Genomic DNA, 54,377 nt, shown 5'->3' on the forward strand with positions numbered 1-54,377 from the left:
TGAATGCAGGCGCGCCCGCTGGCGTCCAGCACGATGGTCTCGACGCCGCCTTCCACCCACAGCCTGGCTCCGGTGCTGCGCTGCAGGGCGTCGAGGGTCATGCCGGCCACCATCGAGCGCAGCACGAAACGGCCGTTCTTGACATCGACGATCGCCCAGTTGGTGTACACCGTGTCCACCACGCCGGCCGCGGTCAGCGGGTAGGCGCAGGCCTCCAGAAGCTTGGGTTCGCCGGACTTGGTAGTGTGTTCCATCATGACCAGCACGTTGCGCGCGCCCACGGCCAGGTCCATGGCGCCGCCAATGGCGGGGATGGCGTCGGGGGCGTCGGTCATCCAGTTGGCCAGGTCGCCGTTGGCCGCCACCTGGAAGCCGCCCAGGATGGAGTAGTCCAGGTGCCCGCCGCGCATCATGGCGAACGAGATCGTGTGTTCGGTGATCGACGCGCCGGGGATCAGCGTGACGGCGACGCGGCTGGCGTTGATGAGGTCGGGATCGACGGCATCGCCGGTGGCCGCCGGCCCCATGCCCAGGATGCCGTTTTCGCTATGTAGCAGAATCTCGCGGTCGTCGGGCAGGTAGTCCGACACCAGGGTGGGCATGCCGATGCCCAGGTTGACCGCGGCGCCTTCGGGAATGTCTCGCGCCACCAATTGGGCGATTTGCTGGCGGTTCAGGGATAAGGGTTCGGTCATGTGGAGCTGCCTGCCAGGACGACGGATTGCACGAAGATGGCCTGCGTCATGACTTGTTCGGGCGGGATGTCGCCCGCCTGCACGATTTCGTCTACCTGCGCGATGGCGTGCCGCGCCGCCATGCACATGACGGGGTTGAAGTTGCGGGCCGCCAGCCGGTAAGTGAGGTTGCCCAGGCGGTCGCCCTGATGGGCCCGCACCAGCGCGAAATCGGCCGACAGGGGCTGTTCCAGCACATAGCCCTTGCCGTCGATCACGCAGGTCTGCTTGCCGTTGGCGACCCAGGTGCCATAGCCCGTAGGGGTATAGAACGGCCCCAGGCCCGCGCCGGCGGCGCGCATGCGTTCAGCCAGCGTGCCCTGCGGCACGCACTCCAGCTCGACCTGGCCAGCGCGGAACGCATTGGCGAAGATGTCCGAACGCGGCGGGCGCGGATGCGAGCAGATGACTTTGCGCACCCGGCCGGCGGCGATCAGGGCGGCGATGCCCCGCTCGCCGGCTCCGGCATTGTTGCTGATCACGGTGAGCCCCGTGGTGCCCATTGCCAGCAGCGTGTCGATAAGCTCGAACGGGATGCCGGCGTCGCCGAAGCCGCCGATCATGATGCTGGCGCCATCGTGAATGGGTTGCAGGGCTTCCTGGTGCGATGACTTGATCTTGTTGATCATCGCGGCCCCTTTGTTGTTGCAGGCCTCATGTTGTCTCCTCCGGCTGAGCCTACAGGGTAGCCTCGGTGCCCAGAATGGCGGTGGACTGGCTCGACAGCGTGCCGCCGTTGCCATGCACCAGCGCCGTGCGGGCGCCGGCCACCTGCCGTTCACCGCACTGGCCGCGCAGCTGCCGCACGGCTTCGATGGTGATGAACATGCCGTACATGCCGGGATGCACGCACGACAGCCCGCCGCCGTTGGTGTTGACCGCCAGCCGGCCTCCGGGCGCCAGCGCGCCGCCGCTGACGAACGGGCCGCCTTCGCCCTTCTGGCAAAAACCCAGGTCTTCCAGGAACAGGATGGGGTTGATGGTGAAGGCGTCGTACAGTTCCACGACGTCGATATCTTTGGGCCCCATGCCCGCCATCTCGAAGGCGATTGCGCCCGATTGCTTGGCCGCCGTAACGGTCAGGTCGTCCATCGACGAGATCTGCCGGTTCCAGCAGGCGGTGGAGCTGCCCAGCACATATACAGGCGGGTGGGGCAGGTCGCGCGCGCGGTCGGCGCGCACCAGCACGTAAGCGCCCGCGCCATCGGTGACCAGGCAGCTGTCGCGCACGGTGAGCGGATCGGACACCATGCGCGAGGCCAGCACGTCCTCGATGGTGAGCGGATCCCGCATGAAGGCTTCCGGGTTCAGCTGCGCCCATTTGCGGGCCGCCACGGCCACTTCGGCCAACTGCTCGCGCGTGGTGCCGTATTGGTGCATGTGGCGCGCGGCCGCCAGCGCGTACGAACTGAGCGGGCTGAGCGGGTTGTAGGGGTTCTCGTAAGGCTGCGGATCGAGTTTGCGCCGCGCGTTGCCGATTTCGGCGCGGTTCAGCGTAGATGTGCGCTGGGTGCTGCCGTAGCACACGAGCACGGCGTTGCATTGTCCGCTGGCCAGCGCCTGCAGGGCGGGCATCAGGTGGGCCACGAAACTGGACCCGCCGATCATGGTGTTGTCGATGAACGTGGGGCGGATGCCCAGGTGCTCGATGACCGGCATGGCCCACATGGTGGATGCCACGCTGGCCGTGGCCAGGCCGTCGATGTCGCGCATGGTGAGGCCGGCGTCGGCCACCGCGCGCTGGGCGGCCTGCACCAGGATTTCCATTTCGGTGTAGCCGTGGGCTTCGCCCAGCCCGGCATGGCCCACGCCGACGATCGCGGCGGCGCCGCGCAGTTTGGGGTCGATCATGCGCGGCCTCCGATTTGCTTGAACACCACCAGCTTGCTGTCGCCGGCGTCGACCACGCTGGCCTGCACGGCCATGCCGATCGTCACCGCCTCGGGCGCGATGCCTTCCACGCGCGACATCATGCGCACACCTTCTTCAAGATCGATCAGCGCCACGTTGTAGTCGCCGCCATGTTCCGGCTTGCGCCGCACGACGGTGGTGGAATACACCGTGCCCTTGCCAGACGGCGTGATCCAGTCGAGCTGGCCCGAGCCGCAATGGGGGCAGATCACCCGGGGGTAGAACACTGCCTGCGAACACGCCTGGCAACACTGGATCTGGAACCGGCCCTGGGCCAGTTGGTCATGGTAGTGCTTTTCCGGGCCGGCAGGCGGCGCGGCCGTGTGCTGGGTCATGGGTGGCGCTTCCTTCAGTAATAAGTTTGCCGATTTTGCGACGATCGCCCGCTGGCCGCCAATCTTGTTTGGCTTAGGGGGGGTTTTGCTGTGATTAACAGGGGAACGGAGGGCGGTGGCCGTGAGTCGGCCGATTCCCATTTCAAGTGATTCCATCCGGCGTTCGGCGAGCCCGTCGCCTTGCGCCGCGTCAAGCTCCGACCGGCCGCAAGCCGACACCATCCATACCGGTTACTCAACTTCGGAGAATTGGCATGAGCAGTACTTCCTCCCGTTCCTGGCTCGATAACCCCCACGCCTATGGCACGGTCACCCGTTTCCTGCACTGGAGCATGGCGGCCCTGTTCGGGTGGCAGTTCATCAGTTCGGCCCTGCACGCCTGGAACCGGGATGCGGACATTTCGCGCTGGTTCTGGTCATCGCACGTCTCGTTGGGGGTCGTGCTGCTGGCGCTGGTCGCGCTGCGCGTGCTCTGGGCGCTGGCGGGTTCGCGGCGGCGCCCGCCGGCCGGCGCTCACGCATGGGGGCGCTTGTCCCGCTTGGGACATGCAGGTTTGTATCTCTTGATGATCTGTGTGCCCGTGGTCGCCATGATGCGCGCGCAGGGGCGGGGCAAGGGGCTGTCGGTATTCGACGTGCAGCTGATCGAGGCGTCGGGGCGCGAAATTCCGTCGCTCATTGCCCTGGGCAATGCATTGCACGGCTGGCTGGGCTGGCTGTTGCTGGCGCTGGTGGTGGGGCACATCGCCATGGTGGGCGTGCACCAGTACATTTGGCGCGATCAGGCCGCGGCGCCCATGCTCGGGCGCCGCTGAGTTCCCGTCCCGGTTCCAATCCGGGGCCGGAAGGCCGGTCAGTCGAACACGTCGAACAGCACGTCGGCCACGATGGCCGTGCCGATGGCCACCAGGATCAAGTCGCTGCCCGCCACGCGCCATTCGTAGCCGGGATGCACCGGCAGCCGGGCCAGCATCGGGCCCGGCACCATCTTCTTGGCAATGCCCGGGGGCAGGGGCTTGCCGCGCGCCAGGTTCTTGCGTATGCCCGGAGGCAGCGCGGAATACCCGGTCAGGCCGTAATCGGCGGCATAGCCGCGGGCCGCGGCGATGCTGATGCCGGCGGTGGCCAGCGACACGCTGACATTGATGTCGTCCCCGCCCCGCGAACCTTTGGTGCCACCATTGCCGTTGCCCGGGTTGCCGCCAGAGTTGCCGCTCTTGCCGTTGCCGCTACCGTTGCCGCTACCGTTGCCGTTGCCGTTGCCATGGCCGGCCTGGGCGGGTTTCCCCTTGCCGTCGGGCGGGGCCGCCAGGCTGGGCGCGGCCAGCGCAATGCTGCAGGCGGCGGCCAGGGTGGCGAGGCCAATAAAAGTACGCATGATCAAGAACCCCCATTCAATGCGATGCAAGCGGAGTGTAGTGCGGCCTGGCGGAAACGGGCGGCAAAACGGCAGCCAGTTTTTGCCGGCTTTGCAAGATGTTGCAACCTGGTGGCGGCGTGGGCGGCGGCATGGCCCCGGCCTGGAGCAGGCAGGCGGGTACAGCGCTTGCGTGGCCGACGTGCCCGCATCCGCGGACCACGAACTCATCGCCGGGAGATTTTTCATGTTTGCACACAACAAGCGCTTGCAATACACCGTACGTGTCCGGGAATGCAATCCCGGGTTGGCCAATTTGCTGCTGGAGCAGTTCGGCGGTCCCCAGGGCGAGCTGGCCGCGGCTTGTCGCTACTTTACCCAGGCCATTGCCGAAGACGACCCTGGCCGCAAAGACATGCTGTACGACATTGCCACCGAAGAACTCAGCCATCTTGAAGTCATTGGCACGCTGGTGGCGATGCTGAACAAGGGAGCCAAGGGCGAACTGGCCGAGGCGACCGAGTCTGAAGCCGACCTGTACCGCAGCCTGCATGGCGCGGGCAACGATTCGCACGTGACGCAAGTGTTGTATGGCGGAGGCCCCGCCTTGACCAATTCGGGCGGGCAGCTGTGGAACGCCGGTTACATCGACACGATCGGTGATCCGTCGGCCGACCTGCGTTCGAATATCGCCGCCGAGGCGCGCGCCAAGATTGTCTATGAACGCCTGATCAACGTCACGGAAGACCCGGGCGTAAAAGAGGCCCTGGGCTTTCTGATGACCCGCGAAGTCTCGCACCAGCGATCGTTCGAAAAGGCGCTGTATTCCATGCAGCCGAATTTTCCGCCGGGCAAACTGCCGGGAGATCCGCGCTTTGCCCGTACGTACTTCGATATGTCGCAAGGCGAAGGCGATATGCGGGGCTCGTGGAACAGCGATAAGAATTTCGACGTCGTGTCGGACCGGGACCAGCAGTGCGCGGTGGATGGCGGCGACGGCATGCCGGCCGTGGGCCTGTCGAAAAAGCAGTTGGCGGCGGTCCAGGCGATGGCTACCCGCACGCTTTCCATGCCCGATGCCGACCCCATCACGGGCGCCGAGCTGGGCAGCGGCGAGGCCGATCCCGAAGCGTCACGCTGAGTTTCGCGGTTCAGAACAACCTGAGCCATTGCCAGGCGTCCTGGGCGCGGCACCAGCCGCGTACCAGCGGCGCCGGCATCCAGTCGGGCACGGTGTTGCAGACCTCGTCGATGACCAGGCCGTCCGCGCGCATGTCGGCGACCTGTGCGGGCGTCGCGTGAAACACGACGTCCCAGCGGGCATGGACCTTGACGGAGTACTTTTTTTGCATGGCGCCATCCGGGATGCTGAGATCATTCGATCGACAGCCATCGCCGAGCAAGCCCCGTGCCGCGCCCTGGTTGCTCAGCCTTCCCATCCGTAGACGCTGCGCCCGCCGTAAGCGGCCGACGCCTGGCGCTCTTGCTGCACGAAGTCGGGCAGGGAAGGGCCGCGCGCCGCGCGTTCCAGGCGCCGCGCCTGCTGGTCGAGCCGGCGCAGCGCCTGCAGCCGTTCGTCGTTGCCCAGCGCGGCTTTGGCCACGGCGCGTTTCAGGACGTCGATCGTCTGGTCATACACCGCGCAAGGCACCGGAAAAGGATGCCGGTCTTTGCCGCCGTGGGCCAGGGAATAGCGGGCCGGGTCGGTGAACCGGCACGGTGCGCCGTGCACAACCTCGGCAACCAGCGCCAGCGCGCGCACGGTGCGAGCGCCCACGCCCGGCACCATCAGCAGATCGGCGAAGTCGGACGGACCGCGTTCGGCGGCCGCGGCCAGTGCGCCATGCAGGCGCTGCATATTTACGTCTTTGGGCCGCACATCGTGGTGAGCGGGCATCACCAGATGAGGCAGCGCCAACTGGGCAGGCTCGGCGGCCGGCGTGGGCGCCGGGGAGTCATGGCCGGCCAGCGCGGCTGCTTCATGCACAATAAAATCCGGCCCCTGGTCTTGCAGCAAGGCCAATTGCCCCTGGCGCGAGGCGGCCGCGCGCCGGTCGGTCAGGTTGATGATGCGGCCCTGGTTGGCGCCGTCGATGGCGGTATGCGGGGCCTCGACAAAGCTCTGCAGGTCTTGCGAAAGCCAGTGGTAGCGGCGCGCCAGGCCGCTGTCGTCGTTCATGCCTTGTTGCACCACGGTCCAGTGGCCGTCGTCGGTAACGATGAAGCTGTGCAGGTACAGGTTGAAGCCGTCCTGCACGGCGGCGCTGTCCACCTTGGCCACCAGCCGGCTGGCCTGTGCCAGGGCGTCGCCGTCTATGCCGGTGCGCTCGCCCACGGTGGCCAGTTCGCCCGGCGTCTTGCGGGAATGCTGGCCGCGCCCGCCGCAGACGTGAATGCCCAGTTCGCCCGACAAGGGCTGCAGGCCGCGCTTGAGCGCGCCGATGACGCTGGTGGTAATGCCGGACGAATGCCAGTCCATGCCCATGACGGCGCCGAAAGACTGGAACCAGAATGGGTGCGCCAGCCGGCGCAGGAATTCGTCGCGGCCATAGTGGTGCACGATGGCCTGTGTGATGATGGCGCCCAGGCGCGACATGCGCTGGCTCAGCCATGCCGGCACCCGGCCGCCGTGCAGCGGCAAGTCGGCGCTGCCTGCGCGTCGCATGGCGTGCTCCGTGAATCGATACCAGGTTCTATATTACCGAACCGGGCGCGGCCCCATGCACCAGGGCGCCCCACGGGGCGCCCTGGCAATGACGATGTTGCAGCGGCGTAGCCTATTCGTCGACCAGGTGCTCCGGATCGAGGTGATGGCGATCTTCCTTGCGATGCACCAGCAGCGTAATGCCCCACATCACCACACCCAGCGCCAGCAGCCAGCCGGCCACCTGGTACTGGATCGGGTCGCGCCCGGTGAAGGGCGTTACCAGGAAAAGGCAGGCGGCCGCCCCGAGGCACGACAGCACGGTATTGGCGCGGAAGTGCTCATGCTTGACCGGGTCGCGGCGCAGCACCAGCACGGCCACATTGACGAAGGCAAACACGCCCAGCAGCAGCAAGGCCGTGGTGCCGCCCAGCGCGCTGATGGCTTTCGAATTGCTGGCCGACACCAGCAGGATCAGCCCCAGGGCCAGCGCGGTGGTGAACAGGATGGCCGACCAGGGGGTGCGGGTGCGCGTGTGCACGCGCGCCAGGAATTTGGGCAGCACGCCCTGGCGCGACATACCGTACAGCAGACGGCTTGCCATCATCATGTTGATCAGCGCCGAGTTCGCCACGGCGAACATCGAGATGATCGGCATGATGGTGTCCATCGGCAGGTTCGGCGCGGCGCGTTGCACCACGAGCACCAGCGGCGTCGAGCTGGCGGCCAGTTCGCCCACGGGGATCAGCGCGACGGCGCAGATCGACACCAGCACGTAGATGACGGCGGTGATGCCCAGCCCCGTTAGCATGACCTTGGGAAAGATCCGGTGCGGCTCGTGGGTTTCTTCGGCCATGTTGACCGAGTCTTCGAAGCCGACCATGGCGAAGAACGCCAGGGCGGTGGCCGAAGTCACGGCCAGGAACACGCTTTTGTTCTCTGGCGTCTCGAATGCCACCACGCGCGAGAAATCGGCCTGGCCGCCGGCAATCGCGTAAAAGCCCAGGATGATCACCAGCAGCAGGCCGCTCAGCTCGACCAGCGTGAGCACGACGTTGGCTTTCACGCTTTCTGACGCGCCGCGGAAGTTGACGATCATGACCAGCAGCATGAACCCCAACGCGCCCATCGTGACCAGCGTCGGGTCGGTATCCATGCCTATGGCCGCGAACAGATTGGCCGAGAAGGCGCGCGACGCCGTGGCCGCCGAGGTCAGCCCCGAACACATCACTGTGAAGCAGACGATGAAGGTCAGGAAGTGCACCCTGAATGCCTTGTGCACATAAAGGGCCGCGCCCGCGGCGCGCGGATACTTCGTGACCAGTTCCAGGTAGGAAAAGGCCGTTAGCAGGGCCACGACGAAGGCGACCAGAAAGGGCGCCCAGGCCGCGCCGCCCACCTCGGCGGCCACCTGGCCAGTGAGCGCGTAGATCCCGGTGCCCAGGATGTCGCCGATGATGAACAACAGCAGCAGCTTCGGCCCCATCACCCGTTTCAATGGGGTGTGATCCAGGTTTTCGTCCTGGTTGGACATGCTCTTCTCCTCCGGTTTTTGTACCAGGACGGAAGTATGGTGCAGGACGGGGCCGTTCGTCGTCGGGACTATGTCACCGTAATTAACCAGAGGTTTCGGAAACGGGGCCGCTTAGCCGGCGGCACTGCGATAGTCCGACGCGCTGAAAGAAATAGTAGTGCTGGCGTCGCCTGCGGGGACGGGCTGCGCGGGCGGCACGGACGGCACACCCAACAGAAACAATTCGGCATGCACCAAGGCATTAACAAAACTCGTCATGATGACTCCCGGATATATCTATATAGGTTGAAGGAATACTGCGCGTCGATTCATAAGCATCGATGAAGCCGATGGTGCGCCCGGCGCCCCGGCGCAGTCCATTTGTTTTGTTCAATGGCGACGATTGGCTCTCTTTCCCCTGGCGGCGCAAGGGGCTTGCGCGCCGGCATGGCGGGCATGTTGCTTGCTGGGTGGTGAAGGCTTTCCCCGCAGGGTGGGAAAGCCTCGACACTTACACGCGCCCGGCGCGTTGCAATGGAGGTCTTATGAAACCACTTAATCTGACGCTCGGCCTGGTGGCCGCGGGTGCAATGCTGGCGGCCGGCAGCGGCATGGCCCAGCCTCAACCCACTACGCCCGCGCCGGCAACCCAGGATGCCGCCGCGGAACAGCAGCTGGACAGCAGCGACAAGGACTTCCTGGAAAATGCCGCGCAGTCGGGCCATGCTGAAGTCGAAGGCAGCAAGATGGCCCAGGAAAAAGCCAAGAATCCGGACGTGAAAGCCTTTGCCGACAAGATGGTGCAGGATCACACCAAGGTCGGGCAGGAACTGGCCGCGCTGGCCAGCAAGAAGGGCTACACGCCGCCCGAAGGACCTTCGCTGATGCAGAAGGCCAAGATCAAGACGCTGGGCCTGACCGACGACGGCTTTGACGAGATGTACATCAACAATATCGGCGTGTCGGCTCACGAAGACGCCGTGAAACTGTTCGAAGACGCCTCGGCCAATGCCAAGGACGCGGACGTGAAGGCGTTTGCCGCCAAGACGCTGCCGGCCTTGCAAGAGCACCTGGCCATGGCCAAGAAGCTGCAGGAGCAGGTGAAGGCTCGCAAGTAGCAGCGCAGGCGCCGGCGGCGCACGGCGCGGCCGGGACGGGGGCCGGTCCTCAGGCGGGGCCGGCCGCCTTGCCTCGCACTTGTACGCCGGTGTCGGCCTCTATATAGCGGATGATTTCGGTCATGTCGGCCTGTTCGCCGAACTTGTCGCGCGCCGCGTTCAGCAGTTGGCGCACGGCATCGCCGACGCGCAGCGGTACGCCCAGCCGCTCGCTTTCTTCCAGGCACAGGCGCACGTCTTTGGCCGACAGGCCGAGGGCAAAGCCGAAATCGAACTTGCGGCTGAGCACGTACTTGGGAATTTTGTCTTCGGATGCGTTGCTGCGGCCTGAGCCGGCATTGATGACCTGCACGATGGTGTCCGGGTCCAGGCCCGCCTTGACGCCCATCACCAGGGTTTCGGACGTGATGGCCAGGGCCGTCACCGATACCAGGTTGTTGATGACCTTCATGGCCTGGGCCATGCCCGGCCGATCGCCGACATACATGGGGCGGCCCAGCAGTTCCAGCACGGGTTGCACGGCCTGGTAGTGTTCGGCCGCACCCGCCACCATCAGCGACAAGGTGCCGCGCTCGGCGCCGGCCACACCGCCGCTGACGGGGCAGTCGATCACGGCGATGCCGCGGGCCCGCAGCCCCTCGGCAAGCTGCTCGGCGGCGTGTGGACCCGAAGTGGACAGGTCGATCACGGTCTTGACGGCGGCGCCGTGCACCAGGCCGTCGGCGCCCAGCCCGACTTCGGTGACGATTTGCGGCGTCGGCAGGGACATCAGCACCAGGCGGGCGGCATTGGCCACTTCGCGTGGGCTGGCGGCCACGCGGGCGCCTTGGGCTGCCAGCGCGGCGGTGGCCTGCGGGTTGGTGTCGTAGATGGCAAGGTCGTATCCGGCTTGCAGCAGGCGGCTGACCATCGGAGCGCCCATGCGGCCGATGCCGACGAATCCCAGGGTGTCTTTGTGTTGAGTGCTCATGGTTGGCTACACAAGAAAGGAAAAGGGTCAGGCGGCCGTCCAGCCGCCGTCGATGGGTAGCAGCGCGCCGGTGATGTCGCGGCCGGCGTCGCTGCACAGAAAACCGATCAGCGCCGCCACGTTCGCCATGTCGACGAAGCGGCCGGTGGGCTGGCGGTGGGCCAGGTAGTCGTGTTGCGCCTGCTGTTCGCTGATGCCCTGGTCGCGCGCGATGCCCGCGATGCGCGAGGCGATGGTGGGGGTGGGCACGGTGCCGGGCGCCACGGCATTGCAGGTGATGCCGTCTTGCGCGGTTTCGACAGCCAGCGCGCGGGTCAGGCCGATGAGCGCCGTCTTGGTGGTGATGTAGCCCACCCGGTTGGCGGTAGCGCCCGAGCCGTATACCGACGACATGTTGATGATGCGGCCCCAGCCGCGCGACCGCATGCCCGGAATGGACAGGCGCGCCAGATGGAAGGCCGCCGATACGTTGACGGCCAGGGCTTCGTCCCATTGGTTGCGGGGCAAGGTGTCGGCCGGCCCGAAGTGGCGCACGACCGCGTTGTTGACCACGATGTCGATACCGCCGAACGCATGCCGGGCCTCGTGGGCCATGGCTTCGATCTGGTCGACCTCGTTCAGGTCGGCTGCCTGCAGCAGGACATCGGTCCCGTGGCGGCGTGCCAGGGCGTCGCGGGCTTGCCGGGCCGGTTCGTCGGCAAGCAGGTTGTGCAGCACGATGCGTGCGCCGGCGGCGGCCAGGCGGTCGGCAATGGCCAGGCCCAGGCTGGCCGTCGAGCCGGTAACCAGAGCGCAGCGGCCCTGCAATTCAGCGGCGCCGTTCATGCCGATTTTGTGGGCGGCACGTCCAGGCGCGCGACCTTGCCCTGCAGCGCGGCGCTGGCCGCCGGATAGCGCTGCATGACCTGCGGATCGTGTCCGGGCACGATGTGCGCTTCGCTGTCGGCCAGCTGGCGCACGGCCTGGTGGCCTTCCAGCATGTCGCCCACGTTGTACACGGCCGGGAACGGCACGCCATGGCCGATGTTGCCATACAGGTGCGTGGCGTCGGACGCCAGCACGACCCAGCCGCGCTGCGTCCACACGCGCACGACCTGCAGGCCCGCGGTGTGGCCGCCCACCAGGTGCACCGACAGGCCGGGCGCCAGTTCGGCCTGCCCGGCATGGAAGCGTACGCGTCCGGCGTAGACCTTGCGCACGAAGGTCACGACGTCTTCGACGTAATACGGGTGGCGCAGCGCGCCGTGGCACATGCAGCGGCCGGTGGCGTAGGCGGGCTCGGCGTCCTGGATGTGGAAGGTGGCGGCGGGAAAGTCGTTCAGGGTGCCGGCGTGGTCGTAGTGCAGGTGGGTGATGATGACGTCGCGCACCTGGGCGGCGTCGATACCCAGCAGGGCCAGCCCTTCGGCCGGACGCTGCAGCAGCTCGCGGCCGCGCTGGCGGGCCGAGTCGGCATCGAAGCCGGTATCGACCACGAAGATTTCATCGCCGCGGCGCGCCACCCACACGTAATAGTCGAGGTCGGAATCGGCATCGTGGAAGTCGACGCTGCCCAGGTAGTTGTCGGCCGGACGGCGGCCGCCATGACGGGCGTAGCGAATGGCGTAGACCTCGAAGGGGGCAATGGAGGCGGGCAAGGCGAGTCTCCTGCGCGGCGTCGCGCCGCATAGTGTGGAACCTCTATTGGTAGGATTGTATTATAGTATTAGCAAAAAAGGCAGTGCCTGCCGGCATGCCAGAGGGCATGCCTGCCATGGAGACGCTCAGGGGCGGGGGGCTTTGTTCGGAAGCTTATTCGGCCGCCATGGCCGCTTGGGTTTCGCGCAGCACCTTGATGGCCACGCGCGCAGCGTTGCGCACATGCAGGCTGCCGGCCTTGCGGGCGGCGCGGCCGTCGCGGGCGGCCAGGGCTTCCAGCAGCTCGCCCAGCTCGGCCAGGCTTTTCTTGGCGCGCCCCGGCGCCTGCATCGACGTCGAGCGCAGCAACATGACGCGCGAGTTCAGCAGCCTGAGCGTGGTGGTGAGGGCTTCGTTGCCCGCGCCATCGAGCAGTTGCTGATAGAAGTAGTTCTTGGCTGACAGTTGTTCCAGCGACCCGCCCTGCGCGAAAGCGCGCTTGAGCGCCTGAAAGGCGCTCTGCAGCGACTTGAGCTGTTCATCGGTGGCGCGTTCGGCGAACAACTGGCAGGCCAGGCCTTCCAATTCTTCGCGTACCTGATAAATGCCCTCGGCCTGCTCGGGCAGCAGCCGGTCGACTACCGGGCCGCGGTGGGGAATGACGTGGATCAGGCCTTCGGATTCGAGCTGCCGCAGGGCCTCGCGCACCAGGGTGCGGCTGACGCCGGTCATTTCACACAGTTCGCGTTCGGGCAGGCGCTCGCCCGGTCGAAAGCGGCCCACCAGGATGGCGTTGCGGATGCTTTCGGTCACGCTGTGACGCAGCACCGAAGCGGCGCGGGGGACTTTGAAATCGGCGGGGAGCTCAGCGGCTTTCATGCGATCAGGGGCGAGTAGGCAGTCGGAATCAGTGTACTGACTTGGGCGCATTTTAGCTGCACTTGCCTGGCGCGACGCGGCCGCGATGCGGCATGGGGCCGTTGCACAACGCGTGGAGCACGCCGCCGGCTCTTGCCGAGTCAGAAAAATGAGTATTCAATCATACAATCTGTTTATAATACCGAAAATTGAAGCCCACGACCCTCTGAAGGCCGCCCGGCACATAACAAGACAGCCGCGCGGCGGGCGGCTGAAGGAGACAACACCTCATGCAGGCAGGCAGTCCGTCCGGTATTTCCCAGGCCCTGGCGCAGTTCATTGCCCATTGCCACTGGGAAGACATTCCCGAGGCCATCCGCCATGAAGCGCGCCGCTCGCTGCTGAACTATTTCGCGGTGGCGCTGGCTGGGGCGTTGGATCCCACCCTGGACATCGCGGTGGCTACGTACGGCCGCTTCGCCGCCAGCCGGCAGGCCAGCCTGGTGGGCAGGCCCGAGCGCTTCGACATGCTCAACGCCGCCGCCCTGAATGCGATGTCTGCCAACGTGTACGACTTCGACGACACGCACCATCCCACCATCATTCACCCCACGGCGCCGGTCGCGCCGGCGCTGTTCGCGCTGGCCCAGGCACAGCGCATGAGCGGCGCCGAGCTGCTGCTGGCTTTCGTGCTGGGCGTGGAAACCGAGTGCAGGCTGGGCAATGCCGTTTCACCCGGCCATTACGCGCGCGGCTGGCACATTACTTCTACCTGCGGCGTGTTCGGCGCCGCCATGGCCGCCGGCAAGCACCTGGCGCTGCCGTCCGGGCAATTGGTCTGGGCGCTCGGTTCGGCGGCCAGCCAGGCCGGCGGGCTGGTCGAAACCTTGGGCACCATGGCCAAGAGTGTCGGCGTGGGCAATGCGGCTCGCAATGGACTGCTGGCGGCGCTGCTGGCGCAGCAGGGCTTCGACGGGCCCGCCGCGCCGCTGGAAGGCGCGCGCGGATTCCTGCGCGTAACCGCCGACCAGCCCGATCTGTCGACCGTGACGCAGGGCCTGGGCGAGCATTGGCAACTGGCCGCCAACACCTACAAGCCATATCCGTGCGGCGTGGTGCTCAATCCGGTTATCGACGCATGCCTGGCGCTGGCCGCCGATCCGCGCTTGCGGCAGGCCGGCCCGGCAGGTATCGAGCGCATCACCCTGACCGGCCATCCGCTGCTGCGGCAGCGCACCGACCGGCCCGCCGTGGCCACCGGCCGCGAATCCCAGGTCAGCGCCCAGCATGCGGTCGCGGTGGCGCTGGCGCGCGGCCGCGCCGGCCTGGCCGAATTCAGTGACTCGGCAGTGCGCGATCCCGCCTTGTGTGAACTGGGCGCCAAGGTGGCCGTGCGCGAAGCGGAGGGCTATTCGGTCGACGCCGTGCAGGTCCGCATCGACCTGCGCGGCGGCATGCAATTGCAGCACAGCGTGGAAGCCGCCCGCGGTTCGGCGGCCCGGCCGCTCAGCGACAGCGATCTCGAACAAAAACTGCGGGAGCTGGGCGGCGCAGCCCGGCCCGGTTGGAACGCCGCGCCGCTGATCGATGCCCTGTGGCGCCTGGAAGACGCGCCCGATGCGGCACAGGTGATGGCGTTGGCGGCCTAGCACGAGCGGCCGTCATGGTTGCGAGCGGCGGGCCGGCCGGCACGCCGCGTATGCAGTGTGAAAAAGGAGGCGACATGAAGTGGCAGCAGTACACAGGCATGGCGGTGCTGGCCATGGCGGCGTTCGCGCTGGCGCAGCCCGCGCGCGCGGATTTTCCCGATAAACCCCTGCGCATCGTGGTGCCCTTCGCGGCTGGCGGCGGGGTCGACGCGCTGACCCGGCCGTTCGCCCAGGAACTTGGCACCTTGCTGGGACAGACCGTCGTGGTAGAGAACAAGGCCAGCGCCACCGGACAGGTCGGCGCGGCCGAAGTGGCGCGCTCGGCGCCCGATGGCTACACGCTGCTGCTCAGTTCGGCCGCGTTCGCCACGACGCCGGCGTTCTATCCGCAGGCACCCTATGACCCGGTCAAGGATTTCGAGCCCATATCCATCCTGGCCGCCGCGCCGCAGGTGGTGGTGACCAGCAAGAAGTTCAAGGCCAGGAACATGGCCGAGCTGGTGGGCATGGTCAAGGCGGGTGAGCCGGTGAACGTGGCGCTCAGCGGCATTACCGGCATGCAGGCGCTGGCCACGGAGATGATCGCCGCGCAGGCCGGCGTGACATTTACCAAAGTGCCCTACAAGGGCGCGGGAGCAGCCTTCAAGGACTTGATCAGCGGCGAGGTCGACGTCATGGTCGACAACCCGGCGTCGTCGCTGCCCCACGTGCGCGCCGGCAGCCTGAATATCATCGCCACCACGGGCGCCCAACGCATGGCGTCGGTGCCCGATGTTCCCACCGTGGCCGAAACCCTGCCGGGCGTCGAGGCGCGCAACTGGTTCATTCTCGCCGCGCCCGCCGGTACGCCCGCGCCGGTGATCGACGCGCTGAGCCGTGCGGCCATCAAGGTGGCTGCCGGCCCGGTGATGCAGCGCTTCTTCGAGCGCGACGGCACTGAAGTGGTGGCCAATTCGCCGGCACAGGCCCGGGAATACCTGAACGACGAAATCGCCAAATGGGGAAAGATCGTCAAAGACCGCAACCTGCAGCCCTGAAGCGGGCACGGAGCAAGACATGGGAAGACTCGATGGCAAGATCGCCGTGGTGACCGGCGCGGCGGGCGGCATTGGCAAGGAAATCGCCGGCGCTTTCGCCCGCGAGGGCGCGCGCGTGGGCATGCTGGACAACAACGAGGCCTTGTTGAAAGAGGCGGTGGCCAGCGTGCCAGGCGCCGGCGCGCTGGTCTGCGACGTGGCCGACCGCGCCGCCGTATGCGCGGCGATCGATGGCTACGCAAGCCAGTCCGGCGGCCTGGATATCCTGGTCAACAACGCAGCCTATTTTCACTATGGGCTGCTGACCGACATGCCCGAGCAGGTGGTCGACAAGATGATCGACGTGGGTTTGAAGGGGGCGCTGTGGTGCCTGCAGGCCGCCACGCCGCATTTGACGGCGCGCGGCGGCGGGGCGGTCATCAATTTGTCTTCGGTGGCGGTGTCGGTGGCGATCAAGCATGCGGCGGTCTACAGCTGCATCAAGGGCGCGCTCGACACCCTGACGCGCCAGCAGGCCGTAGAGCTGGGACCGCAGGGCATCCGCGTCAACGCCCTGGCGCCCGGGCCGGTGGTCACGCCGGGAGCCAGCTCGGTCATCGACGCGCAAGGCTGGGAAACGCGGCGCGCGCGCACGCCGTTGCGCCGCCTGGCCGAAGGCGCGGACATCGCCCAGGCGGCGGTGTTCCTGGCGTCGGACGAATCAGTGTCGGTGGCCGGCGTCACGCTGAAGATCGACGGCGCCATGACGGTCATGGGTTACTAGGGGCGCGGGAAGCACGCATGGAACAGGTCATGACACAAGCCGGCCGGCTGGTGCGCGATGCGCTGGCGCCGCGCAGGTTCAGCCGCGCCGCGCTGGAGCAGGCCAGGCGTTGCCTGCTGGATTATTTATCGTGCGCTTTCGAGGCGCTGCCGTTGCCCTGGAGCGAGCAGGCCGCCGCGCTTGCCCTGCCGGCGCCCGGCGGCGCCCATGTGGTGGGCCGCGCCGGCCCGCGCCAACCCGATGGCGCGGCATTCGCCAATGCCGTGGCCGGCCACGGCCTGGTGCGCGAAGACATGCATGCGGGCAGCATTTCTCATCTGGGCGTGGTGGTGTGGCCCATGGTGCTGGCCATGGCGCAGCAGCGGCCGGTGTCGGGCGCCCAGGTGCTCGAGGCGGCCATCGTGGGCTACGAAACCGGCGCGCGCCTGGGGCGGGCCGTGATGACTCCGGCGTTGGCGCGCCTGTTCCGGCCCACCGGGCTGGTCGGCCCCCTGGCTGCCGCCGTGGCCGGCGCGCGGCTGGCCGGCCTCGACGAAACCCGTGCCCGACATGCTCTTGCGTTGGCGGGCAATTGCAGCGGCGGGTTGAACGAATGGGCGCACACGGGCGGCAGCGAAATGTACTTTCATCCGGGTTTCGCGGTGCGCAATGCCTGGGCCTGCCTGCAGCTCGCGCGCGGCGGCGCGCAGGCCTCGGCGTCGATCATCGAAGGCGAAGCGGGATTCTTCCAGGCATACGCGCGCGCACCGCTGGACACAGACATCGTTCTGTTTGCCGACGGGCGGACGGAAATCGAACAGGTTTTCAACAAACCGGCGCCAGCCTGCAATTTCGCGCAGACTCCATGCCAGGCGGCGTTGCGCGCGGGGCGCCAGGCCGGCGAGCGCCGCATCGAGACCGTGCGCATCGACACTACGCAAGCCGCTGTGCGCTACCCGGGCTGCGACGCCACTGGCCCGTTCGAGCATGCCTTGCAGGCCAAGATGAGCATTCCGTTCGGCGTGGCGGCCACGCTGGCGCACGGCGCCATCGGCGAAGACAACTACCGGCGCCTGGACGATCCCGCCATTGCGCGGCTGATCGCGGCCACCACGCTGTGCGCCGACGCGGGCTATAGCGCCGCCTTCCCGGCGCGCCAGGGCGCGAGGGTGACACTGCGGCTCGACGACGGCAGCAGCGTCAGCGCCGCCCTGGACGACGTCGAGGCCGCCGACGATGCCTTGATCCGCCAGCGGTTCCGCCGGACGGCCTCGGCGGTGCTGGGCGACGGCGCGGCCGCACGCATCGAAGACCTGGTCGACCGCTACGAGCAGGCGGCCGACGGCGCCGAACTGCCGCGGCTGTGCGCGGCCGGCTCGGCCTGACCGCTACAAGTTAGGGAAAAATTCATGACAGAACTACAAATCCATCTGGAAGCGTTCCTGCAGTCGCTGGCCGCGGGAATACTGGTGGGCGGCATCTATGGCCTGATGTGCGTGGGGTTGGCGATGATCTTCGGCATCATGCGCGTCATCAACTTCGCCCAGGGCGATTTCATGATGCTGGGCATGTACATCACGTATTTCTTCTTCGTGCTGTTGGCCGGGCATGGCATGGCGGGTTCGCCGCTGGGGCCTTATGTGTCCATGGTGCTGACTCTGCCAGTGATGTATGCCGTGGGCTACCTGGCGCATCGCCTGCTGATCTCGCGCGTAACGGGTGGCAAGAGCGCCGCGCTGGAAGGCGAGGGCCACTACGCGCAATTGATCCTGACACTGGGCATCGCGCTGGTGCTGCAGAACGGCGCCATGATGGTGTTCGGCCCCGAACTCGAGTCGATCCGCACGCCGCTGTCGAGCAGCGCCTGGGAAATCGGCCCGCTGTGGGGCGACTTCGTCAGCGTCTTCGTCAATAAGGGGCGCGGCTACGCGGCGCTGATCTCGGTGGCGGCCATCGTGGCGCTGGCGCTTGTGGTGGCGCGCAGCCGCCTGGGCAAGTCGCTGCGGGCGGCCGCCGACAACCCCGTGGCGGCCTCTTACATGGGCATCGACGTCGACCGCGCCTACCGCGTCGCCTTCGCCCTGGGCACCTGCATCACGGCGCTGGCTGGCGGGCTGCTGGCCACCAACTTCCCGTTTCATCCTTTCGTGGGCCTGGAGTTCGTCATCGTGATGTATGCGGGTGTGGTGCTGGGCGGCATCGGCAGCATCCTGGGCGCCTTCTGGGGCGGCATGGTGATCGGGCTGGTGCAGCAGCTTTCCAGCCTGGTGCTGCCCACGCAACTCCAGAACGCGGCGATCTTCGTGTTCTTCCTGCTGATAGTCATTCTCCGGCCGCAAGGGTTGTTCGGCCGCGTCGCGGAGCGGACCTGATGAAATCCATGCGCACATTCGTGATCATGCTGGCGGTGGCGGCGGCCTACCTGGGCGCCGCGCTGCTGGTCGACAACTCTTATCACCAGCTCATCTTCACGCTGGTGCTGGTATGGGCCTGCTTTGGCCTGTCGTGGAACATGCTCAGCGGCTACACAGGACTGGTGTCGTTCGGCCACGCCGCGTTTTTCGGTCTGGGCGCCTATGCCGCCGTGCTGGGGCAGATCAACCTCGGGCTGTCGCCCTGGCTGATGATTCCGCTGGCTGCCGTGATCGGCGCGGTGGCCGGCCTGCTGGTTGGCCTGCCCACCTTCCGGCTGCGCGGACATTACTTCGCGCTGGCGATGCTGGCCTATCCGCTGGCGCTGCTGTATGTCTTCGAGTGGCTGGGCTACCAGGAGGTCACCTTCCCCATGGTGCGCGAGAACCCGGCCTGGTTCATGCAGTTTTCGAACCCGTGGCTGTACACCGTGGTGGCCATGGCGATGCTGCTGCTATTCGTGCAGATCACGCGCTACGTCGAGCGCACGCGCTTTGGCATGGCGCTGATCGCCATCAAGCAGAACGAGGCGGCAGCCGAGGCCGCCGGTATCGACACGCTGCGCTGGAAGCTCAAGGCCATTGCGCTGAGCGGCGCCATCGCCGGCGCGACCGGCGCATTCTATGCGGTAGTGCTGCTGGTGGTGACGCCCGTGTCCGTGTTCGGCATGCTGGTGTCCGCCCAGGCGCTTACCGTCGCCATGTTCGGTGGGGTCGGCACGGTATGGGGGCCGATTATCGGCGCGGCCATTCTGATTCCGCTAGGCGAGATCCTGCACGCGGAACTGGGTGCGACTTATCCCGGCATCCAGGGCGTGATCCTGGGCGCGGCCATCATCGCGGTGATTCTGGTCGCGCCCGAGGGCGTGTTCTGGAAAACGCGCGATTTCCTGCGCCGGCGCGGCGCCGTTCAGGCGCGCGCCGCGCTGCCCGAGCAAGCCGCGCGGCAGGAGCACGCCGCGCCCATGGCCGAATCCGCCGCGCCGCAAGAGGCGGCGCGCCGGCCCGCGGGCGGCGAGGTCATCCTCGACGTGGCGGGGCTGTCGCGCAGCTTTGGTGGCTTGAAGGCAGTGCAGAACGTCAGCTTTCAGGTGCGCAAGGGCATGATCCTGGGCATTATCGGCCCCAACGGCGCCGGCAAGACCACGCTGTTCAACCTGCTCAACGGGTTCCTCAAGCCCGATGCCGGGCGGGTGGTGTTCAAGGGCGCCGACATGGCCGGCCGCAAGCCGCACGTATTGTGCGCGGCCGGCGTGGGCCGCACCTTCCAGGTGATGCGTCCGTTCATGCGCCTGACCGTCGCGCAGAACGTGAAGGTCGGCGCCTACGTCAAGGCCCGAAGCGAGGCCGAGGCCGAGGCGATGGCGGCGCAGGCCATCGAGCGGGTGGGCCTGACCGATTGCGCGGACCGGCTCGCGTCGGTGCTGACCACGCGGCAGCTGCGCCTGATGGAGCTGGCGCGCGCCGTGGCGGGCCAGCCCGAACTGCTGCTGCTCGACGAGACGCTGGCCGGTCTGGGGCAGGGCGAGGTCGACGACGTGGTGTCCGCCATCCGGGCGTTGTCGGCGCAGGGCATCACCATCGTCATCATCGAACACACCATGCAGGCGATGGTGCGCCTGGTCGACCAGTTCGTCGTGCTGGATCACGGCGAAGTGCTGGCCGTGGGCGAGCCGCAAGCGATCACGCGCGACATGCGCGTGATCGAGGCCTACCTGGGCAAGAAATGGAGCGCGCGACATGCTGCTTGAAATCGACGGCCTGGTGGCCGGCTATTCGGCCCTGCCGGTCCTGAACGGCATTTCTGTGGCGGTCAGGGAAGGCGAATTCGTTTCCATCGTGGGTCCGAACGGCGCGGGCAAGAGCACGCTGTTCAAGACCATATCGGGCACCGTGGCCGCGATGTCGGGCGGCATCCGCTACGACGGCCACGACCTGCTGGCGGTGCCCGCTTCGCAGCGGCCGCACCTGGGTATCGCGCACGTTCCGGAAGGCCGACAGGTGTTCGCCTCGATGACCGTGCTCGAAAACCTGGAAATGGGCGCCTACACCGCCGCGGGCAGGCGCGACTGGTCGCGCAACCTGGCGCGTATCTACGAATGGTTTCCCGTGCTCAAGCAGCGCGCCCGGCAACTGGCCGGCACCCTGTCGGGCGGGGAACAGCAAATGGTGGCCATCGGCCGCGGCCTGGCGTCTTCGCCGCGGCTGTTGATGCTGGACGAGCCATCGATGGGTTTGTCGCCGGCGATCGCGGATTTCATTTTCGAGCGCCTGATCGACATACGCAGGGACGCCAAGCTGACCATCCTGCTCGTGGAGCAGCGGGTGGCCGAGGCGCTGCAGTTCGCCGACCACGGCTACGTGCTCGAAACCGGGCGCGTGGTTCTGGAGGGCACCCACGACACGCTGCAGGCGGACGACCGCGTCCGCCGGGCGTATCTCGGCATGTAAGCCTGAATCGAGAGCCGCGCGAGCGGACAACAGGAGGAGACAGACATGAAAGTGCAGTCGATCAAATACCTGGGCCTGGCCGCCGCGCTGGCGGGCCTGATGTCGGCCGGCGCCAGCCCGGCGCGCGCGGCCGACCCGGCGCCCGTCAGCGTCGGGCTGATCGCGCCCATGTCGGGCATCTACGCGCGGCCCGGCCAGGTCATGCGCATGGGGGCCGAGATGGCGGTCAAGGACATCAACGACCAGGGCGGCATCAAGGCGCTGGGCGGCGCCAGGCTGAAGCTGGTGGTGGTGGACTCGGGCGACACGACGGAAAAAGCCAAGAGCGCGGCGCAGCGCATGGTCGCCGACTATCCCGACCTGGTGGCCGGCACGGGCGCGTATCTCAGCTCGTTCACCCTGGCGGTCACCGAAGTCACCGAGCGTGCCAAGCTGCCCATGCTGACCCTGTCGTATTCCGACCAGATCACCTCGCGCGGCTTCAAGTACATCTTCCAGACCTCCGCCACGGCGGGCCGGCAGGCCGACATCGCGTTGCCGATGATCCTGGACCTGGCCGAGAAGGCTTCGGGCAAGCGGCCCAAGACCGTGGCCATACTTACCGACAACACGGCCGCCTCGTTGTCGTCGGTGAAAGCCATGAAAGACGGCCTGCTCGCCAAGAACAAGCTGGAGCTCGTGGTCGACGAGACCTTTACGCCGCCGCTGTCCGATGCCTCGTCGCTGATCCAGCGTGTCCGTTCGCGCCGGCCTGACCTGGTGTTCTTCCTGCCCACGGTGATCTCTGACGCCAAGCTCATTCTTGAAAAGATGAACGAGACCAACGTGCATATCCCGGTGATTTCGTTCGGCATTGCTATCGCCGAGCCGGACGTGCTGAATACGGTCAGCCCGCAATTGATCAACGGCGTCATGTCCGCCGTGGCGAACTGGGGCGCGAAGGGCCAGGAAGCCCTGATCAAGCGCATGAAGGACGAATACAAAGAACCGTGGATGACGCAGAACGGCATTTCGACCTACGGCGATATGTGGATCATCAAGGCCGCTCTGGAAAAGGCCGGCAAGGCCGACCGCGAATCGGTGGCGCAAGCCATGCATGCGCTGGACGAGGGCAAGACGCCTTACTTCCCGGGAGGCGAGTTGAAGTTCGACGAGGCGGGCCACCGCGTGGGCGCCACCTTGACCGTGATCCAGTGGCAGAACGGCGTGCCGGTGACAGTATTTCCCGAAGACGTCGCCATGGCCAAGCCGATCTGGCCAGGCAAGAAGTAGCCATGGCCGCACAGGCAGCGGCCACGGCGGCTGCCTGTGATTTTTGGCAAATATTGAATTATTGTATTATCGGTTGGACGAAGCAGCACACGCAGCACACAAAGGAAACTCAGCATGGAACACATCAATCAGTTCGAGAAAGGCCTGGAAAACCGCAAGAAGGTTCTGGGCGCATCCCACGTCGAGAAATCGTGGGCCAGCGCGGACGAGTTCAACAGGCCTATGCAGAAGCTGGTCACCGAATACTGCTGGGGTGAAATCTGGGGCGACGACACCTTGCCGTTCAAGACGCGCAGCATGCTTAACCTGGCCATGCTCACCGCCATGAGCCAGCACCACGAGCTGGCCGCGCACGTCAAGGGTGCGTTGACCAACGGTGTGACCAAAGACGAGATCCGTGCCGTGCTGATGCAGGCTTCGGTGTACTGCGGCGTGCCGCTGGCGCTGGCCGCGTTCCGCGTCGCCTCGCAGGCCATCAGCGCCTACGAAGCCGACGCCGCCAAGGCCTAGCGGGGAGGCCGGCATGCGACAAGATCGGGTCGGGTTCGTCGGCTTGGGCAACATGGGCGGGCGCATGACGCGGCGCCTGGTCGACGCGGGTATCGCGGTGCGGGGCTATGACACCGATGCCGGGCGGGCCGCCGCGGCCGGCGCCCAGCCCGCCGCTTCAATGCGCGAGGCCGTCGAGTACGCCGACGTGGTGTTGCTGTCGTTGCCGGACAGCCGCGTCGTGGAAGCGGTGGTTGAAGGCGCCGACGGCATCCTGGCCGCGTGCCGCGCGGGCCAGGTGGTGGTCGACCTGAGCACCGCCGCGCCCAGTTCCACACAGCGCCTGGCGGGCTTGTTTGCGGCGCGTGGCGTCCAGTATGTCGACGCCGGCATTTCGGGCGGGGCGGCCGCGGCCGAAAAGGGTACGCTGACCCTGATGGTGGGCGGCGATGCAGCCACCATCGAGGCCCTGCAATGGGTGTTCGCGCCTTTCAGCAGCAAGGTGCTCAATATGGGGGGCAGCGGCGCGGGCCACACCACCAAGCTGCTGAACAACTTTCTCAATGCGGTCAGCCTGGCCGCCAGCGCCGAAGTCATGGTGGCGGGCAAGAAGGCCGGACTCGACCTGCACCGGCTGCTCGACGTGCTCAACAGCAGCAGCGGCGTGAATTTCGCCACGCTCAATCGCTTTCCCTACATCGTGGACGGCAACTACCTGGAAGGCGGGCTCACCAGCAAGCTCATGACCAAAGACGTCGTGCTGTATGTCGAGCTGGCGCGCGAGTTGGGCGTGGCCTCGCTCAACGCGTCCGGTCCGATGTCGTGCTTCGGCCTGGCCACGGCGCTGGGCTACGGTGAACAGATCAGTAATCGTGTCGTGGATGCCATTGGCGATGTCAGCGGTGGCGTCCGTTTGAAATCTGAGTGACAGGAGACAGTCAATGAAGGTGTTTCACGGCAGGGCCGAAGGCAAGGTGTCCGAACAGCGCAGTTCGACGTTCACGGGCGTGGTGTGGGGCGACCCCATCATGCCCACCACCGACAATGTCACGATCAATTCGGTGTTCTTTTCACCGGGCGCGCGTACGTACTGGCACACGCATGAGTTCGGCCAGGTGCTGCAGGTAACGGCGGGGCGCGGCTGGATCTGCTCTGAGGGGCAGCCCGCCCAGGCCATTCGCCAGGGCGACGTGGTGTGGATTCCGCCCAACGAGCGGCACTGGCACGGCGCGGCGGCCGATACCTATATGATCCACGTGGCTACCTCGCTGGGCAAGAGCAGCTGGCAGGAAGAAGTCGCCGAACAAGATTACGCGCGCAGCACTGGCGCGGCAGGCTGAGGAGGGCGCCATGATCGTCGAACTTCGCATCTACCATTGCGCGCCCGGACGCCTGCCGGCTCTGCACGAGCGCTTTACCAGCGCCACGCTGGGCTTTTTCAAGAAGCACGGCATCGAGCAGATCGGCTTCTGGACCACCCTGGCGGGCCCCAGCAATCAATCGCTGACCTACCTGCTCAAGTGGGAAAGCCTGGCCGAGCGCGAGCGCAAATGGAATGCCTTCCAGGCCGATCCCGAATGGATCGCCGCGCGCGCCGCCAGCGAAGCCGAAAAAATCATTGTCGAGCGGGTCGAGAACCAGTTCCTGGCTCCGACCGCTTATTCGGCTTTGAAGTAGCAGGGCTCAGTTGGCGCGAATGCCGCTGCCCGAGCATCTTGAGCGACAGGGCGTGCTGATTGTGGCATTCGCGCAATACCCGATTGCGGCGCGGCCAGGATAAGAGTATTCATTGAACCAACAATAGTTCGCGAGACAAACCCACTGGGGTTCGCGGCGGAACGGGCGGCACAGCCCGGCCATGCCGCGACGCCAGGCCGGAATTTCGCGCGGGGCAGGTGCCCCGCGCGAAGATAAGCTAGGAGGGGCTTATGGCAGTGGTGTATGTGGAGTTCGAACGAGAACGCGCGCGCAAGGCGCGTTCCGCCAATCAGGCCCGCCACGCGCGTACCGCGCCGGCCCGCGCCGGCGACAGCCGGCGCACGTTCCTGGCCTGTCTTATCCTGGCGCCCCTGGCCGGCCTGGCAGCGCCGCTGCTGGCCGTGCCCTGGTTAGGCCAGCCAGCCGGCTGGCTGCTGGCGGGCGCGGGCCTGCTGGCCTGTGTGCTGCTGCTGTTTCGCCTGGCCATGCTGGAGGCCGACCGCTCCCGCGACCGCGACTGATCCCTACCACGACAGGTCTGGCGCGGCCGTCTGAACAGGCGTCTCATTTGCCGGATGCCAGGCGCCTTGGCGCCTGACCTCCCGTGACTGATTCACGGGCGGCTTGCCCTGGATGGATCGTCATAGGTATACTTGTATTGTCATCAATACAACATACCAGGAGACAACCCATGCAGGGATTGCACCGTATTGTCATCGGCGGCGCGCTGTTGGGCGCGCTCGCTATGCCGCTGTCCCCCGCCGTTGCGCAGGGCGACGCCATCAAGTTGGTCGTGGGCGCTCCACCGGGAGGCACCACCGATACGGTCGCCCGCAGCATTGCCCAGCAAATGGCGCAGGACCTCAAGCGCACCGTGCTGGTCGAGAACAAGCCGGGCGCGGGCGGCAACATCGCCGCCGACTACGTCGCCAAGAGCAATCCCGATGGCAGGACGCTGCTGGTCACGTTCACCAGCTTTTCCATCAACGCGTCGCTGTACCGCAACTTGCCGTTCGATCCGTTGCGCGATTTCACGCCCATCAGCATGCTGGCGAACGTGCCCAGCGTGCTCGTTGCCCGCAAGGATTTTCCCGTGCAGACGATGCCTGAGTTCGTATCGCTGGTGAAAGCCAACCCGGGCAAATACACGATGGCGCTGGGCGCCATCGGTTCGTCGCTGCACATGGCCGGCGAACGCATGAAAATGCTGGCGGGCCTGGACATTCTCAACGTGCCTTACAAAGGCACGTCGCCCGCCGTCACCGATCTGCTGGGCGGCCAGGTGGACATGATGTTCGCGAGTTCGCTCAATGCCCTGCCGCACATTAAGAGCGGCGCACTCAAGGCGCTGGGCGTCACCAGTCCGCAGGCCCTGCCGCAGTTCCCGGGGGTGCCACCCATCGGCGATACCATCAAGGGTTTCGAGTCCAAAGCCTGGTTTGCCTTGTTTGGCCCGGCCAAGCTGCCCGCCGACACGCTCGCAACGCTTAACGCCGCGGCGCGCAAGGCGGTGGATACGCCCGAGTTCCGCCAGCTGCTCGAGCGCGAGGCCGCCATGGCGGTCAGCAGCAGCCCGCAGGAACTGGATGCGTTTGTGCGCAAAGACATCGAACGGTACGCCGAAATCGTCAAGTACACCGGCGCCACGGTTGATTGATTTTCCCGACAGGAGCCCCCGTGCCCGATAGCCCGCTACCCCTGTATCACAAGGTATATCTGCTGCTGAAACAGCGGCTGCTGGCGGGCGGTTTCGCCCCGGACACGGCCATGCCGGGCGAGAACGCGCTGGCGGCCGAATACGGCGTGTCGCGGCTGACTATCCGCCGCTCGCTCGATGCTCTGGAAGCCGAAGGCCTGGTCGAGCGCCGCCAGGGCCGCGGCACGTTCGCGGCCCAGCCGGCGCCATTGTCGGCGCCGCAGCGCAGTACTGACATCGATGCCCTGATGGAACACCTGGCGCGCATGGGCATGCACACCCAGGTGCGCCTGCTCGAACTCGGCACCACGCCGGCCGCGTCGCAGGTAGCCGCACGTCTGGAAATCGCGCCGGGCACGCCGGTGCAGCGCTCGGTACGGGTACGCAGCCACCAGGGGCTGCCGTTTTCGCATCTGACCACGTTCGTGCCGGACGACATCGGTCAGCGTATCCGCCGCAAAGACCTTGGCTCCAAGCCGCTGCTGGCCATTTTCCGCGATCTGGGCGTGCGCGTGGCGGGCGCCGAGCAATCGATCTCGGCGGTGCTGGCCGAACCCGGAGTGGCCGAGCTGCTGGATGTCCCGGTAGGCGCGGCCTTGCTCAGCCTGCATCGACTGGTGCGCGACGAATCCGGCCGGCCAGTGGAATGGCTGCATGCGCAATACCGGCCCGACCGCTACGAATACCGCATGAACATGCAAGCCCACGACATGCCCGGACAGCCTACCTGGCTGCCGGCTGCCATGCCGGTGCGGGCAAGCGCTTGAATAGGTGTCCCATGCCTGCCCAGACCCTGGCCCAAAAGCTCCTGGCCGCAGCCTCCGGCCGCGCCGCTGTGCGCGTCGGCGAAATCCTCACCTGCAAGGTCGACCTGGCCATGTTCCACGACTCCAGCGGCCCGCGCCGCCTCAAGCCCATGCTTGAAGAGCTGGGCACCGGGCTATGGGACCGCTCCAAAGTCGTGTTGGTGATGGACCACTACGTGCCCGAGGCCGATGACGAGTCGCGCCGCATCGTGCGCATCGCGCGCGACTGGGCGCGTGAGCAGGCGCTGCCTCATGTGTATGACTCGATGGGCATCTGCCACGTCGTGGTGCCCGAGCATGGCCATATCCGGCCGGGCATGTTCTGCGTGGGCGGCGACTCGCATTCCCCAACCGGGGGCGCGTTCGGCGCGTATATGTTCGGCGTTGGCAGCACCGAGATGCTGGGCGTGGTCGCCAGCGGCGAAATCTGGATGCGTGTCCCCGACACCTTGATGATGCGCTGGAACGGCCGCCTGGCCGCCGGCCTGACGGCCAAGGACATGATGCTGCACATGATCGGCCGTTTCGGCATGAACGGCGGCCGCTACCAGGCGATAGAGTTTTGCGGCGAAGCGGTACGCGCGCTGTCCATGCAAGAGCGCATGACGCTGTCGAATATGTCGGCCGAACTCGGCGCCCAGGCCGGGCTGGTGGCCCCCGACGACACCACGGCCCAATACCTGCGCCAGGCGGGAGCGGCGGATTTCGACGTGACGCCCTGGCAGTCCGACGCCGATGCCCAGGCGCAATGGCACGAGTTCGATGCTACCGCGCTCGAGCCCCAGGTGGCTGCGCCGCATAGCCCGGCCAATGCCGCGCCGGTGCACGCCTACGGCAATACGCCGGTCCAGGTGGCTTACATAGGCGCCTGTACGGGCGCCAAGCTCGATGATCTGAGAGCGGCCGCGCGCGTGCTGCGGGGACGGCGCATCGCGGCCGGCGTAAGCCTGATGGTGGCGCCCGCCAGCCAGCGCGACCAGGCTGCCGCCGAGGCCGAGGGCGTGCTGCCCGCGCTGTTGCAGGCCGGCGCCACGCTGCTGCCCACCACGTGCGGCGCCTGTTCGGGCTATGGCGGCTCCATTCCTGAAGACGTCAATGTTGTTTCCACTACGGCGCGCAACTTCAAGGGCCGCATGGGGGCGGCCAGCGCCCGGGTTTACCTGGCGTCTCCCTATACCGTGGCGGCGTCGGCCCTGGCAGGGCGTATCGCCGACCCCCGCGAGGTCCTGGCATGAACCGCACCCACAAAGCCTGGCGCGTCGGCGACGACATCGATACCGACCAGCTCGCGCCCGGCGCCTATATGAAGTTCGGCATCGCCGACATCGCCCGTCATTGTCTTGAAGGGGTGCGCCCCGATTTCGCCGGCGGCGTGCGGGCTGGCGACGTGCTCGTGGCCGGCCGCAATTTCGGTATCGGGTCCTCGCGCGAGCAGGCCGCCGCCGCCCTGGTGCAGCTGGGCCTGCGGGCGGTCATTGCGCCGAGCTTCAGCGGCCTGTATTTCCGCAATGCCTTCAACGTGGGCCTGTTGCTGCTGACGTGCCCGCGCGCCGGCGAAATCACCGAGGGCGAGCAGATCGGCATCGATCTGGCCAATGGCTGCGTGCTGCGCGCCGACGGCACGCCGTTGCCCTGCGAGCCGGTGCCCGGCTTCCTGCTCGACATGGTGCAGGCCGGTGGCCTGCTCTTGCAGCTCAAGCGCCGGCTGGCCGATGGCTCGCTGCCCCGTCATCCCCTGAGAGCCTGATGAATTCAAACCTGTTGAAAGACAAGCTGGCCGCCGGCGGCGCCGTGCTGGCCCCCGGCATCTACGACGCGTTGTCGGCCCTGATCGCCGAACAGGCCGGGTTCGACGCGCTGTACCTGTCGGGCGCGTCCATCGCCTATGCCCGGCTGGGCCGGTCCGACGTCGGCCTCACCACTTACACCGAGGTCGAAGACGTGCTGGCGCGCATTACCGAAAGGGTGCGCTGCCCGGTCATCGTCGATGGCGACACCGGCTTTGGCAACGCCCTGAATGTGCAGCGCACGGTGCGCGGCTTCGAGCGCGCGGGCGCCGCCATGATCCAGCTGGAAGACCAGGGTTTTCCCAAGCGCTGCGGCCACCTGGCCGGCAAGTCGCTGGTGCCCGCCGAAGAAATGTGCGGCAAGCTGCGCGCCGCGCTGGACGCGCGCGCCAGCGACGCCACGCTGATCCTGGCGCGCACCGACGCCGTGGCGGTCGAGGGCCTGGACGCCGCTTTCGAGCGCGCCGAGCGCTATCTGGAATGCGGGGTCGATGCCATTTTCATCGAGGCCCTGCGCTCGCCCGCGCAACTGGATGCCGCCTGCGCGCGTTTCGCCGCGCGCGTGCCGCTGCTGGCCAACATGGTAGAAGGCGGCCAGACGCCTATCGAAAGCGCCGAGGCGCTGGCCGCGCGAGGCTTTCGCATTGTCATCTTCCCGGGCGGCACGGCGCGCGCCGTGGCCCACGCGCTGCAGGCCTACTATGGCAGCCTGCGGCAGCATGGCACCACTGCGCCGTGGCGTGATCGCATGCTCGATTTCGACCAGCTCAATGCGCTGATAGGCACGCCGGCCCTCATGGACGAGGCAAGCCGCTACGGCTAGCGGGCGCGGGCGATGGGGTGTCAGAAGTTTGTCAGGTAGCTAAAGCTACCCTTGAATCCCTTTTGTTCCTCAGGCCACCCCTATGTCCCACGTCCGCCTTGACGGCTCCGCTTCTGCCTACGATCGCACCACCATTGCCCTGCACTGGCTGACCGCGCTGCTGGTGGTCGTGTTGTTCGTGCTCGCGCAGGTGTGGGAATCCATGCCCCACGGCACGCCCGTGCGCAAGTCGTTGCAGGGTTTGCATGTGTCGCTCGGCCTGCTGCTGACCGCGATCATTGCATGGCGCCTCGTGTGGCGCGCCACCGGGGGCAGGCGGCTACCCCCGGCTTCGCAGGGCGCGCTGCAGGCGACTGCCAAAGGCGTGCACTATGCGCTGTACCTGCTGCTGGTGGCCCAGATCGTGCTGGGCTTCCTGTTCCGCTGGGCGCAGGGCGAACCCTTCACGTTCTTCGGATGGTTTTCGGTCCCGAAGCTGCTGCCGTTGACCCGCGACCAACGGCATTTTTTCGGCGACCTGCACAATATCGTGGCGTGGGTAATTGTCGTGCTGGCCGGCCTGCACGCGCTGGCGGCCTTGTGGCATCACTATGTGCGGCGCGACGGCCTGTTGCGCCGCATGGCCGGCTGTAATCGGGCAAACCGGCTGAGCTAGCGGCGCGGCCCGCCGGCGGCGCCTAAGCGCCCTTGCCTCCGGCCGGCGCATTGCCGCGCGGCAACCAGCGCCAGAACACTGCCGCGCCCGCCAGGCCGAACGTCCCCATGGCGGCCACCGCGGCGGCCAGTGACACCAGCGCGGTAATGGCCGACAACACGACGGGCCCAAGGCTGCTGCCCAGGTCGGACACCAGCCGCCAGATTCCCAGGAACTCGGTGCGACCCGTCGACGGCGCGGCATCCGCGCCCAGCGTCATGACAATGCCCGAGCCTATGCCATTGCCCATGCCCAGCATCATCGACACAATCAGGAAACCGATCACGCCGCTGGTGAGCGACGTGCCGATCAGGGCAAAACCCATCAGCAAGGTAGAGGGCACGGCCACCCACAGCCGGCCGCGGCGGTCCATCAGCGTGCCGGCCGGGTAGAACACCGACATATCAATGGCCGCCACCAACCCGTAGATGATGGATGTGGTGGTGGGATTGATGCCCAGGTGATCCGCCCAGAGCGGAATGACCACCTGGCGCGAGGCGCGCACCGCGCTGACCAGCAGTATTCCCAACCCCAGCGTCAGGAACACGCGCCGGTGAGTGCGGGCCACGTCCAGCACGCGCGGCTTGGCCTGCACGGCAGCATCGCGGCGTTCAGGCGGCGTCATGTCGGGGGCCAGGTGGGCGATCAGGCCGGCGCCGGCCATCGCCACCGCCGCCACCCAGTACGCGCCCTGCAGGCCCATGAAGTGAATCAGCGCCGCCCCGGCGAACGGCCCCACGAACACTCCGATCCGCATGGTGCCGGCCAGCGTAGACAGGGCGCGGGCGCGCATGTACGCCGGCACGGCGTCGATCATGTAGGTCTGGCGCGCGAGCATGAACACCGACGAGGCCATGCCGATCAGGAACACGCCCACCGCCAGCACCGCCGCGTGGCCGGCGAAAATGCACAGCAGCAGCGCAAGCACGCTGAGCGCCGCGGCGCCCATCATCGATAGCCGCTCGCCGTAGCGCGAGGTGATCATTGCCGCCGGAATATTGCTGACCAGCGACCCGATGCCGATCAGCGCCACGATCAGGCCCGAGGTCGCTACCGAGGCGTCCAGCTCGCGCGCGCTCAATGCCACTACGGGCAGGATCGCGCCGTTGCTGATGCCATACAGAATCGAGGGCCCGAATGCGGGAACGGCTATTTTCTTGAAACTGAAGGGGGCGTCGCGGTTCGACACGGTGACGATGCGCGGAGAAATGAGGCAAGGCCGCTATTCTAGCCGCCATGGCTTGCCGGCTGGTCGCCTACAGGCTATCTTCAAGGCATGGCGCCTTCTGATCCCACCGGCCAGGCTCCGTTCTTCATCGTGCAGAACACGGGTTCGGGCCGCGACAATGCGCAGGACGTCCAGGCCACTATCCGGCAGGTGCTCGATGCGGCGGGCCGCCGTCACGAATTCATCGCTGTCGACGACGGCAGGCAACTGACGGCTGCCGCGCAAACCGCGGTCGAGCGCGCCCGCCGGCACGACGGCATTGTGGTTGCCGCCGGGGGCGATGGCACGCTCAGCGCCGTCGCCCAGGTGGTATTGGGCACGGGCCTGCCATTCGGCATTCTGCCGCAGGGCACCTTCAACTACTTCGGCCGGGCCTATGGCATCGCCCAGGACACCGAACTGGCCACCCGCTGCCTGCTGGCGGCGCAGCCCGAGCCGGTGCAGGTGGGGCTGGTCAACGGCCGGATCTTCCTGATCAACGCCAGCCTGGGCCTGTACCCGCAATTGCTCGAAGACCGCGAGGCGTACAAGCGGCGCTACGGCCGCAGCCGCTCGGTGGCGCTGTGGTCGGCGCTGGTGACCATGGCGCGGGCGCACCGCCAACTGGCGGTGCAGCTCGAGCACGCGGGGCAGTCCCGCACGCTGCGCACCCCGACCATCGTGGTGGGCAACAACGCCTTGCAACTGGAGCAGATCGGCATCGCCGAGGCGGACGAACTACAGCGCGGCCGCCTGGTGGCCATGGGCGTCAAGCCGGTTGGCACGCTGGCCATGTACGGTTTGGTGCTGCGCGGCTGGCTCAGCCGGCTGGGTGACGCCGAGCACGTCTTCAGCTTCGGTTTCGACCGCCTGACCGTGCGCATCGGACGATCGCGGCGGCGCGTCAAGGTCGCGATGGACGGCGAAATCCACTGGCTGGACACGCCGCTCGAATTCACCGTGTCGCCGCAGCCCCTGTTGTTGCTGGTGCCGCCCGAGGCGCAGCGCGCGGAACCTGCATGACACGGATCCTGCATCTTTCCGATACGCACTTTGGCACCGAGCGCGAGCCGGTGGTGCAGGCGCTGCTGGCGCTGTCCGACGCGCTGCAGCCCGACCTGGTGCTGCTGGGCGGCGACATCACGCAGCGCGCCCGGCGTAGTCAGTTCGCGGCGGCCCGTCGTTTTGTGCAGGCTTTGCAACGCCCCGTCCTGGCGGTGCCGGGCAACCATGACATTCCGCTGTTCAATCTGGCCGCCCGCCTGTTCGACCCATACGGCGGCTATCGGCGTGCATTGGGCGCCGTGCTCGAACCCGTGGTCGAGACCGACGGCTTGCTTGCCATCGGCGTGAATTCCACCCGCCCGGGCCGCCACAAGAACGGCCAGGTATCCGCCGCGCAGGTGGTGCGGGTGGCTCAGCGGCTGCGCGAGGCCGGGCCCGGCCGGCTGCGGGTGGTGCTGCTGCATCACCCGGTGCGCGCCGCCGTCGAAAGCGACCACGCCAATCTGCTGATCGGCCGCGACCTGGCCGTGCCGGCCTGGGTCGACGCGGGCGTGGACATCATCCTGGGCGGCCACATCCACCTGCCGTACATCCTGCCCATCCACGGCGCGGCCGGGCCGGCGCCGCGCCAGGCCTGGACCGTCCAGGCCGGCACCGCGGTCTCGCACCGGGTGCGCGGCGGTATTTCGAATTCGGTCAATGTCATCGACCATATGCCCGATAATGAGCGGCATCGATGTTCCGTCCAGCGCTGGGACTATCAGGCCGAGGCCGGCGAATTCCGCGCCCAGGGCACCCAGATGCTGGCGCTGCATCGCGGCATCTAGCCGCGCTTACCGCAAGCTGCTCCATGGAAGCTTCCACCGCCTGGGTTGCCGCCCATCCGCTCCTGATATTCCTGGCCGTGCCCGCGGCGGCGGGGCTGTGCGCCTGGCTGCTGGGGCGCCGCTACGGACGGCCGTCGGCCGCTCAACCGGCCTGGGTGTGCTGGGGCGTGGCGGCGGGGGCCGGGCTGGTGTTCCTGGTGCTGGCCGTGGCCATGAGCCTGCGCGCCGGCCTGGTCGACCTGGACAACGCCCTGGCGGCGGCGCTCAGCCTGTCCATGCCGCCGTCACTGCTGTGGCTGCTGTCCTGGTTCACCTACCTGGGCGACCGCAACCTGCTGACGGTGATCGCCGTGGGCATGACGGCAGGCCTGCTATGGCGGCGCCAGTGGCGCGTGGCGCTGGCCTGCGCCATCGTCACCGCCGGCGCCGGCTCGCTCAACCAGGTGCTCAAGCACTTGTTCCAGCGGGTGCGCCCCGAACATGTGCATGGCTATGTCGAGGCCGACGGCTGGAGCTTCCCCAGTGGGCATGCCTCGGCCGCCCTGGCTGTCTACGGCTTCGCCTGCTACCTGGTGCTGCGTGCCACGCCGGCCCGGTGGCACCCCTATTGCCTGGCCGGGGCCGCGGCGTTGATCACCGCCATCGGCGTCAGCCGGGTGTTGCTGCAGGTGCATTTTCTCAGTGACGTGCTGGCCGGCTTCGCGCTCAGCCTGACCTGGCTGGCGCTGTGCCTGGCCGGCGCCGAGCGGGTGCGCGCCTTCAGGCGGCGCACATAGCCCGCAGCAGCGCCTGCATGCCGGCCGCGTCGAAGTGCTCGCGCAGGTTCGCCAGGGCGGGGTCGCTCGCGCCGGCGACGTACCTGGCCCCGGCCGCCTCCACCGCGCGGCGCAGCGCGCCCGCCGGCCCGTCATCGGGCAGGGGGCGCAAGTTCCAGATCAGCTTGCCGCGGATGTCGGCCCCCACCTTGCCATCGCTGAAGCGTTCCAGGGTGCGGTCGATCTCGCGTTCGCCGGGCAGGGCCAGCAGCACCAGGTCGGATTCGCGCAGGGCCTCTTGCGCCGACGCGGCCAGCGTGGCGCTGCCGCGCCAGGGCTCGCATTGCGCCGGGTCTTTGTCGAATACCGTCAGCGCCAGGGTGGGCGGCCCGGCCGCCAGCAGTTGGCGGGCCGCCTCGGCGCCGACCGTGCCCAGGCCGATGATGCCCACGCGCCAGGCCGCCGGCCCGTTCATGGTGCGGGCACCGACCAGGTGCTGACGATATGGGCTACCGGTTCCGACGCATGTTCGCCATGCAGCATCACTTCGCCGGCCGCCAGGCGGCCGGTCTTCAGCAGCCGTGCCTCGGCCACCACGGCGCCGGCCGGGCTCTTGCGCAGGAAGTTGATGGTCAGGCTGGCGGTGACCGCGCCCGCCTGCCCGGTGGCGCCCACCACCGCGGCATACAACGCCAGGTCGGCCAGCCCCATCAGCATGGGGCCCGCCACGATGCCGCCCAGGCGTTGGTGCGCCGCCCGGGCCGGTAGTATGGCCCGCGCCGTGCCGTGGCCGATGTCGGTAATCTGCACGCCCAGCACCTCGGCAAACGGATGCTGCTCGGCCAGCAGGCGGTGGAAATCCGCCACGCTGATACGCGGTGGGGCAGAAGATAGGGGCGTCATGTCAGCGTTGCTCCAGGGTTGCGCAATAGCGTTCCAGCAGGCCGGCGGCCTGCTGGTCCAGTGACTTGAGCCGGCGGGTGTGGAACAGCAGCAGCAGGCCCATCAAATAGGTGAACACCTGCATCTGCTCGACCGCCACCATCTCGTCCGGCCAGGGCTTGGCCGCGCGCAGGCCCCGGCCCAACAGGTCCACACAGCCGCGCAACCGGGCATTCAGGCGGTCGTCGGCCTCGCGGCCCAGGCCGCGCGGCCCCAGGCCCTGGAACAGGTACATCCCCAGCGAAAATTCGGTGGCCCGCTCGGCGTAATACCCGAAGAACGCCTCGATCACGCGCCGCGCCGCCCCGCCGCCGCCTTGCGCCAGGGCGCTTGCCAGCCGGTCGCGCAGGCGTTCCAGCGAAGCCTCCAGCAATTCGGCATAAATGGCCTCCTTGCCGCCGAACCAGGGGTAGATGGCGCCGGTGGTGCAGCCTGCCTCCTTGGCAATGGCCCGCACCGTGGTTTTCTCCAGCCCGTCGCGCTCGAACACGCGCTGCGCGGCGTCCAGGATCAGCTGGCGGCGCAGGGCCGTCAGGCGCTGGGCATGGGTGGGCAGGGCGGTATCCATGACAGGGACGGTTTCACTCACGGTGTCTCGGCGCAGCAGCGGGGCATCAGGGAGGATAGCAGTGCTTTGATTTAATAACGTTGTTATTAGAAGTGCAAGCCAGGCCACCCGACAGGGTCCAGCCCCGGGGGAGGAAACATGTTTCGGCTCTGTGCCGGCCTGTATCCAGGATTGTTTCGCGTTACCAAAGTAATGCGCCTGGCAGGCGGCCAAATGCCGCCTCATCGGGCAGGAAACGGCGCGGATATTGGCTTGAGCCGGTGTTTAGGGTTAACACCAATGCGGTTCTGGCCGGAGACGCCGGATGTTGCAATATCCCAACATCCCTGGCGCGCAACCGGCACTTTTGTGATGCCGACCGTAGCCAGTCCCAGCGATTTTTGATGCAATAGCGTCAACTTCCCTTCGCGGAGTTAGGGGGGCGGCAGGCTGACGCAAGCATTGCTGCTCTTGTCACTCAAATCAACGGAGATTTCTTAAATGAAAAAGACTCTGCTCGCTGCCGCCCTGCTCGCCGGTTTCGCCGGTGTGGCCCAGGCAGAAACCTCGGTGACGCTGTACGGCATCATCGACACCGGTATCGGCTACAACAAGGTCAAGGGCGCTGGTTTCGACGGCAGCCGCGTCGGCATGATCAACGGCGTGCAGAACGGCTCGCGCTGGGGCCTGCGTGGCACCGAAGATCTGGGTGACGGCCTGCAAGCCGTGTTCCAACTGGAAAGCGGCTTCAACTCCGGCAACGGCAACCATGCTCAAGATGGCCGCCTGTTCGGCCGTCAAGCCACCATCGGTTTGCAAAGCGACAGCTGGGGCCGTCTGGACTTCGGTCGCCAAACCAACATCGCTTCCAAGTACTTCGGTTCGATCGACCCGTTCGGCGCCGGCTTCGGCCAAGCCAACATCGGCATGGGCCTGAGCGCGATGAACACCGTTCGTTGGGACAACATGGTCATGTACCAGACCCCGTCCTACAGCGGCTTCCAGTTCGGCGTTGGCTACTCGTTCAGCGTGGATGACAACACCACCGACGACGATCGCGTTGGCTTCCGCACCGCCGACAACGTCCGTGGCATCACCACCGGCCTGCGCTACGTGAACGGCCCGCTGAACGTCGCTCTGTCGTACGACCAGCTGAACGCCTCGAACGCCCAAGCTCAAGACGAAGTTGACGCCACCCCCCGTTCGTACGGCATCGGCGCTTCGTACGACTTCGAAGTGGTCAAGGTCGCGCTGGCCTACGCCCGCACCACCGACGGCTGGTTCGGCGGCCAAGGCATCAACGGCATCGGCGCTGTCGACAGCGACGCTGACGGCGTGGACGACCAGTTCCCGCTGAGCTCGAACCGCTTTGCTGACGGCTTCAAGTCGAACTCGTACATGGTGGGCCTGACCGCCCCGATCGGCGGCGCCAGCAAGCTGTTCGGTTCGTGGCAAATGGTCGACCCCAGCAACGACAAGCTGACTGGCGGCGAAGAGAAGATGAACGTCTTCTCGCTGGGCTACACCTACGACCTGTCCAAGCGTACCAACCTGTACGCCTACGGTTCGTATGCCAAGAACTATGCCTTCATCGACGACGTGAAGAGCACGGCTGTTGGCGTCGGTATCCGCCACCGCTTCTAATCGGCTGCGGAACGCAAGTTCCGCTCCGGTTCCAAGCATGCGGGCTGGCCTCGGCCGGCCCGCAGAAAAGCCACCCCTCGGGGTGGCTTTTTCGTTCCTGCCTAACGTCAATTGCCCCCTGTTTTTGGGGGATTGAGTTCAGCGGGCAGTCACTTAGCAAATGCTACAATCTGAAGGTTTGCGCATTTGACGGACGCCAGAATGAACTTGCAACAGTATTTTCCCGTCCTGCTGTTTATTGCAGTCGCTACCCTGATAGGGTTTGCACTGCTGACGGCAGGCTCGCTCCTGGGGCCGCGGCGTCCCTATGCCGAAAAACTCTCGGCCTACGAGTGCGGCTTCGAGGCCTTCGAAGACGCCCGCATGAAGTTCGATGTGCGCTATTACCTGGTCGCCATCCTCTTCATTCTGTTCGACCTCGAAATCGCCTTCCTGTTTCCCTGGGCCATCGCCCACGGCGCGGTCGGCCTCGTCGGCTTCTGGACCGTCATGGTCTTCCTGGCGGTCCTCACGGTCGGCTTCATCTACGAATGGAAAAAGGGCGCGCTGGACTGGGAATAACCCACGTCTTTCCGCTATCAGAGACCAATATGGCTATAGACGGCATCCTCAAGCAAGGTTTCATCACTACCAGTGCCGACAAGTTCCTCAACTGGGCAAAAACGGGCTCGATGTGGCCCATGACCTTCGGTCTGGCCTGTTGTGCGGTCGAAATGATGCACGCCGGCGCGGCGCGCTACGACCTCGACCAGTTCGGTATCATTTTTCGCCCCAGCCCGCGCCAGTCCGACCTGATGATCGTGGCTGGCACGCTGTGCAACAAAATGGCGCCGGCGCTGCGCAAGGTCTACGACCAAATGCCCGAGCCGCGTTGGGTCGTGTCCATGGGCTCGTGCGCCAACGGGGGAGGGTACTACCACTACTCGTATTCGGTGGTGCGCGGCTGCGATCGTATCGTGCCGGTCGATGTCTACGTGCCGGGCTGTCCGCCCACGGCCGAAGCGCTGGTCTATGGGCTGCTGCAAATGCAGAACAAGATCCGTCTGACCAACACCATTGCCCGCTGACCGCGCCCGCGCCGGCAATGCGTTTGCCCGGCGCCGCGCGTCAGCATATCGGTTTACCTAAGCGATCATGACGATGACCAGGCTCGAAACCCTGAAACACAACCTGCAGGCCGCGCTGGGGGCGGACATAGCCCTGACCGAAGCGCTCGGCGAGCTCACCTTGGAAGTGCCGGCCGACCAATGGCTGGCCGTCTGCAACAAGCTGCGCACCGACGCCGGCCTGAGCTTCGAAACCTGCATCGACCTGTGCGGCGTCGACTACCTCACCTGGGGCAATGGCACGCGCCAGGCGGGCGAAGACAAGGTCGCCGGCGTGCAGCGCTCGCGCTACGCGGTGGTGGCGCACCTGCTGTCCATCGCGCACAACTGGCGTCTGCGCGTGCGCACCTGGGCCCCCGATGACGACTTCCCCATGGTGGGCTCGCTGATCGACTGCTGGCCCGGCGTCAACTGGTTCGAGCGCGAAGCTTTCGACCTGTTCGGCATCGTCTTCGAAGGCCATCCCGACCTGCGCCGCATCCTCACCGACTACGGCTTCATCGGCCATCCGTTCCGCAAAGACTTCCCCCTGTCGGGCACCGTCGAAATGCGCTACGACCCCGAACAGCGGCGCGTCATCTACCAGCCGGTCACCATCGACCCGCGCGAAATCACCCCGCGCGTCGTGCGTGAAGATTCCTACGGCCTGGGGCGTTAAATCATGGCAGAAATCAAGAACTACACCCTGAACTTCGGCCCCCAGCACCCGGCCGCGCACGGCGTGCTGCGCCTGGTGCTCGAGCTCGACGGCGAAGTCATCCAGCGCGCCGACCCGCACATCGGCCTGCTGCACCGGGCCACCGAAAAGCTGGCCGAACACAAGACCTACATCCAGGCGCTGCCCTACATGGACCGCCTCGACTACGTCTCCATGATGTGCAACGAGCACGCGTACGTCATGGCCATCGAGAAGCTGCTGGGCATCGAGCCGCCGCTGCGCGCGCAGTACATCCGCGTCATGTTCGACGAGATCACGCGCCTGCTCAACCACCTGATGTCGCTGGGCTCGCACGCGCTCGACGTGGGCGCGATGGCAGTGTTCCTGTACGCCTTCCGCGAGCGCGAAGACCTGATGGACTGCTACGAAGCCGTCTCGGGCGCGCGCATGCACGCGGCCTACTACCGGCCGGGCGGGGTCTACCGCGACCTGCCCGACACCATGCCGCAGTACGGCGAAAGCAGCAAATACCGTGGCGAGAAAGACCTGCGCATCATGAACGACGCGCGCTCGGGCTCGCTGCTCGATTTCATCGAAGACTTCACCAACCGCTTCCCCGCCTGCGTCGACGAGTACGAAACCCTGCTTACCGACAACCGCATCTGGAAGCAGCGCCTGGTGGGCATCGGCGTCGTCGATCCCGAACGCGCCAAGGCGCTGGGCTTCACCGGCCCCATGCTGCGCGGCTCTGGCGTGGCCTGGGACTTGCGCAAGATGCAGCCCTACGAAGTCTACGACCTGGTCGATTTCGACGTGCCCGTCGGCGTCAACGGTGACTGCTACGACCGCTACCTGGTGCGTATCGCCGAAATGCGCGAAAGCAACCGCATCATCCGCCAGTGCGTCGAATGGCTGCGCAACAACCCGGGGCCGGTCATGGTCGAGAACCACAAGGTCGCCCCGCCCAAGCGCACCGGCATGAAAACCAACATGGAAGACCTGATCCACCACTTCAAGCTCTTCACTGAAGGTTTCCACGTGCCGCCGGGCGAAGCTTTCGCCTCGATCGAGCACCCGAAAGGCGAATTCGGCATCTACCTGGTGTCCGACGGCGCCAACAAGCCTTATCGCCTGAAAATTCGGGCGCCGGGCTTTGCCCACTTGCAATCGCTCGATGAAATGGCGCGCGGCCACATGATCGCCGACGCCGTCACCATCATCGGCACGCAGGACATCGTTTTCGGCGAAATCGACCGCTGATCACCAGCCCGAACGCCCCGCATAATCCGGATTCAAACTATGCTGCTTTCCGAACAGGCCTACCAGAAAATCGATCGGGAACTCGCCAAGTTCCCGGCCGACCAGCGGCAGTCGGCCATCATGGCTTCGCTTGCCATCGCGCAAGATGAAAAAGGCTGGCTGTCCCCCGAAGTCCTTGAAGACGTGGCCAACTACATCGGCGTGCCGCCCATCGCGGTGCAAGAAGTCGCCACGTTCTACAACATGTTCGACGTCAAGCCGGTCGGCAAGCACAAGATCGCGGTTTGCACGAACCTGCCCTGTGCCTTGCGCGACGGCGAAAAAGCCGGCGACTACCTCAAGCGCAAGCTCGGCATCGACTACCGCGAAACCACGCCCGACGGCCTGTTCACGCTGGTCGAGGGCGAATGCATGGGCGCTTGCGGCGATTCCCCCGTGCTTATCGTCAACAACAAGCATATGTGCGTGCGCATGACCGAAGAAAAGCTCGACGCGCTGGTTCAGGGCCTGAAAGAGCAGGGCGCCCAAGGAGAATCGGCATGAACGCGCCCGACCTGTACAAAAACCTGGCGCAGGGGCTCGATCCCAATCCCCTGAACGACCTGTCCAACTCCATGTGCCTGCACGGCCGGCACATCGGGCCGCAGATCCTGGCCGACCTCGACGGCAACAACTGGCACCTGCAAGACTACGTCAAGCGCGGCGGCTACGAAGCCCTGCGCAAGATCCTGTCGTCTGGCATGAAGCCCGAGGACGTCATCGCCGAAGTCAAGGCCTCGGGTCTGCGCGGCCGCGGCGGCGCGGGCTTTCCTACCGGCCTCAAATGGAGCTTCATGCCGCGCGCCTTCCCAGGCCAGAAGTACCTGGTGTGCAACTCCGACGAGGGCGAGCCCGGCACCTTCAAAGACCGCGACATCCTGCGCTTTAATCCGCACATCGTGATCGAAGGCATGGCCATCGCGGCCTACGCCATGGGCATCAGCGTCGGCTACAACTATATCCACGGCGAAATCTTCGAGGTTTACCAGCGCTTCGAAGAAGCCCTGGAAGAAGCCCGCGCCGCCGGTTTCCTGGGCGACAATATCCTGGGTTCCGAGTTCAGCTTCCAGCTGCATGCCTTCCATGGCTACGGCGCCTACATCTGCGGCGAAGAAACCGCGCTGCTCGAATCGCTCGAAGGCAAGAAGGGCCAACCGCGCTTCAAACCGCCGTTCCCAGCCAGCTTCGGCCTGTACGGCAAACCCACCACCATCAACAACACCGAAACCTTCGCGGCGGTGCCCTGGATCATCCGCAACGGCGGCCAGGCCTACCTGGAAGTGGGCAAGCCCAATAACGGCGGCACCAAGGTGTTCTCGATCACCGGTGACGTCGAGCGCCCCGGCAACTACGAAATTCCGCTGGGCACGCCGTTCTCCAAGCTGCTCGAGCTTGCCGGCGGCATGCGCGGCGGCAAGAAGCTCAAGGCGGTCATCCCGGGGGGCTCCAGCGCTCCGGTGCTGCCTGCCGACATCATGATGGACATCACCATGGACTACGACGCCATCGCCAAGGCCGGCTCCATGCTGGGCTCGGGCGCGGTCATCGTCATGGACGAAACCCGCTGCATGGTGAAGTCGCTGTTGCGTCTGTCGTATTTCTATTTCGAAGAAAGCTGCGGCCAGTGTACGCCGTGCCGCGAAGGCACCGGCTGGCTCTACCGCATGGTCCATCGCATCGAGCACGGCCAGGGTCGCCAGGAAGACCTCGACCTGCTCGACAGCGTGGCCGGCAATATCATGGGCCGCACCATCTGCGCCCTGGGCGACGCCGCCGCCATGCCGGTGCGTGGCTTCCTCAAGCATTATCGCGACGAATTCGCGCACCACATCGAGCACAAGTCGTGTGTGGTCCCGCAATATCTGTAGGTCTCAGGAACAGCAATGGTTGAACTAACCGTCGACGGCAATAAGGTCGAAGTCCCCGAGGGCAGCATGGTGATGCATGCCGCCCAGAAGCTCGGCCTGTATGTGCCGCATTTCTGCTACCACAAGAAACTGTCCATCGCGGCCAACTGCCGCATGTGCCTGGTTGAAGTGGAAAAGGCGCCCAAGGCACTGCCGGCCTGCGCCACGCCCGCCACCAATGGCATGGTGGTGCACACATGCTCTGAAAAAGCCAAGGCCGCCCAGAAGTCGGTCATGGAATTCCTGCTGATCAATCACCCCCTCGATTGCCCCATCTGCGATCAGGGCGGCGAATGCCAGCTGCAGGATCTGGCGGTGGGCTACGGCGGTTCGACTTCGCGCTACCGCGAAGAAAAGCGCGTGGTCTTCCACAAAGACCTCGGCCCGCTGGTGTCGGCCGAAGAAATGACCCGCTGCATCCACTGCACCCGTTGCGTGCGCTTCGGCCAGGAAATCGGCGGCCTGATGGAACTGGGCATGCTGGGCCGCGGCGAGCATTCCGAGATCACCTCGTTCGTCGGCCGTTCGGTCGAGTCCGAACTCTCGGGCAACATGATCGATCTCTGTCCTGTTGGCGCGCTCACGTCCAAGCCGTTCCGCTACACGGCGCGCACCTGGGAACTGGCGCGCCGTCGCTCGGTCAGCCCGCATGACAGCCTGGGCGCCAACCTGGTCATCCAGGTCAAGGGCGATCGCGTCATGCGCGTGGTGCCGTTCGAAGACGAAGCCCTCAACGAGTGCTGGATCAGCGACCGCGACCGCTTCTCGTACGAAGGCCTCAACAGCGAAGACCGCCTGGCCGCGCCCATGATCAAGGGCGCCGACGGCCAATGGCAGGAAGCCTCGTGGGCCGACGCGCTGCAGGCTGTGGCGCAAGGCCTGTCGCGGGTGCGCGACAGCCATGGCGGCGGCCAGATCGGCGCGCTGGCGGCCGAATACGCCACCACCGAAGAATTCGCGCTGCTGGGCCGCCTGGTGCGCGCCCTGGGTTCCGAGAACATCGACTTCCGCCTGCGCCAGACCGATCCGGGCTTCGACGCGGCCCTCTCCGGCGCGCCCTGGCTGGGCATGCCGGTGGCCGATCTCGACACGCTCGACCGCGTGCTGGTGGTGGGTTCCTTCCTGCGCAAAGACCACCCCCTGATGGCGCAGCGGCTGCGCCAGGCCGCCAAGCGCGGCACGCAGATCCTGCTGGTCGACAGCGCCGCCGACGATCCCCTCATGCCGGTCGCCGCGCGCGTTACCGTGGCCCCGTCCGGCCTGCCGCTGGCGCTGGCCCAGGTGGCCGTGGCGCTGGCCCAGGCCAAGGAACAGCCCGTGCCGGCCGAATTCGCCGACGTCACGCCCGACGAAAACGCCAAGCTGGTTGCCGCCAGCCTGGCTTCGGGCGCCAACGTCGCGGTGCTGATGGGCAACATGGCCGTGGCTTCGCCGCAGGCGTCGCTGCTGGCCGCCAACGCGCGCGGCGTGGCCGACCTGGCCGGCGCGCGCTTCGGCTTCCTGACCTCGGGCGCCAACACGGTGGGCGGCTACCTGGCCGGCGCCGTGCCGGGGCAGGGCGGCAAGACCGCCGCCGCCATGCTGGCCGAGCCGCTCAAGGCCTACATCGTGCTGCATGCCGAGCCGGCGCTCGACGCCGACAACGGTCCGCAGGCCGTGGCGGCGCTGCGCGGCGCCGAGTTCGCCGTCGCCCTGACGCCCTATGCCTCCGCCGCCCAAGACTGGGCCGATGTCATGCTGCCGGTGGCGCCGTTCACCGAAACGTCCGGCACCTTCGTCAATGCGCAGGGCCTGCCGCAAAGCTTCAAGGGCACGGTGGCGCCGCTGGGCCAGACCCGTCCGGCCTGGAAGGTGTTGCGCGTGCTGGGCAACGTGCTGCAACTGCAAGGCTTCGAAGACGAAACCTCCGAATCCGTGCGCGACACCGCGCTGGCGGGCGGCGTCGAAGGCCGGCTCTCCAACGACATCAAGGCCGCCCGTGGCCTGGGCAAGGCTGCCACGGGTCTCGAGCGCGTCGCCGACGTGCCCATCTATCGCAGCGACGCCATGGTGCGCCGCTCCGAACCGCTGCAAGAAACGCCTGCCTCGCAGCCGCCCACCGCGCGCATGAACGGCGCCACGCTGGCCGGCCTGGGGCTGGCCGCCGGAGTCCGGGTGCGCGTCACCGGCCCGGCCGGCTCGGTCGAGCTTGAAACCGTGCAGGACGACGCCGTGGCCGATCGTGGAGTGCGCATCGCGGCGGCATTCGAGCAAACCGCCGCCCTGGGCGGCGCCTTCGGTGAAATCAGCGTGGAGCGTGCCTGACATGGAATGGCTCGATATTCTTGAAAGCCACGGTCAGGCCCTGTTGGGTCCGACGGCCTGGCTGGTGCTCTGGACGATCGTCAAGATCGTGGTCATCGCCGTTCCCATCATCCTGTGCGTGGCCTACCTTACGTACTGGGAACGCAAGATGATCGGCTGGATGCACGTGCGCCTGGGCCCGACCCGTGTCGGTTTCCGCGGCCTGCTGCAGCCGTTCGCCGACGTGTTCAAGCTGCTGACCAAAGAAGTCGTGGTGCCCACGCAGGCCAACAAGATCCTGTTCGTGGTGGCGCCGGTGGTTACCCTGATGCCGGCGCTGGCAGCCTGGGCAGTGGTGCCGTTCGGCCCCGAAGTGGTGCTGGCCAACGTCAACGCCGGCCTGCTGTACGTCATGGCCATCACCTCCATCGGCGTCTATGGCGTCATCGTGGCGGGCTGGGCGTCTAACTCCAAGTACGCGTTCCTGGGCGCGCTGCGCGCCTCGGCTCAGATGGTCTCGTACGAGCTGGCCATCGGCTTCGTGCTGGTCACGGTGCTGCTGGTGTCGGGCAGCCTGAACATGTCCGAAATCGTGCTGGGCCAGACGCGCGGCTGGTTCGCCGAGCACGGCCTGACGTTCCTGTCCTGGAACTGGCTGCCGCTGCTGCCGCTGTTCGTCATCTACGTGATCTCGGCCGTGGCCGAAACCAACCGCCACCCGTTCGACGTGGTGGAAGGCGAATCCGAAATCGTGGCCGGCCACATGGTCGAATACTCGGGCATGGCCTTCGCGCTGTTCTTCCTGGGCGAATACGCCAACATGATCCTGCTGTCTTGCATGGCATCCATCATGTTCCTGGGCGGCTGGACTTCCCCGATCGACATCGCGCCGCTGACCTGGATTCCGGGCTGGATCTGGCTGGGCATCAAGACATTCTGCGTGGTTTCGCTGTTCGTGTGGTTCCGCGCGTCGTTCCCGCGCTACCGCTACGACCAGATCATGCGTTTGGGCTGGAAGATTTTCATCCCGCTGACCGGCGTCTGGCTGGTCGTGGTGGCGATCTGGATGCAGACGCCCTGGAACATTTGGCGTTGACGCGCCAAGCTGAGGCAGGATATGGAAGCGATCAAAGATTTCTTCGGCAGCCTGATGCTGGCCGAGTTGCTCAAAGGCATGCGCCTGACGGGCAAGTACTTCTTCAAGCGCAAGGTCACCTTGCGCTACCCGATGGAAAAGACGCCGATTTCGGCGCGCTTCCGTGGGCTGCATGCGCTGCGCCGCTACCCCAATGGGGAAGAGCGCTGCATCGCCTGCAAACTGTGCGAAGCGGTCTGCCCGGCACTGGCCATCACCATCGAGTCGGACCAGCGCGACGACGGCACCCGTCGCACCACGCGCTACGACATCGATCTCACCAAGTGCATTTTCTGCGGCTTCTGTGAGGAAAGCTGCCCCGTGGACTCGATCGTGGAAACCCACATCCACGAATACCACGGTGAAAAGCGCGGCGACCTCTACTTCACCAAAGACATGCTGCTCGCCGTGGGCGACCGCTACGAAGCCGAAATCGCCCGCCGCCGGGCCGAAGACGCGCCATACCGTTGATGACGCCCAAGGTCTGATCCATGACATTTACCACTGTCCTGTTCTACATACTGGCTGCCGTCCTGGTGATCGCCGCGTTCCGCGTCATCACCGCCCGCAGCCCCGTTACCGCCGTCTTGCACCTGATCCTGGCCTTCGCCAACGCCGCCATGCTCTGGATGCTGCTCGGCGCCGAATTCCTGGCCCTGCTGCTGGTGCTGGTGTACGTGGGCGCCGTGATGGTGCTGTTCCTGTTCGTCGTCATGATGCTCGACATACGCATCGACACCCTGCGCCACGGGCTCAAGACCTACCTGCCGCTGGGCCTGCTCATCGGCGCGGTGCTGGTGGTCGAGATGTCGTTCGTGCTGGGCGCCACCTGGTACGGCGCCGGCCCGCAGGCCTCCATGGCCGCCGACTACAACAACACCCGCGCCCTGGGCGAGGTCATGTACACCCAGTACGTGTACGCCGTGGAAGTCGGCGCCGCGCTGCTGCTGGTGGGCATGATCGCCGCCATCGCCCTGACGCTGCGCCGCCGCCGCGACGCCAAGTACAACGATCCGTCCGCCGCGGTGCGCGTGCGCGCCAAAGACCGCTTCCGCCTGGTCAGCATGCCGGCGCAGAGCGACCGCGCGCAAGGCCGCGTGACCACGCCGTCCGACGACGACCAAGGAGAAAAACAATGACGCTGACGCTGGCCCATTACCTGGTGCTGGGCGCGATCCTGTTCGCCATCGGCATCTTCGGCATCTTCCTGAACCGCCGCAACCTGATCATCCTGCTGATGTCCATCGAGCTCGTGCTGCTGGCCGTCAACATGAACTTCGTGGCGTTTTCCAGCTGGTTCGGCGACACCGCCGGCCAGGTGTTCGTGTTTTTCATCCTGACGGTGGCGGCTGCTGAAGCCGCCATCGGGCTGGCTATCCTGGTGCTGCTGTTCCGCAACCTGAACACGATCAACGTTGACGAACTCGATCGCCTGAAGGGCTGACGGGGTATTGGAAGAAAATGTCTAGCTCACCCAACCTGTACTTGCTGATCGCGCTGGCGCCGCTGGCCGGCGCGATTCTTGCCGGGCTGTTCGGCACCGGGTTCCTGGGCCGGCCGATCGGCCGGCGCGGCTCGCACGTCATCACCATCCTGGGGGTATTGATCTCCACCGTGGGGTCGATCATCGTTCTGGGCGACGTGCTCAATGGCCACACCTACGACGGCGCCGTCTACACCTGGAGCCTCATCGGCCAGACCAAGCTGGAAATCGGCTTCCTGATCGATCCGCTGTCGGCCATGATGATGGTGGTGGTCACCTCGGTATCGCTGATGGTGCACATCTACACCATCGGCTACATGGCCGACGACCCCGGCTACCAGCGCTTTTTCGCGTATATCTCGCTGTTCACCTTCTCGATGCTGATGCTGGTCATGTCCAACAACATGGTCCAGCTGTTCTTCGGCTGGGAAGCGGTGGGCCTGGTGTCGTACCTGCTGATCGGCTTCTGGTACACGCGGCCCACGGCCATTTTCGCCAACATGAAGGCGTTCCTGATCAACCGCGTGGGCGACTTCGGCTTCGTGCTGGGCATCGGCCTGCTGTTCGCCTACGCCGGCACCATGCACTATGCCGACGTGTTTGCCCAGGCCGACAAGCTTGCGGGCGAAACTCTGCCGGGCACCGACTGGATGCTCCTGACCGTTGCCTGCATCTGCCTGTTCATCGGCGCCATGGGTAAATCGGCCCAGGTGCCGCTGCATGCCTGGCTGCCCGATTCCATGGAAGGCCCCACCCCGATCTCGGCGCTGATCCACGCGGCCACCATGGTGACGGCGGGCATTTTCATGGTGGCGCGTTTCTCGCCGCTGTTCGAACTGTCCGACACCGCGCTGTCGTTCGTGATCGTCATCGGCGCCATCGGCGCGCTGTTCCTGGGCATTCTGGGCATCATCCAGAACGACATCAAGCGCGTCGTGGCGTATTCCACGCTGTCGCAGCTGGGCTACATGACCGTGGCGCTGGGCGCTTCGGCCTACTCGGTGGCCATCTTCCACCTGATGACCCACGCGTTCTTCAAGGCGCTGCTGTTCCTGGGCGCGGGCTCGGTCATCATCGGCATGCACCACGACCAGGACATCCGCAACATGGGCGGGCTGCGCAAGTACATGCCCATCACCTGGATCACCTTCCTGCTGGGCACCCTGGCCCTGGTGGGCACGCCGTTCTTCTCGGGCTTCTACTCGAAAGAGCACATCATCGAAGCCGCCGGCGCGGCCGATGTCTGGGGCGCCGGCTTTGCCTATTACGCCACCCTGATCGGCGTGTTCGTCACCTCGCTGTACTCGTTCCGCGTGTATTTCCTGGTGTTCCACGGCAAAGAGCGCTTCGACACCAGCGGCCATGGCCATGGCCATGACGACCACGCGCACGACGACCACGGCCACCATGGCGGCACGCCGCACGAGTCGCCCTGGGTGGTGACGCTGCCGCTGGTGCTGCTGGCGATCCCGTCGGTCATTATCGGCGCCCTGGTGGTTGACCCGATGCTGTTCGGCGGCTTCTTCGAAGGCGTGATCAAGGTGCTGCCGCAGCACCCCGCCATGCACGAGCTTGGCGAAGAATGGCACGGCTGGGTTGCTTTCGGCCTGCATGCCTTCCAGACGCTGCCGTTCTGGCTGGTGGTGGCGGGCGCGGTCATTTCCTGGTACTGCTACCTGGTCAATCCCAAGGTGCCGGCCGCCATCAAGTCGGGCCTGTCCGGCGTGTACAAGCTGCTCGACAACAAGTACTACGTCGACTGGATCAATGAACAGATCATCGCGCGCGGCGCGCGCTGCCTGGGCCATGGGCTGTGGCAGCGCGGCGACCGCGGCCTGATCGACGGCGTGCTGGTCAACGGCAGCGCCCGCGTGGTGGGCTGGGTGGCCGTGGTCAGTCGCCACCTGCAGTCGGGCTACATCTATCACTACGCGTTCGCGATGATCATCGGCATCATGGCGCTGATTACTTTCTTTGTGCTGATTCCCCAATGACGGCAAGCGACATGGCATCCAACACTTTTCCCTGGCTTACGCTTGCGATCTTCGTACCGATCGTATTCGGCCTGCTGGTGCTGGCCCTGGGCCGCGATGACCGTCCCGGGCTGACGCGCGGCCTGTCGCTGGTGGGCGCGCTGGCCGGATTCGTGGTCACCATCCCGCTGTACACCGGCTTCGACGCCTCGACGGCGGCCATGCAGTTCGTCGAGAAGGCATCCTGGATCGAGGCGTTCAACGTCAACTACCACCTGGGCATCGACGGCATCTCGCTGTGGTTCGTGCTGCTGACCGCCTTCATCACCATCATCGTGGTGCTGGCCGGCTGGGAAGTCATCACCAGCCGCGTGGCGCAGTACATGGCCGCCTTCCTGATCCTGTCGGGCCTGATGGTGGGCGTGTTCGCGGCGCTCGACGGCCTGTTGTTCTACGTGTTCTTCGAAGCCACGCTGATCCCGATGTACATCATCATCGGCGTGTGGGGCGGCCCCAACCGGGTCTATGCGGCGTTCAAGTTCTTCCTGTACACGCTGCTGGGCTCGCTGCTCACCCTGGTTGCGTTCATCTACCTGTGGAATGCCTCGGGCGGCTCGTTCGACATCCAGACCTGGCACCAGGTCAAGCTGGGCTATACGCCCCAGGTGCTGATCTTCGTGGCGCTGCTGGCGGCGTTCGCGGTCAAGGTGCCGATGTGGCCGGTGCACACCTGGCTGCCCGACGCGCACGTCGAGGCGCCTACCGGCGGTTCGGTGGTGCTGGCGGCCATCATGCTGAAGCTGGGCGCGTACGGCTTCCTGCGCTTCTCGCTGCCCATTGCCCCCGATGCCTCGCATAGCCTGGCGGGCCTGATGATCGCGCTGTCGCTCATCGCCGTCATCTACATCGGCCTGGTTGCGATCGTCCAGGACGACATGAAGAAGCTGGTGGCGTATTCGTCGGTGGCGCACATGGGCTTCGTCACCCTGGGTTTTTTCATCTTCAATACGGCGGGCGTCGAAGGCGCCATCGTGCAGATGATCTCGCACGGCTTCGTGTCGGGCGCCATGTTCTTCTGCATCGGGGTGCTGTACGACCGCATGCACTCGCGGCGCATCGCCGATTACGGCGGGGTCATCAACGTGATGCCGCGCTTCGTCACGTTCTTCGTGCTGTTCTCCATGGCCAACAGCGGCCTGCCGGCCACCAGCGGTTTCGTGGGCGAGTTCATGGTCATCATGGGCGCGGTCGAACACAACTTCTGGATCGGCCTGCTGGCCGCCACGGCGCTGATCCTGGGCGCCTCGTATTCGCTGTGGATGGTCAAGCGCGTCGCGTTCGGCGACATCGCCAACGACCACGTGCGCGAACTCTCCGACGTCAATCGCCGTGAATTCCTGATTTTGGGCGTGATGGCCATTGCGGTGTTGTACATGGGTATTTATCCCAAGCCCTTTACCGACGTCATGCATGCCTCGGTTCAGGCCCTGCTGCAACACGTTGCCGTCTCGAAACTGTAAGACTGAACCATGATGCAATCTCACATCGATTTCGCCCTGGCCTCACCCGAGATCCTGTTGCTGGTTTTCGGTCTGGCGATCCTGCTTATCGACGCGGTCAGCAGCCATCCCGAGCGCAAGCCGACGTTCATATTGACGCTGTTGGCGCTGGGCGTGCTGACGGTCGTTTCGCTGGTGCAATGGAACAGCGGGGCCGTGGGCCGCACCTTCAACGGCCTGTATGTCGCGGACAACCTCTCTCACCTGCTGAAGGTTGCGTCGTACATCGCCGTGGCGGTCACCCTGGTCTACGGCCGGGTCTATGCCCAGGCGCGCGACATGCTGCGCGGCGGCGAGCTCTACGTGCTGACCCTCATGGCCCTGCTGGGCCAGATGGTCATGATCTCGGCCGGCAACCTGATCAGCATCTACCTGGGCCTGGAGCTGATGTCGCTGGCTCTGTACGCCCTGATCGCGCTGCGCCGCGACGACGTGGTGGCCACCGAGGCCGCCATGAAGTACTTCGTGCTGGGCGCGCTGGCCTCGGGTTTTCTGTTGTACGGCATGTCCATGGTGTACGGCGCCACGGGGCAGCTCGACATCGCCGAGATCTCCAAGGTGGTCGCGGCGGGGCAGCAGCAAGAGCTGGCGCTGGTGTTCGGCGTGGTGTTCCTGGTTGCGGGCCTGGCGTTCAAGCTGGGCGCGGTGCCTTTCCATATGTGGGTGCCCGACGTGTACCAGGGTTCGCCCACGGCCGTTACCCTGATCCTGGGCGCGGCGCCCAAGCTGGCGGCCTTCGCCATCGCGCTGCGCCTGCTGGTCGAGGGCCTGCATGGCCTGGCGGCCGACTGGCAACCCATGCTGATGATCCTGGCGGTGCTGTCGCTGGCCATCGGCAACCTGACGGCCATTGCCCAGACCAACTTCAAGCGCATGCTCGCGTATTCCACGATCTCGCACGTGGGTTTCGTGCTGCTGGGCCTGATGTCCGGCGCGGTAGCGGGCAAGCCCGACGCCTCGGCGCAGGCCTACGGTTCGGCGCTGTTCTATATGCTGATCTACGTGCTGACCACGTTGGGCACCTTCGGCATGATCCTGTTGCTGTCGCGGCAGGGTTTCGAGTGCGAGCAGATCGACGACCTGAAGGGCTTGAACCGCCGCAGCCCCTGGCATGCGGCCATCCTGTTGCTGCTGATGTTCTCGCTGACCGGCATTCCCCCCATGGTGGGCTTCTACGCCAAGCTGGCGGTGCTGCAGGTACTGATCGATGCCGGCCATGTGGCGCTGGCGGTGATTGCGGTGCTGTTCTCGCTGATTGGCGCGTTCTACTACCTGCGCGTGGTCAAGGTGGTGTACTTCGACGAGCCGGTGGCCGAAGTCGGCGCGGTGTCCGCCTCCTGCGGCCAGCGCGGCGTGTTGTCGCTCAACGGCGCGCTGATCCTGGTGCTGGGCATCCTGCCGGGCGGCCTGATGGCCCTCTGCGTGCACGCCATCCAGACCTCGCTGGGCCTGTAGGGCAGGGGGCATGAACCAGACCCTTGCCGTCTGGCTGCTGATCGCGCTGGCCCTGGTCAGCGCCAACCTGCCGTTCCTGACCGAGCGCGTGCTGGCCGTGCTGCCCTGGAAACGGGCGGGCGCGGCCAAGCCGTTCTGGCTACGGCTGCTGGAACTGCTGGTGTACTACGGCCTGGTCATCGCCCTGGGCTTCGCCTTCGAAGCGGCGCTGGGCAACCCCTTCAAGCAGGGCTGGGAGTTCTACGCCATTACCCTGAGCTTGTATCTGGTGCTGGGGTATCCGGGGTTTGTGTACCGGTATTTGTTCAAACGCCACCCGTCATTGCGGGCCTGAAACCTGCCCCTCAAAAAAAGCGCCCGCCAGCCGGGCGCTTTTTTTTGCCCCAAAAGATCCTGCCACAACCCCCTGGATAGGGGCGGCGCCATGAGCGGCAGGCGCGCCGCGCGACGTGGCGGCCGATTTCAGTGCCTGGGTCAATCGTTGTAATTCCGGGATTTGACCCATGCGTTCAGGTAATTGTCAGGTATTGGGTCCAGAATTTAGCCCGTTCAAAAAATAAGAATCGTTGCTATTTTCATTTTGGAGAGGCTGTCTTGAAAGCACTGGAGTCGTACTCGATGAATTCGCTGGCCTCGTCGCTTGCCGCGGCGATGGTCGTTCCCGCCTTTTGCCTGGCGCCGCAGGCCGCGGCGCAGTCGAATGTGCCGCAATTGACGCCGGTGCAGGTGGAAGGGGATTCATCGCCGTACGATGTGCCGGTGTCGCAGTCGCCCAAGATGACTGCGCCGTTGCTGGATACCCCCCGCACGGTGCAGGTGGTGCCGCAGCAGGTCATCCAGGACCAGGCGGCCACTTCGCTGCAGGATGTGCTGCGCAATTCGCCCGGCATCACCATGGGCGCCGGGGAAGGCGGGCGCCCGGGCGGCGATCTGCCGATTATCCGCGGCCAGAACTCGGCAGGCAGCATTTTCGTCGACGGCGTGCGCGACACCAGCACCCAGGTCCGCGATACGTTCAACGTGGAGCAGGTGGAAATCATCAAGGGGCCCGATTCGGTGTATTCCGGGCGCGGCGGCGCGGGCGGCAGCATCAACCTGGTCACCAAGAAGCCCAAGGCGTACGACTTCGCCGAAGGCACCGTGCAGGTGGGTACCGACAACAACTATCGCGCCACGGCCGATGGCAACTGGCGCCTGGGCGACCAGGCCGCTTTCCGCCTGAACCTGATGGGCAATAAGGGCGATGTGCCGGGCCGCGACAACGCGGTGGATTTCGAGCGTTGGGGCGTGGCGCCTTCGCTGATGCTGGGCCTGGGCACGCCCACGCGCATTACGCTGAGCTTCCAGCACTACCAGGACGACAGCATGCCCGACTACTCGATTCCGTACGATCCGGAATCGGGTCAGCCCGTCACCGAAACGCGCGGCGTCAGCCGCAAGACGTTCTATGGCCTGACCGGACGCGACTTCATGAGGCAGCGCGACGACACCGGCACCCTGGACATCCAGCACGACTTTTCCGATAGCCTGCAACTGCGCAACGTGACGCGCTACAGCCGCTCGACCATGGACTACGCGGCCACCAACCCCGACGACAGCAAGGGCAACGTGGTGAACGGCCTGGTGTACCGCGGGTTGAAGTCCGGCTATTTCGCGACCAAGACCTTCACCAACCAGACCGACCTGACGGGTGAATTCCGCACAGGCAGCCTGGAACACAGCTTCGATGTGGGTTTCGAATACACCAACGTGGTGCAGGACAAGGACGGCTACAACGAACTGGGCAAGCCGGGCGCGTCCAACGACACGAATTGCTCGACTGGCGCCGTCGCCGGTTCGGCATGGTGCACCTCGCTGTGGGATGCCGACCCGCATACCTACTACCCGGGCCGCCTGGAGCGCAAGGACGATCCGGCCACCTACACCACCAACACCATGGCCGTGTACGGCTTCGATACGATCAAGTTCAACGAGCAGTGG

58 protein-coding genes (2 of these 58 cut by a window edge) are annotated in these 54,377 nt (G+C 66.1%); 42 read left to right on the top strand and 16 right to left on the bottom strand.

Annotated elements, in window-relative coordinates; translation table 11 throughout:
* The 4 genes in view from BPET_RS08325 to BPET_RS08340 are tightly spaced (at most 49 nt apart) and all read right to left on the bottom strand, a layout consistent with a single transcriptional unit that may run on beyond the window.
* Positions 1-695 carry the 5' portion of a 3-oxoacid CoA-transferase subunit B gene (locus BPET_RS08325; RefSeq protein WP_012248558.1) on the bottom strand. 7 nt of this gene lie to the left of the window's left edge, so the window shows 695 of its 702 coding nt (coding positions 1-695); its start codon is at positions 693-695; its stop codon lies beyond the left edge, outside the window.
* Positions 692-1,363, bottom strand: a complete 672-nt coding sequence (locus BPET_RS08330) for a 3-oxoacid CoA-transferase subunit A (RefSeq protein ID WP_012248559.1) — start codon at positions 1,361-1,363, stop codon at positions 692-694. Before BPET_RS08330 ends, BPET_RS08325 begins: the two co-directional genes overlap by 4 nt.
* A 49-nt stretch (positions 1,364-1,412) precedes the next feature.
* A complete protein-coding gene (locus tag BPET_RS08335) occupies positions 1,413-2,585 on the bottom strand; it encodes a thiolase (protein ID WP_012248560.1) in 1,173 nt (390 codons plus the stop codon).
* The gene (locus BPET_RS08340; RefSeq protein ID WP_012248561.1) at positions 2,582-2,980 is read right to left on the bottom strand and encodes a Zn-ribbon domain-containing OB-fold protein; all 399 of its coding nucleotides are present in this window, start codon (positions 2,978-2,980) and stop codon (positions 2,582-2,584) included. Before BPET_RS08340 ends, BPET_RS08335 begins: the two co-directional genes overlap by 4 nt.
* A 254-nt stretch (positions 2,981-3,234) precedes the next feature.
* Here BPET_RS08340 and BPET_RS08345 point away from each other — a divergent pair, with 254 nt between their 5' ends.
* On the top strand, positions 3,235-3,795 hold the full coding sequence (locus BPET_RS08345) for a cytochrome b (protein ID WP_012248562.1): 561 nt from the start codon (positions 3,235-3,237) through the stop codon (positions 3,793-3,795).
* Positions 3,796-3,833: 38 nt separating this feature from the next.
* Here the strand turns inward: BPET_RS08345 and BPET_RS08350 are convergent, their stop codons facing one another.
* On the bottom strand, positions 3,834-4,358 hold the full coding sequence (locus BPET_RS08350; RefSeq protein WP_012248563.1) for an anti-virulence regulator CigR family protein: 525 nt from the start codon (positions 4,356-4,358) through the stop codon (positions 3,834-3,836).
* Between the two features lie 226 nt (positions 4,359-4,584).
* Here BPET_RS08350 and BPET_RS08355 point away from each other — a divergent pair, with 226 nt between their 5' ends.
* Entirely contained in the window at positions 4,585-5,478 is an 894-nt protein-coding gene (locus BPET_RS08355; protein WP_012248564.1) for a manganese catalase family protein, read from the top strand.
* 10 nt (positions 5,479-5,488) lie between these two features.
* On the opposite strand, the gene BPET_RS08360 is transcribed toward BPET_RS08355, so the two are convergent.
* The 3 genes from BPET_RS08360 to BPET_RS08370 all read right to left on the bottom strand — a co-directional run bounded on the left by BPET_RS08360 (position 5,489) and on the right by BPET_RS08370 (position 8,515).
* Positions 5,489-5,689 (bottom strand): hypothetical protein, encoded by a 201-nt coding sequence (locus BPET_RS08360; RefSeq protein ID WP_041862810.1) that lies wholly within the window; start codon positions 5,687-5,689, stop codon positions 5,489-5,491.
* A 74-nt stretch (positions 5,690-5,763) separates the two neighbouring features.
* Positions 5,764-7,002, bottom strand: coding sequence for a DUF763 domain-containing protein (locus tag BPET_RS08365; RefSeq protein WP_012248566.1), 1,239 nt, complete (start codon positions 7,000-7,002; stop codon positions 5,764-5,766).
* A 112-nt stretch (positions 7,003-7,114) separates the two neighbouring features.
* Positions 7,115-8,515, bottom strand: coding sequence for an APC family permease (locus BPET_RS08370; protein ID WP_012248567.1), 1,401 nt, complete (start codon positions 8,513-8,515; stop codon positions 7,115-7,117).
* A gap of 524 nt (positions 8,516-9,039) precedes the next feature.
* Here BPET_RS08370 and BPET_RS08375 point away from each other — a divergent pair.
* Positions 9,040-9,612: a DUF4142 domain-containing protein gene (locus BPET_RS08375; protein WP_041862811.1), complete on the top strand. Its 573-nt coding sequence runs from the start codon at positions 9,040-9,042 to the stop codon at positions 9,610-9,612.
* A gap of 49 nt (positions 9,613-9,661) precedes the next feature.
* Here the strand turns inward: BPET_RS08375 and BPET_RS08380 are convergent, their stop codons facing one another.
* The 4 genes from BPET_RS08380 to BPET_RS08395 form a co-directional block, all read right to left on the bottom strand.
* Positions 9,662-10,582 (bottom strand): NAD(P)-dependent oxidoreductase, encoded by a 921-nt coding sequence (locus BPET_RS08380; protein ID WP_012248569.1) that lies wholly within the window; start codon positions 10,580-10,582, stop codon positions 9,662-9,664.
* Positions 10,583-10,609: 27 nt separating this feature from the next.
* Positions 10,610-11,407, bottom strand: a complete 798-nt coding sequence (locus tag BPET_RS08385; RefSeq protein ID WP_012248570.1) for an SDR family oxidoreductase — start codon at positions 11,405-11,407, stop codon at positions 10,610-10,612.
* Complete coding sequence (locus BPET_RS08390; protein ID WP_012248571.1) at positions 11,404-12,219, bottom strand: N-acyl homoserine lactonase family protein; 816 nt, start codon at positions 12,217-12,219, stop codon at positions 11,404-11,406. Before BPET_RS08390 ends, BPET_RS08385 begins: the two co-directional genes overlap by 4 nt.
* 154 nt (positions 12,220-12,373) lie before the next feature.
* A complete protein-coding gene (locus BPET_RS08395) occupies positions 12,374-13,078 on the bottom strand; it encodes a GntR family transcriptional regulator (RefSeq protein ID WP_041862812.1) in 705 nt (234 codons plus the stop codon).
* A gap of 269 nt (positions 13,079-13,347) precedes the next feature.
* On the opposite strand from BPET_RS08395, the gene BPET_RS08400 reads away from it, so the two are divergent.
* From BPET_RS08400 to BPET_RS08490, 19 genes are all read left to right on the top strand, one after another.
* A complete protein-coding gene (locus BPET_RS08400) occupies positions 13,348-14,706 on the top strand; it encodes an MmgE/PrpD family protein (protein WP_012248573.1) in 1,359 nt (452 codons plus the stop codon).
* Positions 14,707-14,780: 74 nt separating this feature from the next.
* Positions 14,781-15,743: a Bug family tripartite tricarboxylate transporter substrate binding protein gene (locus tag BPET_RS08405; protein ID WP_012248574.1), complete on the top strand. Its 963-nt coding sequence runs from the start codon at positions 14,781-14,783 to the stop codon at positions 15,741-15,743.
* A gap of 19 nt (positions 15,744-15,762) precedes the next feature.
* Positions 15,763-16,506 (top strand): SDR family NAD(P)-dependent oxidoreductase, encoded by a 744-nt coding sequence (locus BPET_RS08410; RefSeq protein ID WP_012248575.1) that lies wholly within the window; start codon positions 15,763-15,765, stop codon positions 16,504-16,506.
* 29 nt (positions 16,507-16,535) lie between these two features.
* Entirely contained in the window at positions 16,536-17,870 is a 1,335-nt protein-coding gene (locus BPET_RS08415; protein ID WP_151208948.1) for an MmgE/PrpD family protein, read from the top strand.
* A gap of 24 nt (positions 17,871-17,894) precedes the next feature.
* The gene (locus BPET_RS08420; RefSeq protein ID WP_012248577.1) at positions 17,895-18,857 is read left to right on the top strand and encodes a branched-chain amino acid ABC transporter permease; all 963 of its coding nucleotides are present in this window, start codon (positions 17,895-17,897) and stop codon (positions 18,855-18,857) included.
* A complete protein-coding gene (locus BPET_RS08425; RefSeq protein WP_012248578.1) occupies positions 18,857-20,647 on the top strand; it encodes a branched-chain amino acid ABC transporter ATP-binding protein/permease in 1,791 nt (596 codons plus the stop codon). Before BPET_RS08420 ends, BPET_RS08425 begins: the two co-directional genes overlap by 1 nt.
* Positions 20,637-21,347 carry an ABC transporter ATP-binding protein gene (locus BPET_RS08430; protein ID WP_012248579.1) on the top strand — a complete coding sequence of 237 codons (711 nt, stop codon included), beginning with the start codon at positions 20,637-20,639 and terminating at the stop codon, positions 21,345-21,347. Before BPET_RS08425 ends, BPET_RS08430 begins: the two co-directional genes overlap by 11 nt.
* A gap of 45 nt (positions 21,348-21,392) precedes the next feature.
* Positions 21,393-22,619, top strand: a complete 1,227-nt coding sequence (locus BPET_RS08435) for an ABC transporter substrate-binding protein (RefSeq protein WP_012248580.1) — start codon at positions 21,393-21,395, stop codon at positions 22,617-22,619.
* Between the two features lie 114 nt (positions 22,620-22,733).
* Positions 22,734-23,129, top strand: coding sequence for a carboxymuconolactone decarboxylase family protein (locus BPET_RS08440; protein WP_012248581.1), 396 nt, complete (start codon positions 22,734-22,736; stop codon positions 23,127-23,129).
* A 13-nt stretch (positions 23,130-23,142) separates the two neighbouring features.
* The gene (locus BPET_RS08445; RefSeq protein WP_012248582.1) at positions 23,143-24,036 is read left to right on the top strand and encodes an NAD(P)-dependent oxidoreductase; all 894 of its coding nucleotides are present in this window, start codon (positions 23,143-23,145) and stop codon (positions 24,034-24,036) included.
* 13 nt (positions 24,037-24,049) lie between these two features.
* The gene (locus tag BPET_RS08450; protein WP_012248583.1) at positions 24,050-24,448 is read left to right on the top strand and encodes a cupin domain-containing protein; all 399 of its coding nucleotides are present in this window, start codon (positions 24,050-24,052) and stop codon (positions 24,446-24,448) included.
* A 10-nt stretch (positions 24,449-24,458) separates the two neighbouring features.
* Positions 24,459-24,785, top strand: a complete 327-nt coding sequence (locus BPET_RS08455) for an NIPSNAP family protein (protein WP_012248584.1) — start codon at positions 24,459-24,461, stop codon at positions 24,783-24,785.
* Between the two features lie 251 nt (positions 24,786-25,036).
* The gene (locus BPET_RS08460) at positions 25,037-25,327 is read left to right on the top strand and encodes a hypothetical protein (protein WP_012248585.1); all 291 of its coding nucleotides are present in this window, start codon (positions 25,037-25,039) and stop codon (positions 25,325-25,327) included.
* Positions 25,328-25,497: 170 nt separating this feature from the next.
* Complete coding sequence (locus BPET_RS08465) at positions 25,498-26,463, top strand: Bug family tripartite tricarboxylate transporter substrate binding protein (RefSeq protein ID WP_012248586.1); 966 nt, start codon at positions 25,498-25,500, stop codon at positions 26,461-26,463.
* A 20-nt stretch (positions 26,464-26,483) separates the two neighbouring features.
* Entirely contained in the window at positions 26,484-27,269 is a 786-nt protein-coding gene (locus BPET_RS08470; protein ID WP_012248587.1) for a GntR family transcriptional regulator, read from the top strand.
* Positions 27,270-27,280: 11 nt separating this feature from the next.
* Positions 27,281-28,543 carry a 3-isopropylmalate dehydratase large subunit gene (locus BPET_RS08475; RefSeq protein ID WP_012248588.1) on the top strand — a complete coding sequence of 421 codons (1,263 nt, stop codon included), beginning with the start codon at positions 27,281-27,283 and terminating at the stop codon, positions 28,541-28,543.
* A complete protein-coding gene (locus BPET_RS08480) occupies positions 28,540-29,055 on the top strand; it encodes a LeuD/DmdB family oxidoreductase small subunit (RefSeq protein ID WP_012248589.1) in 516 nt (171 codons plus the stop codon). Before BPET_RS08475 ends, BPET_RS08480 begins: the two co-directional genes overlap by 4 nt.
* Entirely contained in the window at positions 29,055-29,918 is an 864-nt protein-coding gene (locus tag BPET_RS08485; protein WP_012248590.1) for an isocitrate lyase/PEP mutase family protein, read from the top strand. Before BPET_RS08480 ends, BPET_RS08485 begins: the two co-directional genes overlap by 1 nt.
* Positions 29,919-30,000: 82 nt before the next feature.
* Positions 30,001-30,573 carry a cytochrome b gene (locus tag BPET_RS08490; RefSeq protein ID WP_012248591.1) on the top strand — a complete coding sequence of 191 codons (573 nt, stop codon included), beginning with the start codon at positions 30,001-30,003 and terminating at the stop codon, positions 30,571-30,573.
* Positions 30,574-30,595: 22 nt separating this feature from the next.
* Here BPET_RS08490 and BPET_RS08495 read toward each other — a convergent pair whose 3' ends face one another.
* Complete coding sequence (locus tag BPET_RS08495) at positions 30,596-31,801, bottom strand: MFS transporter (protein ID WP_012248592.1); 1,206 nt, start codon at positions 31,799-31,801, stop codon at positions 30,596-30,598.
* Positions 31,802-31,888: 87 nt separating this feature from the next.
* Here BPET_RS08495 and BPET_RS08500 point away from each other — a divergent pair, with 87 nt between their 5' ends.
* Genes BPET_RS08500 through BPET_RS08510 form a run of 3 tightly spaced genes read left to right on the top strand, consistent with a single transcriptional unit; the run spans position 31,889 to position 34,427 of the window.
* A complete protein-coding gene (locus BPET_RS08500) occupies positions 31,889-32,842 on the top strand; it encodes a diacylglycerol/lipid kinase family protein (protein WP_012248593.1) in 954 nt (317 codons plus the stop codon).
* The gene (locus tag BPET_RS08505) at positions 32,839-33,651 is read left to right on the top strand and encodes a metallophosphoesterase family protein (RefSeq protein WP_012248594.1); all 813 of its coding nucleotides are present in this window, start codon (positions 32,839-32,841) and stop codon (positions 33,649-33,651) included. Before BPET_RS08500 ends, BPET_RS08505 begins: the two co-directional genes overlap by 4 nt.
* Positions 33,652-33,674: 23 nt before the next feature.
* Entirely contained in the window at positions 33,675-34,427 is a 753-nt protein-coding gene (locus BPET_RS08510; RefSeq protein WP_012248595.1) for a phosphatase PAP2 family protein, read from the top strand.
* On the opposite strand, the gene BPET_RS08515 is transcribed toward BPET_RS08510, so the two are convergent.
* From BPET_RS08515 to BPET_RS08525, 3 genes are read right to left on the bottom strand one after another with little or no spacing between them, the layout of a single operon-like run.
* Positions 34,411-34,881 (bottom strand): NAD(P)-binding domain-containing protein, encoded by a 471-nt coding sequence (locus BPET_RS08515; RefSeq protein ID WP_012248596.1) that lies wholly within the window; start codon positions 34,879-34,881, stop codon positions 34,411-34,413. The genes BPET_RS08510 and BPET_RS08515 overlap by 17 nt on opposite strands.
* Positions 34,878-35,309, bottom strand: a complete 432-nt coding sequence (locus BPET_RS08520; protein ID WP_012248597.1) for a PaaI family thioesterase — start codon at positions 35,307-35,309, stop codon at positions 34,878-34,880. Before BPET_RS08520 ends, BPET_RS08515 begins: the two co-directional genes overlap by 4 nt.
* Before the next feature lies 1 nt (position 35,310).
* Positions 35,311-35,916 carry a TetR/AcrR family transcriptional regulator gene (locus tag BPET_RS08525; protein ID WP_041862813.1) on the bottom strand — a complete coding sequence of 202 codons (606 nt, stop codon included), beginning with the start codon at positions 35,914-35,916 and terminating at the stop codon, positions 35,311-35,313.
* 480 nt (positions 35,917-36,396) lie between these two features.
* Between BPET_RS08525 and BPET_RS08530 the strand changes: the two genes are divergently transcribed.
* From BPET_RS08530 to BPET_RS08610, 17 genes are all read left to right on the top strand, one after another.
* Positions 36,397-37,539, top strand: coding sequence for a porin (locus tag BPET_RS08530; protein ID WP_012248599.1), 1,143 nt, complete (start codon positions 36,397-36,399; stop codon positions 37,537-37,539).
* 201 nt (positions 37,540-37,740) lie between these two features.
* A complete protein-coding gene (locus BPET_RS08535; protein ID WP_012248600.1) occupies positions 37,741-38,100 on the top strand; it encodes an NADH-quinone oxidoreductase subunit A in 360 nt (119 codons plus the stop codon).
* Between the two features lie 29 nt (positions 38,101-38,129).
* Positions 38,130-38,606, top strand: a complete 477-nt coding sequence (locus BPET_RS08540) for a NuoB/complex I 20 kDa subunit family protein (RefSeq protein WP_006217960.1) — start codon at positions 38,130-38,132, stop codon at positions 38,604-38,606.
* 67 nt (positions 38,607-38,673) lie between these two features.
* On the top strand, positions 38,674-39,303 hold the full coding sequence (locus BPET_RS08545) for an NADH-quinone oxidoreductase subunit C (protein ID WP_012248602.1): 630 nt from the start codon (positions 38,674-38,676) through the stop codon (positions 39,301-39,303).
* Positions 39,304-39,306: 3 nt separating this feature from the next.
* Complete coding sequence (locus BPET_RS08550) at positions 39,307-40,563, top strand: NADH-quinone oxidoreductase subunit D (protein ID WP_012248603.1); 1,257 nt, start codon at positions 39,307-39,309, stop codon at positions 40,561-40,563.
* A 39-nt stretch (positions 40,564-40,602) separates the two neighbouring features.
* The gene (gene nuoE / locus BPET_RS08555) at positions 40,603-41,106 is read left to right on the top strand and encodes an NADH-quinone oxidoreductase subunit NuoE (RefSeq protein ID WP_012248604.1); all 504 of its coding nucleotides are present in this window, start codon (positions 40,603-40,605) and stop codon (positions 41,104-41,106) included.
* Positions 41,103-42,470: an NADH-quinone oxidoreductase subunit NuoF gene (gene nuoF / locus BPET_RS08560; protein ID WP_012248605.1), complete on the top strand. Its 1,368-nt coding sequence runs from the start codon at positions 41,103-41,105 to the stop codon at positions 42,468-42,470. Before nuoE ends, nuoF begins: the two co-directional genes overlap by 4 nt.
* Before the next feature lie 15 nt (positions 42,471-42,485).
* Complete coding sequence (gene nuoG / locus BPET_RS08565) at positions 42,486-44,813, top strand: NADH-quinone oxidoreductase subunit NuoG (RefSeq protein WP_012248606.1); 2,328 nt, start codon at positions 42,486-42,488, stop codon at positions 44,811-44,813.
* A 1-nt stretch (position 44,814) separates the two neighbouring features.
* Positions 44,815-45,888, top strand: a complete 1,074-nt coding sequence (gene nuoH, locus BPET_RS08570; protein ID WP_012248607.1) for an NADH-quinone oxidoreductase subunit NuoH — start codon at positions 44,815-44,817, stop codon at positions 45,886-45,888.
* 21 nt (positions 45,889-45,909) lie between these two features.
* Positions 45,910-46,398, top strand: a complete 489-nt coding sequence (gene nuoI, locus BPET_RS08575) for an NADH-quinone oxidoreductase subunit NuoI (protein ID WP_012248608.1) — start codon at positions 45,910-45,912, stop codon at positions 46,396-46,398.
* 20 nt (positions 46,399-46,418) lie between these two features.
* Positions 46,419-47,066, top strand: a complete 648-nt coding sequence (locus BPET_RS08580) for an NADH-quinone oxidoreductase subunit J (RefSeq protein WP_012248609.1) — start codon at positions 46,419-46,421, stop codon at positions 47,064-47,066.
* Entirely contained in the window at positions 47,063-47,371 is a 309-nt protein-coding gene (gene nuoK / locus BPET_RS08585) for an NADH-quinone oxidoreductase subunit NuoK (RefSeq protein ID WP_012248610.1), read from the top strand. The genes BPET_RS08580 and nuoK overlap by 4 nt, the downstream gene beginning before the upstream one ends.
* Positions 47,372-47,388: 17 nt before the next feature.
* A complete protein-coding gene (gene nuoL / locus BPET_RS08590) occupies positions 47,389-49,404 on the top strand; it encodes an NADH-quinone oxidoreductase subunit L (protein WP_012248611.1) in 2,016 nt (671 codons plus the stop codon).
* On the top strand, positions 49,401-50,903 hold the full coding sequence (locus tag BPET_RS08595) for an NADH-quinone oxidoreductase subunit M (RefSeq protein WP_012248612.1): 1,503 nt from the start codon (positions 49,401-49,403) through the stop codon (positions 50,901-50,903). The genes nuoL and BPET_RS08595 overlap by 4 nt, the downstream gene beginning before the upstream one ends.
* Before the next feature lie 9 nt (positions 50,904-50,912).
* On the top strand, positions 50,913-52,397 hold the full coding sequence (gene nuoN / locus BPET_RS08600) for an NADH-quinone oxidoreductase subunit NuoN (RefSeq protein WP_012248613.1): 1,485 nt from the start codon (positions 50,913-50,915) through the stop codon (positions 52,395-52,397).
* 10 nt (positions 52,398-52,407) lie between these two features.
* A complete protein-coding gene (locus BPET_RS08605; protein ID WP_012248614.1) occupies positions 52,408-52,731 on the top strand; it encodes a DUF2818 family protein in 324 nt (107 codons plus the stop codon).
* A gap of 284 nt (positions 52,732-53,015) precedes the next feature.
* Positions 53,016-54,377, top strand: partial view of a TonB-dependent receptor gene (locus BPET_RS08610; RefSeq protein ID WP_012248615.1) — the 5' portion only. Its footprint extends 867 nt past the window's final position; 1,362 of the gene's 2,229 nt are visible here — the first part of the coding sequence; it begins with the start codon at positions 53,016-53,018; its stop codon lies beyond the right edge, outside the window.

Source organism: Bordetella petrii, assembly GCF_000067205.1.
Taxonomy (GTDB): Bacteria; Pseudomonadota; Gammaproteobacteria; order Burkholderiales; family Burkholderiaceae_B; genus Bordetella_A; species Bordetella_A petrii.

What these genes read in the sequence shown, in the direction of transcription:
- BPET_RS08410 (WP_012248575.1), top strand. Translation starts at nt 15,763, where the DNA reads ATGGGAAGACTCGATGGCAAGATCGCCGTGGTGACCGGCGCGGCGGGC.
- BPET_RS08530 (WP_012248599.1), top strand. Translation starts at nt 36,397, where the DNA reads ATGAAAAAGACTCTGCTCGCTGCCGCCCTGCTCGCCGGTTTCGCCGGT.
- BPET_RS08425 (WP_012248578.1), top strand. Translation starts at nt 18,857, where the DNA reads ATGAAATCCATGCGCACATTCGTGATCATGCTGGCGGTGGCGGCGGCC.
- BPET_RS08510 (WP_012248595.1), top strand. Translation starts at nt 33,675, where the DNA reads ATGGAAGCTTCCACCGCCTGGGTTGCCGCCCATCCGCTCCTGATATTC.
- nuoE (WP_012248604.1), top strand. Translation starts at nt 40,603, where the DNA reads ATGCTGCTTTCCGAACAGGCCTACCAGAAAATCGATCGGGAACTCGCC.
- BPET_RS08340 (WP_012248561.1), bottom strand. Translation starts at nt 2,980, where the DNA reads ATGACCCAGCACACGGCCGCGCCGCCTGCCGGCCCGGAAAAGCACTAC.
- nuoL (WP_012248611.1), top strand. Translation starts at nt 47,389, where the DNA reads ATGTCTAGCTCACCCAACCTGTACTTGCTGATCGCGCTGGCGCCGCTG.
- BPET_RS08460 (WP_012248585.1), top strand. Translation starts at nt 25,037, where the DNA reads ATGGCAGTGGTGTATGTGGAGTTCGAACGAGAACGCGCGCGCAAGGCG.
- BPET_RS08420 (WP_012248577.1), top strand. Translation starts at nt 17,895, where the DNA reads ATGACAGAACTACAAATCCATCTGGAAGCGTTCCTGCAGTCGCTGGCC.
- BPET_RS08490 (WP_012248591.1), top strand. Translation starts at nt 30,001, where the DNA reads ATGTCCCACGTCCGCCTTGACGGCTCCGCTTCTGCCTACGATCGCACC.
- BPET_RS08450 (WP_012248583.1), top strand. Translation starts at nt 24,050, where the DNA reads ATGAAGGTGTTTCACGGCAGGGCCGAAGGCAAGGTGTCCGAACAGCGC.
- BPET_RS08355 (WP_012248564.1), top strand. Translation starts at nt 4,585, where the DNA reads ATGTTTGCACACAACAAGCGCTTGCAATACACCGTACGTGTCCGGGAA.
- BPET_RS08455 (WP_012248584.1), top strand. Translation starts at nt 24,459, where the DNA reads ATGATCGTCGAACTTCGCATCTACCATTGCGCGCCCGGACGCCTGCCG.
- BPET_RS08550 (WP_012248603.1), top strand. Translation starts at nt 39,307, where the DNA reads ATGGCAGAAATCAAGAACTACACCCTGAACTTCGGCCCCCAGCACCCG.
- BPET_RS08605 (WP_012248614.1), top strand. Translation starts at nt 52,408, where the DNA reads ATGAACCAGACCCTTGCCGTCTGGCTGCTGATCGCGCTGGCCCTGGTC.
- BPET_RS08345 (WP_012248562.1), top strand. Translation starts at nt 3,235, where the DNA reads ATGAGCAGTACTTCCTCCCGTTCCTGGCTCGATAACCCCCACGCCTAT.
- BPET_RS08500 (WP_012248593.1), top strand. Translation starts at nt 31,889, where the DNA reads ATGGCGCCTTCTGATCCCACCGGCCAGGCTCCGTTCTTCATCGTGCAG.
- nuoK (WP_012248610.1), top strand. Translation starts at nt 47,063, where the DNA reads ATGACGCTGACGCTGGCCCATTACCTGGTGCTGGGCGCGATCCTGTTC.
- BPET_RS08395 (WP_041862812.1), bottom strand. Translation starts at nt 13,078, where the DNA reads ATGAAAGCCGCTGAGCTCCCCGCCGATTTCAAAGTCCCCCGCGCCGCT.
- BPET_RS08400 (WP_012248573.1), top strand. Translation starts at nt 13,348, where the DNA reads ATGCAGGCAGGCAGTCCGTCCGGTATTTCCCAGGCCCTGGCGCAGTTC.
- BPET_RS08335 (WP_012248560.1), bottom strand. Translation starts at nt 2,585, where the DNA reads ATGATCGACCCCAAACTGCGCGGCGCCGCCGCGATCGTCGGCGTGGGC.
- BPET_RS08415 (WP_151208948.1), top strand. Translation starts at nt 16,536, where the DNA reads ATGACACAAGCCGGCCGGCTGGTGCGCGATGCGCTGGCGCCGCGCAGG.
- BPET_RS08405 (WP_012248574.1), top strand. Translation starts at nt 14,781, where the DNA reads ATGAAGTGGCAGCAGTACACAGGCATGGCGGTGCTGGCCATGGCGGCG.
- BPET_RS08380 (WP_012248569.1), bottom strand. Translation starts at nt 10,582, where the DNA reads ATGAGCACTCAACACAAAGACACCCTGGGATTCGTCGGCATCGGCCGC.
- nuoI (WP_012248608.1), top strand. Translation starts at nt 45,910, where the DNA reads ATGGAAGCGATCAAAGATTTCTTCGGCAGCCTGATGCTGGCCGAGTTG.
- BPET_RS08595 (WP_012248612.1), top strand. Translation starts at nt 49,401, where the DNA reads ATGACGGCAAGCGACATGGCATCCAACACTTTTCCCTGGCTTACGCTT.
- BPET_RS08545 (WP_012248602.1), top strand. Translation starts at nt 38,674, where the DNA reads ATGACGATGACCAGGCTCGAAACCCTGAAACACAACCTGCAGGCCGCG.
- BPET_RS08330 (WP_012248559.1), bottom strand. Translation starts at nt 1,363, where the DNA reads ATGATCAACAAGATCAAGTCATCGCACCAGGAAGCCCTGCAACCCATT.
- nuoN (WP_012248613.1), top strand. Translation starts at nt 50,913, where the DNA reads ATGATGCAATCTCACATCGATTTCGCCCTGGCCTCACCCGAGATCCTG.
- BPET_RS08465 (WP_012248586.1), top strand. Translation starts at nt 25,498, where the DNA reads ATGCAGGGATTGCACCGTATTGTCATCGGCGGCGCGCTGTTGGGCGCG.
- nuoH (WP_012248607.1), top strand. Translation starts at nt 44,815, where the DNA reads ATGGAATGGCTCGATATTCTTGAAAGCCACGGTCAGGCCCTGTTGGGT.
- BPET_RS08440 (WP_012248581.1), top strand. Translation starts at nt 22,734, where the DNA reads ATGGAACACATCAATCAGTTCGAGAAAGGCCTGGAAAACCGCAAGAAG.
- BPET_RS08385 (WP_012248570.1), bottom strand. Translation starts at nt 11,407, where the DNA reads ATGAACGGCGCCGCTGAATTGCAGGGCCGCTGCGCTCTGGTTACCGGC.
- BPET_RS08350 (WP_012248563.1), bottom strand. Translation starts at nt 4,358, where the DNA reads ATGCGTACTTTTATTGGCCTCGCCACCCTGGCCGCCGCCTGCAGCATT.
- BPET_RS08430 (WP_012248579.1), top strand. Translation starts at nt 20,637, where the DNA reads ATGCTGCTTGAAATCGACGGCCTGGTGGCCGGCTATTCGGCCCTGCCG.
- BPET_RS08480 (WP_012248589.1), top strand. Translation starts at nt 28,540, where the DNA reads ATGAACCGCACCCACAAAGCCTGGCGCGTCGGCGACGACATCGATACC.
- BPET_RS08540 (WP_006217960.1), top strand. Translation starts at nt 38,130, where the DNA reads ATGGCTATAGACGGCATCCTCAAGCAAGGTTTCATCACTACCAGTGCC.
- nuoF (WP_012248605.1), top strand. Translation starts at nt 41,103, where the DNA reads ATGAACGCGCCCGACCTGTACAAAAACCTGGCGCAGGGGCTCGATCCC.
- BPET_RS08475 (WP_012248588.1), top strand. Translation starts at nt 27,281, where the DNA reads ATGCCTGCCCAGACCCTGGCCCAAAAGCTCCTGGCCGCAGCCTCCGGC.
- BPET_RS08485 (WP_012248590.1), top strand. Translation starts at nt 29,055, where the DNA reads ATGAATTCAAACCTGTTGAAAGACAAGCTGGCCGCCGGCGGCGCCGTG.
- BPET_RS08580 (WP_012248609.1), top strand. Translation starts at nt 46,419, where the DNA reads ATGACATTTACCACTGTCCTGTTCTACATACTGGCTGCCGTCCTGGTG.
- BPET_RS08365 (WP_012248566.1), bottom strand. Translation starts at nt 7,002, where the DNA reads ATGCGACGCGCAGGCAGCGCCGACTTGCCGCTGCACGGCGGCCGGGTG.
- BPET_RS08445 (WP_012248582.1), top strand. Translation starts at nt 23,143, where the DNA reads ATGCGACAAGATCGGGTCGGGTTCGTCGGCTTGGGCAACATGGGCGGG.
- BPET_RS08520 (WP_012248597.1), bottom strand. Translation starts at nt 35,309, where the DNA reads ATGACGCCCCTATCTTCTGCCCCACCGCGTATCAGCGTGGCGGATTTC.
- BPET_RS08505 (WP_012248594.1), top strand. Translation starts at nt 32,839, where the DNA reads ATGACACGGATCCTGCATCTTTCCGATACGCACTTTGGCACCGAGCGC.
- BPET_RS08515 (WP_012248596.1), bottom strand. Translation starts at nt 34,881, where the DNA reads ATGAACGGGCCGGCGGCCTGGCGCGTGGGCATCATCGGCCTGGGCACG.
- BPET_RS08375 (WP_041862811.1), top strand. Translation starts at nt 9,040, where the DNA reads ATGAAACCACTTAATCTGACGCTCGGCCTGGTGGCCGCGGGTGCAATG.
- BPET_RS08535 (WP_012248600.1), top strand. Translation starts at nt 37,741, where the DNA reads ATGAACTTGCAACAGTATTTTCCCGTCCTGCTGTTTATTGCAGTCGCT.
- BPET_RS08525 (WP_041862813.1), bottom strand. Translation starts at nt 35,916, where the DNA reads ATGGATACCGCCCTGCCCACCCATGCCCAGCGCCTGACGGCCCTGCGC.
- nuoG (WP_012248606.1), top strand. Translation starts at nt 42,486, where the DNA reads ATGGTTGAACTAACCGTCGACGGCAATAAGGTCGAAGTCCCCGAGGGC.
- BPET_RS08435 (WP_012248580.1), top strand. Translation starts at nt 21,393, where the DNA reads ATGAAAGTGCAGTCGATCAAATACCTGGGCCTGGCCGCCGCGCTGGCG.
- BPET_RS08370 (WP_012248567.1), bottom strand. Translation starts at nt 8,515, where the DNA reads ATGTCCAACCAGGACGAAAACCTGGATCACACCCCATTGAAACGGGTG.
- BPET_RS08360 (WP_041862810.1), bottom strand. Translation starts at nt 5,689, where the DNA reads ATGCAAAAAAAGTACTCCGTCAAGGTCCATGCCCGCTGGGACGTCGTG.